Here is a 57,671-nt window from a genome sequence, read left to right on the forward strand (position 1 = left end):
CGGCTCCCCCGCCGGGGTGGGGCGCGCCGCAGCCCCCCGCCGGGTACGGCGCGTGGGGCCCCGCCGGCCCGCCGCCCCCCGGTGTGTCCTGGCGCCCGCCCGCGCTGCAGCCCGGCATCATCCCGCTGCGACCGCTGGGCATGGGCGAGATCTACGACGGCGCCTTCCGGGCCGTGCGGGCGAACCCCCGCGTGATGTTCGGGCTCGCGGCGCTCGTCGTGACGGTCGCCGTGACCCTCCAGTCCGTCATCCAGTGGTACGTCAAGGGAATCGCCGCCGGGCAGCTGACCGACCTCTCCACCGACGTCGACCCGTCCGGCCAGATGGGCTTCGCCGACCAGCTGGGCTCGTCGTTCGGCCTGCTCGTCGGGGCGCCGGTGACCGCGATCGCCACGACCGTGCTCACCGGCCTGCTCATCGTCTCGGTGAGCCGGTCCGTCCTCGGTCAGGTCGCGAGCGTGAGCGAGGTGCTGCGCTCCTGGCGCGTGTGGCTCGTCGTCGGCTTCACGTTCCTCACCGGGCTCGCCTGGGTCGTCGTGCTCGGCGTCCTGGTGACCGCGGTCGTGCTGCTCGCCGTGAACGACCAGATCGCGCTCGCGGTCGTCGTCGGGCTGCTCAGCCTGCTCGCGACGGTGGTGCTCGGCGTCTGGTTCTCCACCCGGACCATGCTCGTCGCGCCGGCCCTGATGCTGGAGGGCAAGAAGTTCTGGCCGACGATCCTCCGGTCGTGGCGGCTCACGCGCGGGAGCTTCTGGCGCCTGTTCGGCATCTACCTGCTGACCAGCGTCCTGGCCGGGATCATCACCCAGATCATCGTGTTCCCCGCCACCCTGATCGCCGGCCTGTTCCTGCGCGACCCCACCGCGACGTCCTTCGGTTCGATCGTGGTGATCGGGGTCGCCAACATCATCGCGTCCACGCTGTCGACCACCTTCCTGTCGGCCGTCGTCGCACTGCTCTACATCGACGTCCGGATGCGCCGCGAGGGCCTGGACGTCGAGCTGGCGCGCGCCGCGGAGACCACGGCGTGAACCTCGCGGCCCGGGTGGTGACCGGTGTCCCGGTCGACCCGGACGCCGCGACCGCGCGCCGTTGGGCCCGCGAGGAGCTGCTCGACCCCGTCTACCACCAGCAGCGCTCCCTCCTGAGCCGGCTGTGGGACTGGGCGGCGGAGCAGCTCGCGGGACTGCGCACCCCCGCGGCACTCGACCCGTGGGCGGTGCTGCTGGTCGTCGCCGTCCTGGTGGCGGTGGTCGTGGTCGCGTTCCTCGTCGGCGGCCCCGTGCGGCGCGCGCGGACGAGCTCGCCGGGGCGCAGCGTCCTCGATGCCGACGACACCCGGAGCGCCCAGCAGATCCGGGCCGCGGMGGACGCCGCCGCCGCCCGTGACGACTGGTCGCTCGCCGTGCTCGAGCGCTACCGGGCGATCGTCCGCGGCCTCGAGGAACGCACGGTGCTCGACGAACGCGCGGCGCGCACCGCGCACGAGGCCGCCCTGGCCGCCGCGGGGCGCCTGCCCGAGCTCGGCGCCGAGCTGGTCGCGGCGGGCCGGACCTTCGACGACGTGGCGTTCGGCGACGTGGCCGGGACCGCCGACGACGACGTCGTCCTGCGCGCGCTGGACGAGCGCGTGCGCGGTGCGCGGCCCGGCGTCGGACCGTCGGCCACCGACCTGGCCGTGGCGGCTCCGCGATGAGCGTCGCGACCGACGTCGTCGTCGGCGACGGCACGTCCGCGCGCAGCAGGTCGTCGCGACGGTGGCGGCGCGCCCGGTGGCCGCTCGGCCTGCTGGGTCTGGTCGTGCTCGCCGGCGTGCTGTCGGCGCTGCCCGAGCCCCAGACCTCGACGCTGACGCTGGCCCCCGACAACCCCGCCCCCGCCGGGGCCCGGGCTGCGGCGCAGATCCTCGGGCGCGAGGGCGTCGACGTGCGGTACGTGCGGCACATCTCCGCCGTGCACGCCCTCGCCGTCCCCGGCTCGACCCTGCTCGTGGTGGGTGACTACCTGCTCGACGACGCGCAGCTCGACGTGATCGACGCCAGCGGTGCGGACCTGGTCATGGTCGACGCCGAGTGGGCGCTCGGCCGGCTCACCGACTCCCTCGCGTCGAGCGGAGGCCCGTCGGGCCAGGCCGAGGTCCGCTCCGCGCAGTGCGACGACCCGGACGCCGTCGCCGCGGGCTCCATCACCGCCACCGGCGCCCTCCTGGCCACCGGCCCGACAGCCGTCGTGTGCTTCCCGGCCGCGGGCAGCGGGACCGACGAGGGCGGTGCCTACGCGGTGGCCGAGGACGGCGAGCGGCGGATCGTCGCCCTGGCCGACTTCGCGCCCCTGACCAACGAGCACCTGGCGGACGAGGGCAACGCGGCCCTGGTGCTGAGGGCGCTCGGACGCCACGACCGGCTGGTCTGGTACATCCCGTCGCTCGACGACACCGGCGCGACGGACGACGGCGGCGGCGGGCTCGCCGAGCTGCTGCCGCCCGTCGTGCCGATCCTCGCGCTGCAGCTCCTGCTCGTCGTCGCCATGACGGCGCTGTGGCGCGGACGCCGCCTCGGCCGTCTCGTCACCGAGCCGATGCCCGTGGTGGTGCGGGCCGGCGAGACGACGCGGGGCCGCGGCMGGCTCTACCGCCGCGGGCGGTCGTTCGGGCACGCCGCCGCCGCCCTGCGCGCCGGCACGGCGGCCCGCAGCGCCGCCCGGCTCGGGCTCCCGCGCTCGGCACCCGCGCCGCTCGTCGTCGACGCCGTGGCGCGCGCGACGTCCCGCCGGCCGGCCGACGTCGAGGCCCTCCTCTACGGACCACCACCCACCGACGACCGCGGCCTGGCAGGCCTGGCCCGCGACCTGGACCATCTCGAGAGCGAGGTTCACCGAACGTGAGCGACGACAGCCCMCAGTGGACGACGACGGTGACCCCGCCGACCCCCGAGCCCTCCCACGAGCTGCGGGCCGCCCTCGGTGCCGTGCGCGCCGAGGTGGCCAAGGCCGTGGTCGGCCAGGACGCGGCGATCACCGGTCTGGTGATCGCCCTGCTKTGCCGCGGGCACGTGCTCCTCGAGGGTGTGCCGGGCGTCGCCAAGACGCTGCTGGTCCGTGCCCTCTCCGAGGCCCTCGACCTGGACACCAAGCGCGTGCAGTTCACGCCTGACCTCATGCCCGGCGACGTCACCGGGTCCCTGGTCTACGACGCGCGCACCGCGGAGTTCTCGTTCCGCGCCGGCCCGGTCTTCACCAACCTGCTGCTCGCCGACGAGATCAACCGGACCCCGCCCAAGACCCAGGCCTCGCTGCTCGAGGCCATGGAGGAGCGGCAGGTGTCGATCGACGGCACGCCCCGACCGCTGCCCGACCCCTTCCTCGTCATCGCGACGCAGAACCCGGTGGAGTACGAGGGCACCTACACGCTCCCCGAGGCGCAGCTCGACCGGTTCCTGCTCAAGCTCCTGCTCCCGCTGCCGGAGCGCCACGAGGAGATCGAGGTGCTGGCCCGGCACGCGGCCGGCTTCGACCCGCGCGACCTGGCCGGTGCCGGGCTCCGCCCCGTGGCGAACGCCGACATGCTCGCCCGCGCTCGCGCGGAGGTGGCTCGCGTCCAGGTGGCGCCCGACGTGCTGGGCTACGCGGTCGACGTGTGCCGGGCGACGCGGCGCTCACCCTCCCTCTCCCTGGGCGTCTCGCCGCGCGGCGCGACCGCCCTGCTGGCCACGTCCCGCGCCTGGGCGTGGCTGTCGGGCCGCAGCTACGTCACCCCCGACGACGTGAAGGCGCTGGCCCACCCGACGCTGCGGCACCGCGTCCAGCTCCGCGCCGAGGCCGAGCTCGAGGGCGTCACCACGGAGAGCGTGCTCGACACGGTGCTCGCGTCCGTCCCCGTCCCGCGCTGAGATGGCGGTGACGTGGCGCGCGGCCGTCCTCGCCGCGCTCGGGCTGCCGGTGGTGCTGCTGGTGCCCGCCACCGGCACCGTGCTGCTGTGGACGCTGCTCGTCGTGGTCGCGTGCGGCGTCGACGTCGCGCTCGCCGCGTCGCCCCGGCAGGTCGGCGTGCGTCGGGACGTGCCGTCGTCCGCCCGGCTGACGGAGCCGGCGACGTCGACCCTCACGCTGTCGCACCTGGGCCGGCGCCGCCTGCGCGCCGTCGTCCGGGACGCGTGGCCCCCGTCAGCAGGAGCCCGCGACGATCGGCACACGGTGGACGTGGCGCCCGGCGAAGGGGCCCGGGTGCGCACGGTCCTGCTGCCCACCCGCCGCGGCGACGCGCACGCCGACCGGGTCACCGTGCGCACCGTCGGTCCGCTCGGGCTCGCCGGCCGCCAGGCCTCGCTGACCGTCCCCGGGCGGCTCCGAGTGCTGCCCGAGTTCGCGTCGCGCCGGCACCTGCCCAGCCGGCTCGCCCGGCTCAAGGAGCTCGACGGGCGCGCGGCGGTGCAGGTGCGCGGGCCGGGCACGGAGTTCGACTCGCTGCGCGAGTACGTCATCGGCGACGACGTGCGCTCGATCGACTGGCGGGCCACCGCCCGTCGCTCGGACGTCGTGGTCCGCACCTGGCGGCCCGAGCGCGACCGCCGCGTGCTCATCGTGCTCGACACCGGCCGGACCTCGGCGGTGCGGGTGCTCGACGCCCCGCGGATCGACGCGTCCATCGAGGCGGCGCTCCTGCTCGCTGCGCTGGCCACCAAGGCGGGCGACCGCGTCGAGCTGCTCGTCTTCGACCGTCGCGTCCGCGGCCGGGTGGCCAGCGCGACGGGTCCCCGAGTCATGGCCGCGTTCGCCGACACCCTCGCCCTCGCCGAGCCCGCGCTGCTGGAGACGGACTGGCCCGGCGTCGTGGCCCAGGTGCGCGAGCGGCTGAGCCAGCGCGCCCTCGTCGTGCTGCTCACGGCCCTCGATCCCGCCGCGATCGAGCAAGGGCTCCTGGGCGTCGTCGGTCAGCTCACCGAGCGGCACCAGGTGGTCCTCGCCTCCGTGGCGGACCCGGAGGTCGACGCCCTGCGCGCCGACCGCAGCAGCACGGCCGCCCTGTTCGACGCGGCCGCGGCGGAGCGGGTGGGCCTGGAGAGGGCCGCCGCCGCGCTGCGCCTGCGGCAGCGGGGCGCCGAGGTCCTGGAGGCGCTGCCCGACGACCTGGCGCCCCGGCTGGCCGACACCTACCTGGCCCTCAAGGCGGCGGGCCGGCTGTGACCGAGCTGCTCACGCGCGCACACCTCAACCGGGTCCTGCTGGCGCGGCAGCACCTGCTCGAGCGACGGGCCGGCGGCGCGCTCGAGGTCGTCGACCACCTGGTCGGTCTCCAGGCCCAGAACGCGTGGTCGCCCTACGTCGGGCTCTGGTCGCGGGTGGACGGCTTCCGCACCGACGAGCTCGCCGCGGCGTTCTGGGACCGGACGGTCGCGCGGATCGCCGTCATGCGCGGCACCATCCACCTGGTGACGGCCGACGACGCGCTGCTGCTCCCGGGCCTGGTCGCTCCCCTCTACGCCAAGGACCTGCGGGGCAACGCCGCGCACGGTGCCGCGCTGCGCACGCTCGACATCCCCGCCGTCACGGCGGCGGCCCGCGAGCTGGTCGAGGCCGAGCCCCGCGTGACCACCGAGCTCGGCAGGCTGCTCGCCGAGCGCTGGCCGGACATCGCCCCGAGCACGCTCGCCTACGCCGCGCGCGGGACGCTCCCGCTGGTCCAGGTGCCGCCGCGCGGAGTCTGGGGCCGGTCGGGCGCGACCACCTGGACCACGGCCTGGTCCTGGTTCGGTCCGGCGCGGACCGCGGCCGCCCCCGACCTCACCGATCCCGCCGTGCTCGCCGCCGAGCAGGAGCGGCTGGTGCGGCGCTACCTCGCCGCGTTCGGTCCGGCCTCGGTGGCGGACGTGCAGAACTGGTCCGGCCTCACCGGCCTGCGGGCCGTCGTCGATCGCATGGACCTCGTCCGGTACCGCGCCGAGCCGTCGCCGGGCGCAGTTCGCGAGCGCGAGCTGCTCGACCTGCCCGGGATGCCGTTGACCTCTCCGGACGTGCACGCGCCCGTACGGTTCCTGCCCGACTACGACAACGTCCTGCTCGGCCACGCCGACCGCACGCGGATCATGTCGCCGGAGCACCGGCCGTTCCTGGCCAGCCCGAACGGTGTCGTGCCCGCGACGTTCCTGCTGGACGGGCGGGTCGCGGGGACGTGGGACGTGCCCCGCGGCGCCCGCGGACCGGTCACGCTGACCGTTCGCCCGTTCGCCCGCCCCACCGCAGCGCAGGCGGACGAGCTGCGCACGGAGGCCGAGGGCCTCGTGGAGCTCATGGCGAGCGATGCCGACGAGCGGCACGTCGTCGTGCTGGACCCGGCCTAACCCGCCGTCTGCAGGACGTACCCGCCGCGGTCCGCCTCGAGGTCGCCCGTCTGGCCGGCCCGAACCGCGCGCCGCCCCAGGACGATCGTGTACGTCCAGAACGCCGCCAGCGCCACCACCCCGATGCTCACCTTGACCGCCCACGGCAGGACCGAACCGGTGACGAACCCCTCGATCAGACCAGACACCGCGAGCACGCCCACCAACCCGATCGCGACCGTGATCAGGGCGCGGCCCTCCTCCGCGAGCGCCCGGCCGCGCGGGCGCGGACCCGGGACCAGCCACGTCCAGAACAGCCGCAGGCCCGCGGCGCCGGCGACGAACACCGCGGTGAGCTCGAGCAGCCCGTGCGGCGCGATGAGCTGCAGGAACACGGCGAGGTGACCGTGCGCGGCCATGAGCCCACCGGCCGCGCCGACGTTGATCGCGTTGCTCGCCTGGAAGTAGACGGGCAGCACCCCCGAGATCCCGGTCCCCACGCTGAGCGCGGTGAGCCACGCGTTGTTCGTCCAGACCATCGTCGCGAACCCGGCCCCCGGCGTGTAGTACTCCGCGAACGACGAGTCCACGTACTCCTGCTGCTCGCTCGGCGTGCCCATCGACGCGAGGGCCTCGGGCTGCGTGGCGACCCAGATTCCGGTGGTCACGGCCAGCACGACGAACGCCGCGGCGACGCCGACCGTCCACCAGCGGATCCGGTACAGCGCCGCAGGCAGCGCGACCACGACGAACGTCGAGACGTCGCGCCAGCTCGGCTCGTGCGTCCCGGCGATCGCGGCCCGGGCGCGCCCGACGAGCATCGAGAGCCGCGTCACCATCTCCGGGTCGGGCGCCGCCGAGCGGACGCTCGACAGGTCGACCGCCACCGCCTGGTAGAGCCGGACCAGCTCGTCGGCCTCCGCACCCGTCCGTCGGCGCTGCCGCACGAGCTGGTCGAGCCTGGCCCAGTCGGCCGACCGGGCCTGCTCGAAGGCGTCGAGATCCATGCGGCACAGCCTGCCATCCCGCGGCCTCCGGCAACGGCTACCCTGCCGAGCATGGACGGCATCATCACGGGCGAGGGTGTCGTCCTCGACGCCCAGCCCACCTCCGCAGCCACCCGGGTGCTCGCCGCGCTGCTCGACCTGGTGGTCCTGCTCGTCGTGCTCATCGTGGTCCTCGTCGCCTTCAGCGCGCTGTCCACAGGGGCCTCCGAGGAGCTCGGCCGCATCCTCGCTGTCGTCCTGTTCGCCACGATCACGGTCGTGATCCCCACCACGGTCGACACGCTGACCCGCGGGCGCTCGCTGGGCAAGCTCGCGCTGGGCATCCAGATCGTGCGCGACGACGGCGGCCCGATCGTGTTCCGACAGTCATTCGTGCGGGCGCTCGTGGGGGTCGGTGAGCTGTGGCTGACGCTGGGCAGCGTCGCGCTGATCTGCTCGATCGTGAACCCCCGGGGCAAGCGGGTGGGCGACATCCTGGCCGGCACCTACGCCGTGCGGGTGCGCGGCGCGGCGAAGGTGCGCACCCCGGTCGTCATGCCGCCGCAGCTCGCGGGCTGGGCGCGCACCGCCGACGTCGGCCGGCTGCCCGACGGGCTCGCCCTCTCGGTCCGCCAGTTCCTCGGCCGGGCCGGCACGCTGCACCCGGCGTCACGGGTGGCCCTGGGCTCCCAGCTGACGTCGGAGGCCCAGCGCTACGTGAACCCCATGCCCCCGGCGGGCACCCACCCCGAGGCGTTCCTGGCCGCCGTGCTCGCCGAGCGGCGCGACCGCGAGCTGTCCGCGCGGCTGCGCGCCGGGGAGCGGGACGCCGCGGAGTCGTCCCTGCTGGCGAGACTCCCCCACGGCGTGCCGGATCCACTCGACTGACGTCGTCCAACCCCGTCGACTAGTAGCGGTAGTGCTCCGGCTTGTACGGGCCCGACACGTCCACACCCAGGTACTCCGCCTGTGTCTTCGTCAGCTCCGTCAGCCGCACGCCCAGCGCATCGAGGTGCAGCCGCGCCACCTTCTCGTCGAGGACCTTCGGCAGCCGGTACACCTCGCGCGCGTACTCGTCCGGCTTGGTGAACAGCTCGATCTGGCCGATCACCTGGTTCGAGAACGAGTTGCTCATGACGAACGACGGGTGACCCGTCGCGTTGCCGAGGTTGAKCAGGCGCCCCTCCGACAGCACGATGATCGACCGCTCGGGGCGCCCTGCGTCCTCGGTGTCCGCAGGGAACGTCCACTCGTGCACCTGCGGCTTGATCTCGGTGCGCGTGATGCCGGGCACCGCCGCCAGCCCGGCCATGTCGATCTCGTTGTCGAAATGCCCGATGTTGCCGACCACGGCCTTGTTCTTCATGCGGGCCATCTGCGCCGCCGAGATCACGTCCTTGTTGCCCGTGGTCGTGATGAAGAAGTCGGCCTGGTCGAGCACGTCGTCGAGGAGCGCCACCTGGTACCCGTCCATCGCCGCCTGCAGCGCGCAGATCGGGTCCACCTCCGAGACGATGACGCGCGCGCCCTGGCCGCGGAACGCCTCCGCGGCACCCTTGCCCACGTCTCCGTAGCCGGCGACGAACGCCACCTTGCCGCCCATGAGGACGTCGGTCGCCCGGTTGATGCCGTCGGGCAGCGAGTGCCGGATGCCGTACTTGTTGTCGAACTTCGACTTGGTGACCGAGTCGTTGACGTTGATGGCCGGGAACAGCAGCCCGCCGGCCTCGGCCAGCTGGTACAGACGGTGCACGCCCGTGGTCGTCTCCTCGGTGACGCCCTTGATCCCCCGCGCGATCGTCGTCCACCGCTGGGGGTCGGCGGCGAGCGAGCGTCGCAGCGTGCCCAGGATGACGAGCAGCTCCTCGGAGTACCCCTCCTCGCCCGGCGCGGGGTCGGACGGCACCGCGCCCGCGGCCTCGTACTCGACGCCCTTGTGCACCAGCAGGGTCGCGTCGCCGCCGTCGTCGAGGATCATGTTCGGGCCGGCGTCACCGGGCCAGACGAGGATCTGCTCGGTGCACTCCCAGTACTCGTCGAGCGACTCGCCCTTCCACGCGAACACCGGCACGCCGGCCGGCGCGTCGACCGTGCCCGACGGGCCCACGACGATCGCGGCCGCGGCCTCGTCCTGGGTCGAGAAGATGTTGCACGACGCCCAGCGGACCTGCGCGCCCAGCGCGACGAGGGTCTCGATGAGCACCGCCGTCTGGACCGTCATGTGCAGCGAGCCCGCGATGCGCGCGCCCGCCAGGGGCTGGCTCGGGCCGAACTCGGTGCGCAGGGCCATGAGCCCCGGCATCTCGTGCTCGGCGAGACGGATCTGGTGCCGACCGGCCTCCGCCAGGGACAGGTCGCGGACCTTGTAGCTGCCGGGGTTCTCGGAGAACGGCTGGGACATCGCTGACATCTCACTCCTGAGGGGTGCGCTGCGGTGGGCGGGCACGACGACGGAAGCCTCTCCTCGTCGTTCGCGCCGGCGCGACCCCTCTCGGTCTGCGGGCATCACCCACGCCGTCCGGGCCATGTTAGACCTGCGTGACGTCAGTCACTTCAGGTTCAGCGATGCTCGCCCCTTCGCGGCGCAGGTCGGGTTCGAGATAGATGATCGTGGCGATCGGCACGGCAGCGCGCACCCGGGCCTCGGCGGCGTCGATCGCGGTGGCGACGTCCGCCGCGCTCACCGCGGCGGAGACCTCGATCTTCGCGGCGACCAGCAGCTCCTCGGGGCCGAGGTGCAGCGTCCGCAGGTGGATCACCGACGCGACCCCCTCGCCCACGAGCGCGGACTCGATCGCCGCCACGTCCTTCGCCGTGGCCGACTCGCCCAGCAGCAACGACTTCGTCTCGAGCGCGAGCACGATCGCGATGAGCACGAGAAGGATGCCGATGCCCGCGGTGCCCAGGGCGTCGAACCTGCCGTTCCCCGTGATCAGGGTCATCCCCACGCCGAACAGGGCGAGCACGAGACCGATGAGCGCGCCGAAGTCCTCCAGCAGCACGACGGGCAGCTCGGGCGCCTTGGCGGTCCGCACGAACGACACCCAGGACTGCGCGCCGCGGGTCTGGTTCGACTCGTGGATCGCGGTGCGGAACGAGAACCCCTCGAGCCCCAGCGCGACCACGAGGACGACCAGCGGCACCCACCACCAGCGACCCTCGATCGGGTGCGGGTCCTGCCACTTGTGCCACGCCTCGTACAGGGCGAAGAGCCCGCCGAGGGAGAACAGGATGATCGAGACGATGAACGCGTAGACGTACCGCTCGCGGCCGTACCCGAAGGGGTGCGCCTCGTCCGCCTCCCGGCGCGCCCGCCGGCCACCGACCAGCAGTAACAGCTGGTTGCCGGAATCGGCGAGCGAGTGCACCGACTCGGCCAGCATCGAGCTGGAGAGGGTCAGCAGGTACGCGACGAACTTCGTCACCGCGATCCCGAGGTTGGCCGCGAGGGCCGCCAGGATCGCCTTGTTGCCTCCGTCGTGCGCCACGCGGGCTCCTCGGGTCAGATCGAGGCGCGTGCCTCAGCTGCGGTGGACCGGCACGCCCTCGTCGATCAGCAGGACCGGGATCCCGTCACGGACCGGGTAGGCGAGCGGGTTCTCCGGCGCGGTCGAGACGAGGGTCGGCTCACCGTCCGGACCGACCCCGTCCACGAGCGTCGCACCCGTCGCCGGGCACCGCAGAAGCTCTCGCGCCCACGGCTCGAGGGTGTGTCCAGATGTCGTGTCAGCCATCAGTCCTGTCCGTCCTGTCGCACCAGCGCGAGCACGTCGTCGCGTACCTTCTCCATGATGTCCTCGTCCGCGGCCTCGACGTTGAGCCGCAGCAGCGGCTCGGTGTTGGACGCCCGCAGATTGAACCACCACTGCGGGTGTCCGTCCCAGTGCGACACCGTCAGCCCGTCCAGCTGGTCGACCTGTACCGGCCCTGCGCCCTGCTGGGCCACGTAGGCCTCGATCACGCGGTCGCGCGCCGCCGCGACGTCGGCGACGCGGGAGTTGATCTCCCCGCTGGCCGAGTACGGCTGGTACTGCTCGGAGAGCGCCGACAGCGGGTGCGGCTGACCCCCGAGGGCCGCGAGCACGTGCAGCGCGGCGAGCATGCCGGTGTCCGCGAAGAAGAAGTCGCGGAAGTAGTAGTGCGCGCTGTGCTCGCCGCCGAACACGGCGTCGTGCTCGGCCATCTGCGCCTTGATGAAGGAGTGCCCGACGCGGGTGCGGACCGTCGTCGCACCCGCGGCACCCAGCAGGTCGGGGACCACCTGGGACGTGATGAGGTTATGGATCACCGTCGGCGTGCGGCCGGCGGCGCGCTCGCGCTCGACCTCACGCAGGCCGACCAGCGCCGTGATGGCCGACGGGCTCACCGCGTCGCCGTGCTCGTCGATGACGAAGCACCGGTCCGCGTCGCCGTCGAAGGCCAGGCCGAGGTCGGCGTCGTGCTCGACGACGGCCGCCTGCAGGTCCCGCAGGTTCTCGGGCTCGAGCGGGTTGGCCTCGTGGTTGGGGAACGTGCCGTCAAGCTCGAAGTACAGGGGCACGACGTCGAGCGGCAGCGCCGGCAGACCCGCGCCGGTGCCGAGCACGGCGGGCGCCGTGAAACCGCCCATGCCGTTGCCCGCGTCGACGACGACCTTGAGCGGCCGGATGCCCGAGAGGTCGACCAGCGAGCGCAGGAACGCCGCGTACTCCGCGAGCATGTCGCGGTCCTCGACCGTCCCGCGCTCGGCGTCGGCGACCTCGGGCACGGCCCCGGCGGCGAGGTAGTCGCCCGCGAGCTCGCGCACGGTCGTCAGGCCGCTGTCCTGGCCCACGGGCCGGGCGCCGGCGCGGCACAGCTTGATGCCGTTGTACTGCGCCGGGTTGTGGCTCGCGGTGAACATAGCGCCGGGGATGCCGAGGACGCCCGAGGCGAAGTAGAGGCCGTCGGTCGACGCCAGGCCGATCCGGATCACGTCGACGCCGCGCGCGGCCAGCCCGTCCGCGAAGGCGCCCACGAGCTCGGGGCCCGAGGGGCGCATGTCGTTCGCGATGACGACCTGGGGGCGCTCAGTGGCCTCCGGGAGCACCACGACGTCCGCGAACGCCGCGCCGATCGCGCGCGCCACGGTGGGGTTCAGCTCCTCGGGGACCACGCCCCGGACGTCGTAGGCCTTGATCAGGGCGGACAGGTCGACACGGTCGGCTGAAGGCGAAGTCACGCCGGTCATCGTACTGGCGGCGCCACAGGTCAGACGTCGCCGCCCACGACCTCGTCGCGGTCCAGCGGTGTGCCGTCGCCGTCGAGCGCGAACCAGTTGCGCTGCTCGCACGCCGGGCACGAGACGAACACGACCTGTCGCCCGTCGGTGAGCGCCATCCGGATCCGGGTCAGCTCCGTCGACCCGCAGCGCAGGCACGCGGCGGAGCCGGGCACGAGGGGACCCGTCGGCTGGCTGACCGAGCCCAGCGGCTCCCCCGCGCGCTCGGCGCGGGCGCGTGCGGCGTCCCCCTTGCGACGTGCCATGTCAGCCCTCGCCCCGCAGCACCCGCAGGTGTCCCCTGCGCGGCGCCTCGCTCAGGGCGGCGCCGACCGCCTCCGGCAGCGGGACCTGCTCGGGCTCGGGGCGACGACCCGCCTCGCGCACGGCGTCCGCCAGCGCGAGCAGGTCGTCCTGGCTCGGGGGCGCGGCCGCGAACTCGGGAGTCAGCCGGACGACCTCCCAGCCGCGGGGGGCCGTCAGCCGCTCCGCGTGCTCCACGCACAGGTCGTACGAGTGGGGCTCGGCGTGCTGCGCGAGCGGACCCAGCACGGCAGTCGAGTCGGCGTACACGTAGGTCAGGGTGGCCACTGCAGCACGGCCACACGCCGTGCGCGTGCACTGCCTCACGGATCTCACGCGCTGACCGTACCCCCGGCCGCCGACAGCCGTGCCTCCCCACGCCGTCACCCCGCCGCGATCTACAGTGCAGTGTGAGCCCGTCGCCCCCGCCGCCCGCCCGCCGCACACCCGGCGTCGGGCGCCGCACCCTCGCGGTGCCCACCACGACCGTGGCCCCGGTGCGTCGTCGCGACCGCCGCGGACGCGGACCCCGCGGACCGCTGCTGCCCAGCTCGATGCCCGCGTACCGCACGCGTGCCGAGCGCTTCGACGACCTCGTCCTCGACGCGGTCGAGCGGCTCGAGCGGACGTGGTCGCGCCAGCTGGAGGGCACCGAGTTCGCGGTCGAGGACGTCCCGCCGTCCAACCCCGCGCCGTGGGAGCACGGCGGTGTCCCGCTCGGCCGCTACTTCCCGTCGGACGCCGGGCTGCCGGCGCGCATCGTGGTCTACCGCCGACCGGTGGAGTCCCGCGCGTCCGACCCGCTCGACCTCGCCGACCTCGTGCGCGACGTCGTCGTCGAGCAGGTGGCGCACATGCTCGGGCGCTCGCCCGACGACATCGACCCCCTGTACGGCGACTCCCACTGAGGGCCATGCCCATTACCCTGTGCGGACGATGAGCAGCGCCCTCCCCCATCCCTCCCCGCCCACCGTCCGCGTCGTCTGCGTCGTCTACAACCCCGGCGACGAGCTCGCGACGTTCGCCCGGACGCTCCAGACGGCGTCCGTCGCACCGATCGAGCTGGTGATCGTGGACAACGGCACCGACCCGACGGTCGCACGTGAGGTGGCCGACGAGGTCGGCGCCCGACTCCTCGTCAGCGACGCCAACCTCGGCTACGGCGGTGGCGCCAACCTCGGTGCCCGGGGTGCGACAGCCCCGTGGCTCGTCGTCGCCAACTCCGACATCGAGTGGCAGCCGGGCGCCCTCGACGCGCTCGTCGCCGCCGGCGAGGCGCACCCGCGCGCCGGGTCGGTCGGGCCCGCCTTGTTGAACACCGACGGCACCGTCTACCCCTCCGCCCGCGAGCTCCCCTCCCTGACCCAGGGCGCGGGTCATGCGGTCTTCGTCCGGCTCTGGCCCGGAAACCCGTGGACCCGTCGTTACCAGGCGCAGCAGCAGAGCACCGGGGGCCAGCGCCCGGCCGGCTGGCTGTCGGGTGCGTGCCTGCTGCTGCGGCGCGAGGCCTTCGAGGCGATCGGCGGGTTCGACGACGGCTACTTCATGTTCTTCGAGGACGTCGACCTGGGCGCCCGGCTCGGACGCGCCGGCTGGACCAACCTCTACGTCCCGCAGGTGCAGGTCACGCACGTCGGGGGGACCTCCTGGCGCGCTAAGCCGGCGACGATGATCTCGGCGCACCACGCGAGCGCCGCCCGGTACGTCGGACGCCGGTACCCGCACTGGTACCAGTGGCCCGTCCGGCAGGCGGCCGCCCTGGGGCTTCGCCTGCGCGAGCGCTCGGAGCTCCGCGCGACCCGCTGAGCCCTGCGCGACCCGCTGGGCGCTGCGCTGTCCGCGAAGCCCGGCGCTATCCGCTGAGCGCCGTGCGACCCGCTCAGCCCCGCTGAGCGCCGTGCGACCCGCTCAGCCCCGCTGAGCCCCGCGCGACCCGCTGAGGCCTCAGCGCGTCCCGAGGCGCGGGTCCTCGCGGACCGCGACGTCGGGCGTGGTCCGCGGCACCTGCACCGGGTCGAGCACGGAGACGAGCACACCGTCCGGCCGCGAGACCTCGGCGACGAGCGCCCAGGCCAGGTCGACGTCGGCGCCGTCGTCGGTCACCAGGTCCACCCCCACCACGCCCGCGGGTGCGGGAGCCGTTGCGGGCGCACCGACGTCGCCGGTCCCGCTGGCCAGGTCGTCGACCGTCCACGCGCTCGTCGTTCCCGCGGCGACCCGCAGCGTCYGCTCGGCCAGGACCGCGCCGGCCTCGCCGAGCAGCCGCACCGTCGCCGTCGCGTCCCGACCGGCGCTGGGGTCGCTGTGCTGCGAGACCGCGCCCACGACGAGCGTGCCGACCGTGCCGTCGGGCACGGCGAGCACGCCGCTGCGGCCGACCGCGGTGGAGGCGGCCCAGCCGCGCTCGACGCTCGGCACGTCGTCGAGCTCGCCCAGAGAACCGGGACGGGTCACCACCGCCGAGGCGAGCACCGGCTGGTCGGCGTCGACGACCGCGGTGTACGCGCCCGCCGGGAGACCGCCCAGCGGGACGTCGGTGACCTCGCCGGCCGCCAGAGCGACCGCGTCGGCGCCGGGCAGCTCGACCACGCCGGTCGGACCGAGCAGCGTGACGTGCGCGGTCGTGCCGACGTCGCCGGGGGCGAGGAGCCGGAGCTGGGGGGCGGCCGGGTCGTCGACGGTCGAGGCGACGACGGCCACGCCGGGCACCACCTGCCGCCGTGCCGGCGCCGCGCCCGGCACGACGAGATCGGTGCCGGCGGGTGTGAACCCGTCGATCGCGGAGTCCTGGACGTGCACACCGACGCGGCCGCCGGTCGCGGTCACGTGCACGGCGAGACGCCGCTGCTCCGCCGCGATGCCGCCCAGCACCACCATGCGCTCGGCGCCGGGCGCGACCAGGTACCGCTCGCCCGTCAGGTCGACCGGTCCGGACGGACCCCAGAGGGCGACCGTGACCTCGGCGGGCGTCGAGCCGGCGTTGTCGAGGACCAGCTGGGCGGTGCTCGTCAGGTCGGTGGCGCCGCCCAGCAGCCAGGCCGACGCCACCGGCTGCTGGCACGACGCGGCGGCGAGGCCGCGCAGGTCGCCCGCGGTCACCAGGCCCGCGCTCGCCGCGGCGACGCGCGCCGGCGCCTCGCCGGGCTCGGCCCGGACCGCCTGCGCGCCCGTGACGCCCGTGACCACCGCGGAGTCCCCGCCGGCGTCGAGGGTGCCGGTGGTGGCCGAGCGGTCGAGAGGGCCGACCGTCCCGGCGCTGCCGGCGCCGTCGGGGACCGAGGTGACCGCGGTGACCGACGTGACGGGGTCGACGGGGGTCGGGTCGAACGCGGAGTCCCCGCGGCCGGTGTCGTCGGGGAGGATCAGCGGCCCGGGGCAGACCAGCGTCGAGGCTGCCGGAGGAACCGAGACGAGCGTCGGCGGCACCTCGGTGGCGTCGGCACCCGGCAACCGCGCACCGGCGACGACGACCGCCGCGGTCAGCCCGAGGACCGCGAGGCCCGAGACCGCGCGCGCCGCGCGCCCGAGCCACACCTGCCTGCGCGTGCTCATGTGCGCACCCCCCGGCGACGCCGCACCGGCACCGCGAGCAGCAGGGTCACCAGAGCCACGAGCCCCTGCACCGCGAGCCAGGGCGTCCGCGCCGGGGCGGTGTACCGGACCTCGAGGTCGCCGCCGTCCGCGCCGAGCGAGAATGCCTGCCGCCAGCCCGCGTCGACCGCGCGCAACGGGGTCCCGTCGAGCCAGGCGTGCCAGTGCGGGTCCGCGCGCTCGGCGAGCACCAGGAGCCGGTCTGCGTCGCCGGCCCCGACGGTCGTGTCGACCGTGCGGTCGGTGGACGGCACCGACACCGCGGGGGCGGCCGGGTCGGCGATGTCGGCGCCCGCCGGGATCGTCCGGGCCCACGACGGCACCACGATCGGAGCGGCGACGCCCGCTGACGGCGCCGTCGCCTGCACGCGCCAGAGGGTGCCGGACGCGTTCTCGGTGACGCGCTCGAGCCCGGCGGTCGAGTCGAGCCGGCTCACCAGCTCCTCGCGCTGGGCCGCGGCGACGGCCGGGTCGACGCCGCCCGGCTGCGTGGGCAGCGGCGGGACCAGCACGTCGGCCACCGCGAGCGACGCCAGCTCGCCGGACACGTCGCCGGTCGCCGCGGTGGCGAGCCGCGCCACAAGGGTGTCGACCTCGCCGGTCGCCGCGTCGTCGGCCGTCACGTCCGGCGACAGCAGGTCGCCGCCGACGGTCCTGGTCGCGGTCGCGGCTGCCTGGTCGACCAGCTGCGGGCCGTCGGCGCGCATGAGCTGCCAGGTGACCGTCGTCGACTCGCCCGCGGGCTCGACGCTCACCGCGAGGACCCGCGAGGCGAGCGGCGACGCCTGCGCCTGCTGACCCACCGCGGGGACGATCACGCGCTCGACCGTGCGCAGCGCGACCGCGTCGCCGCTGCGCGCCTGCCAGGTCCAGGAGCCGAGCCACGCCACGGGCACCGCGACGGCCACGAGCGTGACCACGGCGACGAGCGGCTGCCGCCAGCCGAACGTGTAGTGCGTCAGCCGGTCGCGCAGCCGGTCCGTCCCGATGACGGCCGCCGTGAGCAGGCCGGCACCGGCCAGCGAGAGCGCGGGACCGGCCCAGCCGTGGACGACCACGCCGTCCGCCACCGCCACGGGCATGGCGACGACCACGGACGCGGTGGCGAGGCCGAGGGCGGCGATCACCCACGCGCCGCGGACGGCCCGCGCGACGGGTGCCCCGCGCAGCAGCGCGAGCCCGGCCAGCGCCAGGACGACGACTCCGATCGCGAGGGGCCAGGCCCACGCGACGACGTCCGGCAGCCCGCCGGGCACGAGCGACGAGGGGTCGGCCGGGACCCCGAGCAGGCGGCTCAGCGGGTCCGCCGACGTCGATGCGGCCGGGAGCCCGGGATCGGCGACCAGCAGCCGCCACCCCTCCAGGCCACGGCTGCTCGCCTCGAGGAGGGTCGGGCCGAGCAGCGCGAGCGCGGGGACCGCGACCAGGAGCACCCGCCCGCGGCGGCGCGGGACGCACAGCGCGACGACGCACAGCGCGAGGACGCCCGGCACCAGCAGACCCGGAGCACCGGCGACCACGACGGCGAACGCGATCGCGGCCGCTGCGGCCGCGGCGATCGAGCCCGTGGGGTCGGGCGCTCCGACGCGCTCGAGGGGGTCGACGACGACGTCGTCGGCCGGCGCCGGGGCGTCGCCCGAGACGCGCGGCGTGGGCACCGTCGGCGTGCCGCGGACGGGCGTGGCGATGTCGCTCTGGTCCTCGTCCTCGGCACGCCGTGCTGTGGCCAGGCCGGAGAGCACCTGGTCGACGCGCTGCACGCCGACGGCCCTCGCGAGCCCCAGCGCGACCCACGGGATCGCCACGTGCGCCACGACCGCCCCGAGGCGCCCGTCGCCGAGTCCCAGGAGGAGCGCCGGCGCGCCGGCCCAGACGACGGCGGCCCACGCGCGCACGCCCACGGAACGCGTCGCGGCGCCGGCCGCCGCCCACGCGCCGATCCCTGCGAGCACGACCGAGCCGAGGAGCAGGACGGCTACCGCGGTCGAGGTGGAGCCGCCCGCCAGGAAGGTGGGCACCGTCAGTGCCGCGAGCAGCGCGTCCGCCGGGCCGGGAGCGCCCAGGCCGCCCGACACCCAGCCGGAGCTGGCCGCCGACCACAGGTCACCGAGCCGCACCGAGGCCGGCAGCAGCGCGGCGCCCACGAGGCGCGCACCGCCGAAGACCGGCGCGACGAGCGGTCCGAGCGCGACGGCAACCAGCACCACGAGAACGATGACGACCGCGGCGAGGGTCGCGCGGCGGCGGGTCGCCAGGCCCGCCAGCTCCCCCAGCTCCAGCTCGCTGGGCGCCTGCACGACTCGTCGCGCCTCGGCACGCKCGAGCCGGCGGTCCCGAGCCTGGGACCAGACGTCGCGCCACCCCGCCTGCAAGGGACGCAGCGCGCGGCGCGGCAGGCGACGGCTCCGGGTCGCGCCCAGACGGGCGCGCAGCACGCCGTCCGGGCGGGCCAGCGCGACGAGTGCCGCCCGGACCTCGTCCACGGCGAGCCCGGGCTGCTTGACGGCTAGCTGCATGAGCGAACGCACGACCGCGCCGACCAGCGCCAGGACGGCGACGACCGGCACCAGCACCGCCGGGGCAGAGACCAGCCGGCTGTGCACGAGCGCGCGCCGACGGGCTGCGAACGACCGACGCGGGTCGGCGCGGTCGTCCTCGCCGTCACCGTCGAGGTCCACCGGAGCGGTGTCCGTCGCGGTCGACCGCAGCCCGAGGTAGCCCGCCTGCGCGTGCCGCACGACCGCCGACGGAACGACGATCACGCGGTGACCCGCGAGCCGCGCCCGCCGCGACAGGTCGAACCCGTCGCCGAACGGGCCGAGGAGCGGGTCGGTCCCCCCGAGGTCGTCCCACACGTCGCGCCGGACCAGCGCACCGGCGATCCCGACGCCGAGGACGTCCTCGCGGCCATCGTGCTGGCCCTGGTCGAGCTCGCCGGGCTCGACGTCGGTCATGCGACGCCCCGACCGCGACGTCCGCACGCCCACCTCGAGCAGTCGCTCGGGGTCCGTCCAGGTGCGCTGCTTGACCCCGGCCACGGCCACCGACCGGGCGTGACCGACCGCCCGCACGAGCTCCGCGAGCGCGGACGGAGCGGGCGCACTGTCGTCGTGCAGCAGCCACAGCCAGGTGGTCGCCGCGCCGGACTCGGCCTGCAGCCCCCGCCGCACCGCGTGGCCGAACGTGCGAGCACCGGGTGCCCGGACGTAGCTGAGGGCCGGGGCTCCTGGACCACCGGCGGCCGCGAACGTGCTGGTCAGAAGCGCCTCGACGGCATCGCCCTGCTCGTCGCCGACGTCGACGAGGACGACGCGGACGGGTCGACGCGCCTGCGCGGCGAGCGCCGCGAGGGTCGAGGAGAGGTACGGAGTACGGCCACGCGTGACGACGACTGCGGACACCGGCGTCGTCACCGGTGTCGAGGAGGTCGCGGTGGGGACATCCACCGGCAGGAGCGTGTCAGTCATGCTCGGAACATCATGCCGTCGCGCGGGACGAGGCCCGCSCGCGACACTCCCACCCGGCGGAGCCGGTCAGACGACACGCCGCTTGAGCTTGCGCCGCTCCCGCTCGGACAGGCCGCCCCAGATGCCGAAGCGCTCGTCGTTCTGCAGCGCGTACTCGAGGCACTCGGAGCGCACGTCGCATCCCGTGCACACCTTCTTGGCCTCACGCGTCGAGCCGCCCTTCTCAGGGAAGAACGCCTCCGGGTCGGTCTGGGCGCACAGAGCGCGCTCCTGCCACCCCATCGGGCCCTCGTCCTCGAGGGCGCCGAAGATCGGCAGCACGTTGGACGCGTGCGTCTGTGCACTCGTCCGTGCGTCCGACGGGAAGATCTCGTCGTTGTCGAGCAGGTTCCACATGCGTGCCTCCGTGCGGTCCTCGTGCTGGTTCTGCTGCTCGTTCAGGGGCTCGGCGTGCGACCCTCCGGGGAGGTGCCGCGAGTGGTGCTCGCTCATGAATCCGTTCTAAGGAATTACACGCGTGTCGTTCGCGTTGGTCAAGCGGAGCCGTGGTAGTTGTCCGATTTTGTCGGGTGAACTTGGCGCAGACGGGTGATCCGGGCGTGTCGATCTACGCTGTGCCGGTGCCCGTGACGACCATCGCCGACCTGCTCGCCCTCCTCACGCGCGAGCCCGGGCGGCCGCGGATCACCTGGTACGGGGACGGCGGGGAGCGCGTCGAGCTCTCTGGGGCCGTGCTGGAGAACTGGGTGAACAAAACCGCGAACCTGCTGGTCGAGGAGTTCGACGCCGGCCCAGGTACGCGGGTGCTGCTGGACCTTCCACCGCATTGGCGGACGGTGGTGTGGGCACTGGCGACCTGGCGCGTCGGCGCTTGCGTGGTGATTGCTGATGGTGGGTCCGTGGACGTCGTGGTCACCGACCGGCCCGAGCTGCATCCGCACGCTGGTCACGACTTGGTTGCCGTCACGCTGCCCGCCCTCGCCCGGCGCTTCGACGGCGTCCTGCCTGTCGGCGCAGTCGACGCGGCGTCGGCCGTCATGACCTATGGGGACGCACTGGGATGGGTTCCGCCGAGCGATCTGACCGCCCCTGCGCTGGTAGGAGCGGGACCCGATCTGCCGCACGCAGTGCTGGTCGGAGTCGCTGCACCCAAGGAGCGGCGCGTGGTCCGGGTCGAGCAGAGCGAAACCCGCTCGCTGCGAGGCGTCCTCGAGCTCGTGGTCGGTGCGTTGCACGGCGACGGGTCGATCGTGCTCGTCGACGATCGAGCCGCCAGCTGGACGCCGGACCGGCTGCGCAGGCTCGCCGAGACCGAAAGGGCCAGCGCAGTCGACACGATCGCGGACTGACGCTCCGCACTGCCTTGGAGAGGCGACGCCCTGTCCTAGGTCGGGATACGGGTGGAATCAGTCCGACCGTGGCGACCGTCATCGAGCCCGTGCAACATCTCAAGCAGGCGCCTACCGCGCGGCGGCTCCACGAGCACGATCGTCGCCGCCCAGTACAGCAGGATCGCGCTCCACGTCAGCGCCCAGACCGGCTCCCGGCGCCAGTGCTCCCTGATCATGACCGCCGTGTTCCGTCCGACCCAGTACAACCGCCACGTCGGATGGTGCGTCGCCCGGATGCGGAGGGGCCCGACACCGTGCCAGCGGGTCGAGCCGAGCGAGTGCGCGAGCAGGACGGTGCGGTCCTGCACGACACGCCACCCGTTCTCCCGGACGCGCAGGCAGAACTCCTGGTCGACGTTGTCGACGAAGAAGTCCTCGCGGAACGGTCCGACGCGCTCGACTACCTCCCGACGGACGAGCATGCCGCTCGTGATGATTGCCGGCAGGTCGGCGAGCTCCGGGCGACCGGACGTCCGTGGGTCGAGGTATCGCTGTTCGTCGAAGTCCCACGGTGCGGGTCCGGCCACGCCGATCGTCGGGTCGTGATCCAGGCGCGCAGCCAGCCGCTCGACGAGGCCGGACGGGATCGCGGAGTCCTGGTCGAGAAGCAGGTAGGCCCCCGCCTMGGGCGCCGAGGCGATGCCGCGGTTCAGCGCGACCGCGAGTCCCAGGTTCGAGTCGTTGCGCAGGACCGTCACCCGGTCGTCAGCCCCGGCCTGCACGTCGAACCCCGCCTCTCCCACGGGCGTGTTGTCGACGACAACGACCCGGTCAGCCTCACGGAGCGCAGCCGCGACGGCCGCACCGACGCGCTCGTCGGGCCGGAAGGCCGTCATGACTGCGACCACTGGTGAGGTCGTCGAGCCCGCGTCGGACTGCTCGCGCGGCGGCGCCGAACACGTCGCCGTGGCATCTCCGAACGCCGCGAACGCGTGCGCGAGCAACGTCCGCGCACCACCGGCGGACCGGGCGCGCGCGGCCGCCGGGAGCTGCGCGACGGCATGCAGCCTCGATGTCACGTGCCAGCCCGCGGCACGCGCCGCCCGCGGCCACCCGCGCTCTAGCGCCTGGCGGCGGGCAAGGGCGTAGTAGCGCCGCTCCCCCTCGAACCGCGACCCGTCGATGGCCGCCGCCTGGGCAGCACTGTGCGAGTGCCGGCGGTACGCGAACGCGAGCGCGGGCTCCACCACGAGCACCGCGTCGGCGAAGACAAGGTCCATGATCAGAGCGACGTCCTGGATCACGCGGAACCCGTCTCGCATTGGCGTGCGCGCGACCGCGTCCCGCCGGAACGCGAGGGACGGCCAGTACAGCCACTCGCCGTGCATCAACCGCGTAGCGAGCTCCTCGCCCTGCAACGCTGTCGCCTCGGCGACGTCCGGACGCAGCATCCGCTTCACGTTGTCGGCGAGCGTGGTTACGGGGGCGCCGGCGTCGTCGATGACGACCACGCCTGGCTGGACAATCGTAGCCTCCGGGAATGCGACGACGACGCGCTTCACGATCTCGACATAGCCGGCCAGCATCACGTCGTCGCACCCCATGAACACGACCCAGCTCTGCGTGGAGAGCTCGAGGCACCGCCGGAAGTTGCCCGTGATGCCGAGGTTGACCTCGTTGCGTTCGTACCGCACCCGCGGATCACCGAGCTCGGCGAACCAGGTGGCGACCGAGGGATCCGGATAGGCGTCATCAACAACCAACAGGCGCCAGTCCGGGTCCGTCTGCGACAGCACGCTGCGCACCGCTTCGTACAGCCGCTGCGGGTCGCCCCAGTACGGGATGAGGATCTCCACGGTCGGTGCGAGGCCGGCATCTTCAGGAGCGTCCACGACGGAGCGGTGTCCTCTCTCGTTGTCAGGCGAGACTCCCTCTCGGCAGGTCCCACGGCGCCCCGGAAGGCGCGCCCATGGTACCGGCCAGCGCGAACCCGCTGTCTCACTGCGCGGGGCACCGGACCGGCCCGACGAAAGACCACATGGTGCACAATCAGTGCCCATGCGCGGAATAATCCTGGCCGGTGGCTCTGGCACCCGACTGCACCCGATCACCCTTGGCGTCAGCAAGCAGCTCGTGCCGGTCTATGACAAGCCGATGATCTACTACCCGCTCTCCACCTTGATCCTCGCGGGCATCAGCGACGTCCTGATCATCACCACCCCGCACGACGCCGAGCAGTTCCACCGGCTGCTCGGTGACGGCTCCCAGTTCGGGATCTCGATCGAGTACACCGTGCAGGAACAGCCGAACGGACTCGCTCAGGCGTTCGTGCTCGGGGGTGACTTCGTGGGCTCGGACTCCGCCGCCCTCATCCTCGGCGACAACATCTTCTACGGCGCCGGCCTCGGCTCCCGTCTGCAGCGCTTCGCCGACGTCGACGGGGCCGCCGTGTTCGCCTACCGCGTCGCGGACCCGACCGCCTATGGCGTCGTCGAGTTCGACGCAGCGGGCCGCGCCCTCTCGCTCGAGGAGAAGCCCGTCGAGCCGAAGTCCAGCTATGCGGTTCCCGGGCTGTACTTCTACGACAACGACGTCGTCGCGATCGCGCGAGACCTTCAGCCCTCACCTCGCGGTGAGTACGAGATCACCGACGTCAACCGCGCCTACCTCGAGCAGGGTCGCCTGCAGGTCGAGGTGCTCCCGCGCGGGACCGCGTGGCTCGACACGGGGACCTTCGACTCGCTCGTCGAGGCGTCCGACTACGTCCGGACGATCGAGCACCGGCAGGGTCTCAAGGTGGGCTCGCCCGAGGAGGTCGCCTGGCGTCGAGGCTTCCTCACGGACGACGAGCTCCGCGTCCGAGCCGAGCGGCTCACCAAGTCCGGCTACGGCACCTACCTTCTCGGCCTGCTCGCGGAAGAGAGACGATGACCGAAGACGACGTACGGCAGCGGCGCAGCACCCGGCCGCTGGAGTCCACCACCGGCACCGACTACACCGAACGCCTCCGCGAGCGCTCGTCGGCGCGCTGGAAGCAGGTGCTCAACGTGCAGGCCCCGTACCAGCGGCACGTCCGGCGCCTCGACCTGGGACGCACGATCGACGTCGGGTGCGGGATCGGGCGCAACCTCAGCGCTCTCGACGAGGGCTCCATCGGGGTGGACCACAATCCATCGTCGATCGACGAAGCGCGCGACCGCGGGTTCGAGGCGTACACCGACGAGGAGTTCTTCGCGAGCACCGAGCTGACCTCCCGGCCGTGGCGGAGCCTGCTGATCGCCCACGTCGCCGAGCACCTGACGCCCGAGGACGCCCGGTCGATCTTTGCCAGCTACGTGGCGCTGCTCCCGTCCGGCGGCCGGGTCGCGTTCATCACACCCCAGGAGCGCGGCCACCGGACCGGCGAGACGCACATCACCTTCATGGACTTCCCGGCGCTGCGTTCCCTCTCGGACGACCTCGGCCTCCGGTTCGTGCGCGCCTACTCGTTCCCGTTGCCGCGGTTCACCGGGACGGTGTTCAACTATAACGAGTTCGTGACGCTCGCCGTCAAGCCGTAACCGGCTGTGGCGGGTGCCGGTCCGCGCGCGCCGCGCCGGTATGCTCGCCCGCGTGGTCAAAGAGGCGTATCGGTTACTGGTCATCGTGCCAGCGTGGAACGAGGAAGAGACGCTTCCCGCCGTGCTCGACGAGCTCGAGGCGCGTCTTCCGCAGGCGGACGTGCTCGTCGTGAACGACGGCTCGTCGGATGCCACCGGCGCGGTGGCACGCCGTGGCCGGACGAACGTGCTCAACCTGCCGATCAACCTCGGCGTGGGTGGCGCGATGCGTGCCGGCTACCGGTTCGCGAGCCGGGAGGGCTACGACGTCGCCGTCCAGCTCGACGCCGACGGTCAGCACGACGCGGCTGATGTCACCCGCGTCGTCGAGGCGCTCGGAGACGACGCCGACATCGTCATCGGGGCCCGCTTCGCCGGCACGGACCACCACTACGCGGTACGAGGGCCCCGCCGATGGGCGATGTCCGTCCTCGCGGTCACGATCTCGCGCGTCGCCGGGACGAAGCTGACCGACACCACCTCCGGGTTCCGCGCGACGGGGCGTCGCGCGATCGAGCTGTTCGCGTCGGACTACCCGTCGGAGTATCTGGGCGACACGGTGGAGTCACTCGTCGTGGCGTGCCGATCGGGCCTCGTCGTCCGCCAGGTCCCCGTCCAGATGCGGCCGCGCGCAGGAGGGGTGCCGTCGCACTCGCCGGCCAAGGCCGCGTTGTTCCTGGGACGCGCCGTCGTCGCGCTCCTGGTGGCTCTGTCGCGTCCGGCGCGGCTGGACCGCCGGATGGCTCGGCCCTCATGACCGGCTACGCGTTCGCGATCTCCGCATGCATCCTGCTCGTCGTCATGCTGGTGGTGCTGCTGCGCACGCGCCGGCTGCGCGAGAAGTACGCGGTCCTGTGGATCGGCGTGGCCGTCGGCATCTGCATCCTCGGCGCCTTCCCGTCGCTCGCACTGACGATCGCGACGCTGGTCGGCGTGAGCACGCCGAGCAACCTCCTGTTCGCGCTGGCACTCCTGGTTCTGCTGCTCGTCTGCGTCCAGCTCAGCGTCGAGGTGACCGGTCTCGAGGAAGAGACCCGCACGCTCGTCGAGGAGGTCGCGCTGCTGCGCTTCGACCTCGAGCGGCACATGGCCGAGCACGCCGACGCCGATCCGACCGGCTCGCCCGTCACCGACCTCACGAGCGTCGCTCTGCCCGCCGACAGCGACCCCGACCTGGGGGCCGAGCAGCGCTGAGGGCAGCGGGGCCGTCGACCCAGCGGCGTCAACCGACCGTCGCGGCCCTCGGGCTTGCTGCGCCGACCCACCGGCGTGGTGGGAACATGCCCACCAGGTGGACTGCGACACCGACCGCGGGACCCACCAGCAGGGCCGTGACGCTGCGGGCGGCCACCGAGCCTGGCAGGAACGCCAGCAGACCGCACGCCACGGCCAGCGCCACGAGCCAGCCGGCCATGTACCACCCGTGCAGGAGGAACGCCTGGCACGTCGCGCCGGTCAGGGTGAGCAGGGCGAGCGCGCCGGCGCCGGCCGTCAGGCCGGCGAGCACCGAGCCGGATATCACGTAGGACGGACCGAGCAGGAAGCCCATCACGGTGGGCCCGATCCAGAATGCGGCGAGCGACGCGACGCCCGCGACCGCGCCCACCGCGCCCAGCAGGGGCAGCACGATCCGTGGACCTCGATCGCGCAGCGTCACCATGCGCGCGATGACGATGCCTTGGTACGCGCTGAGCGGCAGCAGCAGCGGCGCCCGGGTCAGCGAGATGGCGAGAAGCACGGGTGCCGCCAACGCGTACGCCTCGACCGAGGTGGTGAACGTCAGCAGCAGTGGGAACCCGACGACGAGGAACGCGGCGATACCCGATGAGACGGCAGCGGCGCTCGACCGCCTGAGGAACGGACGCAGGGGAAGGTCGGTCCGGGCTCGCGCCGCCCTCCGGGCCGGGGCCGACACCGCGAGGACCACGAGCCAGGCGAACTCGGCGAAAACGAGGGCGATCGCGTAGGACACGACGGTGGCGCCCGCCGCCGTGGCGACCGCGATCCCCGCCAGCCGCACGGCGGACTCGATCGCGATGAGGCCGGAGTAGGCGCGCCAGCGCCCCGCACCACCGAGCGCGCCGAGCACGACCACGTGGACGCTGAACGCGGCGAGCGCCGCGGCGAGGACGAGGGCGAGACGCGGGTCGCGCGGGAAGACCGAGCCGGCCCACAGCGGAGAGGTTGCCGCAACGATCGCGCCGACGGACAGGCCGACCCCGATGCCGAGTGGGAGCACTCGCACGCCCGTCGCGCCCGAACCCTCGCGTGTCGACCGGTCGGTGCGGGAGGCGGTCGTCCCGCGGAGCACCTCGGTCGAGAGGCCCGTCAATGCCCCGATACCCACGAAGAAGACGGACCAGAAGGTGACGAACTCCGTGTTGCGGCTCGTCGGCACCAGGACCCGGGCCGCGATCGTGAGGATCGCGTAGCCCGCCACCGCTCCGAAGAGCGACGCCAGGCCCACGCTGACTGCGCCGATACGGTCGAGCACGCGACCGTCGGTGCGGCCTGCGCCGCTCACCGCCACGGACGGATCGTCGTCAGCTCAGTACCGATGGTTGCCAGCGTCACGCGCCGTCCGCCGTCCCGGCAGCAGACGTCGACCGTCCGGCGACCTCGACCGGACCCCCGGACGCCGGGACGACCTGCGGCTCGACGAGACGCGACTCGGTGGCCGCGGGCACGACGAGCGCCGCCGGTGTCTCGGCGTGCTCCCCCGGCTCCGGCTGTGCCGACTCGAGCTCCTCGGTCGTCGTCACCGCGGCTGCGTCCTCGGTCAGCTCTCGTGTCAGCAGGGCCAGACCGGCGACGAACGCCGCGGAACCGACGAGCCACACGGCCATCGGCCCGACGGGCAGGTCCCACCACCACTCGAGCGAGTTGTTGAGGTTGAGCGAGGGCACGTCGTCGCCGGAGATGTAGCGCCGCATGTTCACGTGCAACGCGACGGCGTTGGCGATCCCGAGCCCGAGCACCACGACCCAACGCTGGATCCCGCCGAGCCTGAACGCGGGTCCGCGCAGCCGGATCGTCGCGGCGACGGCGAGCATCACCAGCAGAGGCAGGATGTAGCGGGGCTGCACCTCGGAGCCCACCGGGGCGTTCCAGGCGAACTGGATGTACGCCGGCACGAACCAGGCAGCGAGCCCGATCATCGCGACGGCGATGCCCTGCCGGGCGCGGATGCCGCCGAGGCCGGCGAACACGACGGCCGCGAAGATCGAGCCGGCGAACACCCACACGAGCGCAGGCACGCCCGTGTCGATCCATCCGAGGCTCCACAGGCCGAAGTCGCCCGCCCACAGGACGGGGACGTCGTTCAGGAGCTTGAGCACGTTCCACAGCGTCAGCTGCTGGTCCGCGCCGGCCTGGTCGACGGCTCCCGCCTGCCCGGTCGTCAGGAACTGCAGGCCCGCGATCACCGCGAGGACGGCCGGGTACCAGAGCCGCACCCAGGCACGGCGGGGCCTGACCGCGATGATGGCCGCCGCCACGATGGCGACGACGGCGTACATCGCCGCGTCGCCGCGGGCCCCCGCACCGACGAGCGTGGCCAGACCCGCCAGGACGCCGAGCACCCACATCCTGCGGCGTTCGTCGGTGCGGACGAAGCCCACCACCGTCGCCAGCAGCGTCGCCGCCGACAGGTAGGCCCAGCTGCTGGGGTTCAGCGACGGGATGAGGAACATGCCGAACGGCACCGCCGCCACCACGCTGCCGACCAGCACCCCGCGACGCAGGCCGACGGGCACGGCCCAGTACACGACGCCGACGAACACGACGAACAGCAACGCATTGAACACCCGCATGACGAGGACCGAGTGGTCGACGTCGGGGCCGACGAACACGTTCATCACGGAGTAGAAGACACGCGGGTACAGCCCGGTCATGTTGCCCCGGACGGTCTCCTCCATCTCGTCCGTGGGGTGACGCAGGGCGTCACCCTGGCAGGCTGCGCTGGCGTCGGCGTGGAACGCGAAGCACGTCGCCTTCAACAACGAGCTCGGGACCTCGCGCGCCAGATCGGTAGATCCTGCCTCGCACACGCCGTCGCGCAACCCGCCGCCGCACCAGGTGCTCACGAGGTGGAAGTCTTCGTCGGGCGTGCCGCCGATCGCGGTCGAGAGCCCCCAGGACAGGAGCGCGATCAGCGCGAGAGCGGCGCCCGCCAGGCGGAGCCAGACACGGGAAGGGAGGCGGGCAGAAAATTGCACGCGACATGTTACCCCGCCTGATCGACCGTCCAGCGCCGCCGAACCCGTGTCACGAGACGGTGCAGACGACGCTTCCCCCGGGCAGGAACCCGACGTTGAGGTAGTCCGACGCCGGGATGTCAGCGGTCGGGAAGGACTTAGCCGCTCGGCGCTAGCGCACCCCGGAATGTCACACCGCTCGCCGTATCTCGTTGACCCGGCGTGTCGCAACCGCGGCGGTCGTGGCACGTGGTCCGCTGGTTGCTCACCACGCCAGGAGGCCGGATGTTGCGCATCGTCGCCGTGGGGCTCGCGCTCGCTTTCGCTGCACCCACGCCCACCCCAGCAGCGCCGGCCGACGTCGCCGACGCCACCGCGATCCACGAGCTCGACCTCACCGGTGTCGCCGACTCCGAGATCGCGGCGCTCCCCGACGCGTCGTCCGTGCYGACCGGCGACGAGCCCCCCTCCGGTGCGCGGCTCGCGCCCGACACACAACCGGAAGCGCAGACCGCTCCCGAACCCGAACCCGACATCCTGACCACGCCGGAGCACACCGCCGACTTCAGCGTGCTCGGCTTCACCTGGGACCATGACTCCGTCGACGTCGTCGTGCGCTATCGCGTGCACGACGACGACGGCTGGGGTGAGTGGAACGCGGTCGGGGAGTCCGACGCGTCGCCCGACCCGAACAGCACCGAGGGGCGCCGGACGCATCGTCGCGGCTCCGACCCCATCGTCGCGATGGGATCCGACGGTCTGCAGGTGTGGGCCGAGTCGGCCACCGGGGACGTCGACGGGCTCACCGCGGTACTCGTTGACCCGGCCACGTCGTCGGAGCTCCCCAGCCCGCAGGCCGCGTCGCGCTCGGTGGCCCGTGCTGACGTGGCGACGTCCGTCATCGCCGCGGCACCCGCCGACCCAGGGATCATCCGGCGGTCCCAGTGGGGCGCCGACGAGTCGCTGCGCTCGTGCGAGCCCGACTACTCCCCCGCCGCGTTCGTCTCCGCGGCCGTGCACCACACCGCGTCGTCGAACGACTACTCACCCGCCGACGTCCCGGGGATCCTCAACGGGATCATGGCGTTCCACACCGCCCCGGAGGCAGACGGCGGGCGCGGCTGGTGCGACATCGGCTACAACTTCCTGGTCGACCGGTTCGGCCGCATCTTCGAGGGTCGCGCCGGAAGTGTGGACACGACCGTGATCGGCGTGCACACCGGCGGCTTCAACTCGCGGACGATCGGCGTCGCGGCGATCGGCAACTACGCGGCGGTCGGGCCGAGCGCCGAGCTGCTCGAGGGGATCAGCCGCGTGATCGCCTGGCGGTTCGCGACGTTCGGCATCCGCGCGGCCGACTCGGTGCAGATGGTCTCTGGGGGTGGTGCCTCGAAGTACCCCGAGGGCACCGTCGTCCTGTTCCCGACCATCTACGGCCACCGCGACGCCCAGCTGACGACCTGCCCGGGTCAGTTCCTCTACGACGCTCTCGGCTCGATCCGGGGACGGGTGTCCGCTCTCGTCGACGCGACCGTCGGCGTCTCACCACGCGGTGCCGTCGACAGCTTCGCCGGCACGACGGCGGGTGTGCGCGTCGCGGGCTGGACGTACGACCGGACGACCGACGCGTCGATCAACGTGCTCGTGGACGTCGACGGCGCGCGGACGACCGCCCGCGCCGGCGGCTCGCGGCCCGACGTCGCGGCCGCGTTCGGCGTCGGCCCCTCGCACGGCTTCGACCTCACGGTGCCCACGGCGAACGGGCGGCACCTGGTGTGCGTCAGCGCGCAGGACGTCGACGGTGGCGTCGACGTCCTGCTCGGGTGCGCGGTCGTCACGACCACGAACAAGGTGCCGTTCGGCGCCGTCGACACGCTGCAGGCGACGGCCACCGGGATCCACGTCGCCGGCTGGACGATCGACCCCGACACGCGCGACCCGATCGACGTGCACGTCTACATCGACGCGGCGGGCTACCCCGTCCGCGCCGACCGCTCGCGGCCGGACGTCGACGCCGCGTTCCACATGGGTGCGGCGCACGGGTTCGACGTCAACCTGCCCGTCGCACAGGGTCCGCACACGGTGTGCATCTACCCGATCAACTCTCCGAGCGGGGCGAACCCACCCCTCGTCTGCCGACAGGTGACCGTGGGGGCCGCCCCGATCGGCGCCCTGGACGTCGCCGTGTCGTCGTCGGGCGCGATCCGCGTCGAAGGCTGGACGCTCGACCCGGACACGACCGACCCGATCCAGGCGCACGTCTACGTCGACGACGTCGGGACGCCGGTCGTCGCCGCAGGCTCACGCCCGGACATCGCCGCAGCGTTCGGGCGCGGCGACAAGCACGGTTACTCGCTCCTCCTCGGCGCGACGTCCGGCAACCACCGGGTCTGCGCCTGGGGCATCGACTCGTCGGGCGGCGCGAACACGCTGCTCGGGTGCCGGACGGTGGGTGTCGTGAACCGGCAACCCGTCGGAGCGCTCGACATCGTGTCACGCAGCGGGAACGACGTGCGGGTCGCCGGTTGGGCAGCCGACCCGGACACCTCGGCGCCGTCGACCGTCCACGTCTGGCTGGACGACGCTCCGCTCGTCGCGCTGACGGCAGCGGGTTCCCGTCCGGACGTCGCCGCCGCGTTCGGCAACGGGGCCGCGCACGGCTTCGACGCCACCGTGCGGGTACCTGCCGGGTCGCACCGCGTGTGCCTCTACGGGATCGACTCGACCGGCGGGGTCAACCCCTTGCTCGGATGCCGATCCGTCTGACCACCGTCAGGAGCGCTCGAGCATCGAGCACGGGACCATGACCGGCCACTGCGCCGGTTCGACCGGGACGGAGATCTCACCGAGGGCACCCTGGACGCACGCTACTCGTGCTGCCTCGACGGCAACCGGCCACGGGGGCGCCGAGGTGAGCTCGAAGTCGCCGACCGCGGTGACGACGCCGACGACGTACCACGCGCCCAGCAAGCCGCCGCAGACCCACCAGGCGATCGCCGCCCGGCGGTCCCGCGCCACGACCGACGCACCCGATACGACCGCGGTGAGGAGCAGGAGAGCTGCCACCACGGTATATCGGGGCATCGCGCCTACGACGAGCTCCGCGCCCGGCACCATGCCCAGCGCTGCGGCGCGATCGGACAACCCGAAGGTGACAGCCACGTACAGAACCACACTCGTTGCTGTGCAGACGGCAGCCAGCGAGCGCTGCGGTCCGCGGAACACGATGCCGCGGGCCGTCAAGGCGAGAACAAGGCAAGTCACGGCCGCGAAGCCCACGGTGACTGGGTACACCGCTGAGGCCAGGTCGCTCCCGCTGAAAGCGCCGAACACGACTCGGCCGATATATGAACGCCCCATCTCGAGCGGCGTGAGGTCGCCGTGCGCCGCGCGCTGCGCGCGAGCTCCGAGCACGACGATGAACTGGATCGCCGAGGCGAGGAGGCCGACGCCGAGTGCGATCAGCTCGGCCGTCGTCCGGCGCCGCAGGGCCCGGACCACGAGGATCGGGAGGACTACCGCAGCCGCGAGTGGGTCGCAAAGCACCGCCAGGGCCATCACGGCGCAGCGCACGACCGCACCACGGCGTGTCGGCGGCGACCACATCGCGCAGAGTACTGCGGCCCAGTCGAGGAACCAGTGCAAGTTTGCAAGGTTGTCCAAGGTCTCGAGCTGCGCGACTGGCATGATCAGTGCGGCGATAGCGAGCACGTAGCGCCACCCCGCGGATGGGATGTGCTCCCGGGTCGCGTACCACGCGACGACCACCAGGGCGACACGGATCGCCGCACTGGCGAGCGCGATAGCTGCGGCCCACGACGTCGGCGGCAGCGCAACGACAACCTCTGCCACGAGCCTGGGAACGACGTGGGCGTAGCCCGCATAGGGGGAGAGGACGTTGTGCCAAGGCGAATCCAGAATGGCCGCCTGCAGGAAGATCGGACCGTCCTCCGCCCATACGCGACGCATGGGTGAGGGCGTCGAGCGCCACAGCACCAGCGCGGCAAGACCGGCCGTCGCGAGCACAAGGAGAGCTACGCGATGCCGCGCCCCGACGCGATCCGATGATGCATCCGCGTCCTCGGCCGTCACAGCGGCGTCGTGGTCGATCGCGGTCACATCGTTCCCATCGGTTCGTCGGAATGCCTCCTGTAGGTCGGCGAAGGCGGCCTTACCTTACCCGCAGCCTTCGCACCACCGGTCCGCACGCGGAAGCACCGAGAGATCGCACCGGCCCGGCACCGGCGTCTGCGACTCCACCTGGCGTGTCGGACCCACGCGCGTCCCCGTGGGATAACGTGCCCCTGCCCACGATGCCGACCCGGAGGACGACACAGCATGTTGAAGCGGCTGGTCTCGATCTCGACCGCCCTGGCGGTCGTCGCCGCCGCTCTCGTCGGGTCCGCCGCTTCCGCGACCGCCGCGGACAACTCCCTGTTCGATCCGGGCCTCATCATCAGCGACGCCGTGTTCTACAACTCGACGACGATGTCGCCGTCCGACATCCAGGCGTTCCTGAGCACCCAGGGGGCGGGCTGCGTGCCGGCGTCGGACGGGACTCCGTGCCTCAAGGACTTCACAGTGACGTCGCCGACGCGGACCTCTACCTACTGCCAGCCCTACCAGGGTGCTGCGAACGAGCCGGCCGCGCAGGTCATCTACAAGGTTGCGCAGGCGTGCGGGATCAACCCCCGGGTGCTCCTGGTGACGATGCAGAAGGAGCAGACGCTCGTGAACCGGCGCACGGCCGGGTCGGCGGCGGTCTATGCCAAGGCGATGGGCTTCGCCTGTCCCGACACCGCACCGTGCGACCCCGCGTCGGGCGGGTTCGCCGTGCAGGTGTACCTCGCGGCGAACCAGTTCCAGAAGTACCGGGCTCTGCCCAAGTCGTACAGGTTCCAGCCGAACGCCACGAACCTCATCCCCTACCACCCGACCGACCCGTTCGCGACGAACCCCGGCGGGTGCGGGGGCTCCCAGGTCACCATCCGCAGCCAGGCGACCGCAGGTCTGTACAACTACACGCCGTATCAGCCGAACGCCGCCGCGCTCGCCGCGGGTGCGGGGCTCGGCGACGTGTGCTCGACGTACGGGAACCGCAACTTCTGGCGGTTCTTCGTCGACTGGTTCGGCTCACCGGTGCAGCAGGCACCGGTCGGCGCTGCTGACTTCGTCCGCGGAGGTAACAACGTCATCGCTCTCGCCGGCTGGGCGTTCGACCCCGACACGACGGCATCCATCCAGGTCCACGTGTACGTGGACGGTGTGGGGACCCCCCTCGTCGCCGCCGGATCACGCCCCGACGTGGGCGCCGCCTACCGCCACGGCGACGCGCACGGTTTCGACGTGTCGCTGCCCGCGTCGGCGGGCACGCACAACGTCTGCCTGTACGCGATCGACGGCACCGGCGGCCCGACCAACACCACGCTCGGCTGCTGGACGGTGACGGTGGCCAACCCGCAGCCGATCGGCAACCTCGAGACGCTCACGACGTCGGTCGGGCAGATCTCGCTCGCCGGCTGGACTCTGGACCCCGACACCAACGCCCCGATCGAGGCGCACGTGTACGTCGACGGAGTCGGCACGCCGCTGGTCGCCTCCGGATCACGTCCGGACGTCGACGCGGCGTTCGGGCGCGGCAGCGCTCACGGCTATGCCGCGGTGCTCCCGGCCGCTGCCGGCCCGCACTCGGTGTGCGTGTACGCGATCAACACCCCGTCGGGCCCGAACACCACGCTCGGGTGCAGCACGGTGACCGTTCCCGCACCCGTGTCGAGCGCGCCGATCGGCACCCGCGACGCCGTCCAGGCCACGAGCTCCGGCGTCCGTGTCGCCGGTTGGGCGCTCGACCCCGACACCACGGCGTCGATCCAGGTCCACATCTACGTCGACGGGGTCGGCACGCCGATCGTCGCCAACAAGTCGCGTCCGGACGTCGCAGCGGCGTACGGCAAGGGCGACGCCCACGGCTTCGACGTGCAGCTCGCGGCGAGCAACGGCTCGCACTCCGTCTGCCTCTACGCGATCGACGCCAACGGCGGGCCGAACACGGCGCTCGGCTGCTCGACCGTCACCGTCACCAACGCGACCCCCATCGGCAACCTGGAGTCTGTCTCGACGTCGGCCGGGCAGGTGGTCTTCGCGGGCTGGGCGCTCGACCCGGATACCTCCGACCCGATCCAGGTGCACGCCTACGTGGACGGCGTCGGCACACCGCTCGTGGCCGCGCAGTCGCGGGCCGACGTCGCCGCCGCCTTCGGGAAGGGCGACGCCCACGGCTTCTCCTCGGCGGTCTCGGCGAGGGCCGGCAGCCACCAGTTCTGCGTCTACGCGATCAACGTGCCCTCCGGGGCCAACCTCACCCTGGGCTGCAGCACCGTCGTCGTCCCCTGAGTCGTCAGGACGTCGCGGACTCGGGTGGGAGGACCGGAGCCTCAGCCGACCTCGCAGAGGTGGGCGGCGGCCGGCGGCACGTTGAGCACCAGCTCGGCGGCCACAGGCAGGTCCGCCGTCACGAACAGCGGGACACCTGCCGGCAGCGCGAAGTGCCGGACCTCGGACTGGACGCCGTCCATCGACACCACGACGTCCACCGACGTGGCCACCGCGGTGTCGAAGCGGAACGCGATCGGCCGACCCGTCGAGGGCGCGGTGACGCGCGCGCTGGTGACTCCGCGCCAGGCCGTCCAGCACGTCTCGCCCGTGCCGGTGCCGGCCGGGATCACGTCGGTCGAGCGCACGTCGGTCGCCGGGGTCACCGAGATCCCCTCGGGCACCTGAGGTCCCACCGCGACGTCGAGGTTCCGTAGCGCCGTCGCGGTGCCCACGGCTGTCGACGACGTGCCGAGTCCGTCGTCGACGAGGCGCCGGAGCGCCTCGACCGTGAGGTCCGGGTTGAGATACGGGTCCGGCTGGTCGAGAAGGTGCTCACCCCCCTCGACCGCGAGCTCCGCAGCCGACTCGACGAGCGCACGCGAGCTGGCCTCGCGGGCTGCCTCCGCGCGCGCTCGGTCGACGAGCAGCGCCACGTTGTGAGCCCCCACCGCCACCATGAGCACCGCGATCGTGCCCGCGATCCACGGCTTCGACGGGGCGAGCGAGAGCACCACCATCGCCATCGGCAGCGCGAGGGCGACGACGACGTAGACGTAGCGCGAGGCGGTCAGGTCGCTGCGACCGACCGCGGTCAGCACGGCGAACACCACCGCGCCGACGAGACCGCCCAGCGGCGCGGCGGCCAGCCGGCCGCGATCGGTGCCACGGACCGCCCACAGGCCGACGACGAGTGCACACACCCCGAGCACGAGCAGAGCCAGCTCGACCAGGCGGACCGGCCCGCCAGTCACGGCCGTCGCCTGGGAGATGATGCCGGACCCGAGCTCGTGCGCCTTCTCCGTCCATGACCGGGCCGGCATGGGGGGCGAGCCGTTGACGGTGCCGATGAGCCGGTACCAGATAGCGAAGACCACGCCCGGGATACCACCGACGGCGAGCGCGCGCACCCAGCTGCGGCTGCGCAGCAGGACCGCCACCGCCGCCGACGCGACCATGGGGACACCCACGCCCGAGCACATCAGCGCGCCGACCAGGAGAACGACCGGTCCCGTGTCTCGCCAGGAGAGGCGTTGGGGGTGATCGCCGACCAGGATGGCCAGCCAGCCGAGCAGGAGAGCACCCACGAACCCGATCTGGAATGCCCAGAGAAGGTTCTCCGCACCCGCGCCCAGGAGGGAGAAGACGGCCGCACCGATCGTCGCGAAGAGCGGTGCCGCACCGGCACGGACGCAGATGCGCCAGAGCACGTGCGCCAGCGCGAGGTGGCACAGCAGGAGAGCGATCAGGTACGGCCAGTACGACGAGAGGCCGACGACGTCTCGGAGTCCGGTCATCACGATGATCGGGAGCGTGGACCAGTGCTCGTTGTGAGGGCGCCAGATGCTCAGTGTCGCGCCGGGTCCCAACCCGCGGTTGGTGAAGAACTCCCACTCGTCCCCGAAGAACCACTGATGACGGCCGAGCACGAGGAGGAGCACGCCCGCGCCCGCGAGGAGTGCGAGGTGGATCCACCACCACCGTCGCGGGATGCTCACCCGAGTGCGCCGAGCGTGGCCTCGTCGGCGGCGTCTGGCTGCGCCGACGGTCTCGGGTCTCGTCCGGTCGAGACGAGGACTGCGACGAACGCCAGCAGCGAGAGGACCAGCACAGCCGAGGCGGAGACGAGCACCGGCGTCCCGGGAGTCACCGGGGCACCCGCGGCCGGGAGCTGCGGCAGGAGCACGGCTACGGTCAACGCCACCTGGGCGATCACGACCAGGAGCGCGAACCTCACCGACAGAGCACAGCCCGCGCACGCGAGCGCCATCGCGCCGAGCAGGACGAACGCGAACGTGCCCTGGTGGAGGTACGTCGTGCCTGGACCGAACATGACTATGCACCAGAAGAGAAGACCACCGCCGAGCACCACGGCCAGCGCCGTCCCGGCGCGCCGGTCAGCGATGTCACCGCGCCGGGGGAACGCCCACCCCACGGCTAGGAGCAGCAGCAGTCCGAGCGCGGGGAGCAGCGAGTAGAACGTCTCGGAACGCCAGAAGCTCAGCCACGAGCCGTCCCACGCGTCGGCGTTCTGGATCGCGGCGGCGCGATCCCAGCCGTGGCCGAGCAATCGCGAGAGGTTCCCGACCTTGTTCTCGATCGCGCCTGAGAGGCCGACCGCCTGGTACTGGTCCAGCACCGCCCGCACCGGCGATCGCGGGTCGACGGGTTGCACGTCTGCCAGCATCCACTTCAGCAGCCGGTCGCCGGGCGGGTCGACGAGTCGCTGGTAGGCGAACCACGGAAGGACCACGCACGCGAACGCGGCCAGGGCCGACCCGAGCGACAGCGCCGGTCTCGGCGCCCGGAAGGCCTGCCAGGCGCCGATGACCGCCACTGGCACGAGAGCGAACACCGCACCGCCGTGCGAGAGGTACGCCAGGGCGGCCAGCACAGCCGCGAGTGCGTAGTGCAGGGCCGGCCGACGTCCTGGCCGGCGGAGCACCACCGCCAGGGCCAGCAGGACGAACCCGGCGGCGAGAAGCTTGGGCCACACGTAGAACGTGTTCAGCACGACGACGCTCGTCGCCGCGGCGGCACCGATCGCCACAGAGCTGGTGACGCGGCGCACCGCGAGAACCTCCAGGACTGCCCATGCGCCGAGGATCCAGGACGCCTGCAGGAGGGTGCCGAGAACCTGGTAGTCGAGCATCGCCCCGACGTCGTCCCTGTGCACGAGCGTCTGCGCGAGCGTGATCGCGGTCTGCAGGGGCGGGCGGTCGCTCGACAACCAGCCCGAGACGGGCGGCGGCAGGGTCTGGTGACCCGACGACTCGACGTGGCGGGCGAAGAGGAAGGGGAGCACGTTGTCGGGCGGCAGGCGCCACGAGAAGCGGGTCGCGGCGGTGTCGGCCGGCAGGCCGGCACCGCCGCGCAGGAACCCTAGCCCGACCACTGCGAGCGCGTACGACAGCATCAGGGCGACAGGTGCGGCGACCGCGTGCAGCGCCCGGGCGAGGACGGGGCTCCGCCGCCAGGCAGCCACGCCGATCGCCACCAGCACGCCCAGCGCCAGCAGCCGGGAGGACCACGCTCCGACCGTCGGTGAGCACCACCAGACCACTCCGACGGTCAGGTAGGCGACGCCCACGACCGCCATCGCTCCGGCAAGCACGAGGGCGCGCGACCGAGAGCGCTGGGCGAAGACGGTCGCGCCGGCCACGACGGCGACAGCGAGCAGCACGCTGTGCCACGCCCACGAGGTCAGCACCAGGCGCACGCCGCCCCCATCACGGGCCGGGAAATGCCACGAGGGGCAGGCACCAGCGTGCCTGCCCCTGTCGGCGCGTCCGCCTCGGTCAGATCGTCCCGTCCTTCATCGCCTGGGCGATCCACGGGATGACCTCGTCGAGCATGTCCTCGAGCTTGGTCGTCGCCTCGAAGCCGAGCACGCGCTTGGCCTTGTCGGTCGCGGGGACACGACGCTGGACGTCGTACTCGAAGGCCGGGTCGTGCGTGAGCGTCAGGGGGACGTCGTCGCCCTTGATCTTGTGCCAGATGATCTCGGCGAGCTCGGTCACCGTGTGGCCGTCCGGCGTCGACAGGTTGAAGTCGTCGTTCAGCGCGTCGGGGTGAGCCATCGCGTCGACGATGCCGCGGGCGAGGTCGCCGCCGTACGTGTAGTGCCGGATCTGGTTGCCCTCGCCCAGGATGTGCACGGGGTCCTGACCCTTGAGGATCTTCTGGACCAGGTCGGGCACCACGTGGCTCATGGCGAGCTTCACGTTGCCGGAGTCGATCTCGACGTCACCGAGCGCACGGGACTCACCGATGCCGACGCAGTTGAACGGGCGCAGGATCGTGTACGGCAGCTTGTACTGGTCCCATGCCGCGCGCGCGAAGTACTCGACGGCCAGCTTCTGGAAGCCGTAGGACGAGAGCGGCGGCGGGACGATCCGCTCGTCGCCCTCCTTGGAGGGCCACGACGTCGTCGACTCGAACACCATCGAGGACGACATGTAGGTCACCTTCTTGAGGCGACCCTCCTTGTGCGCGGCGATCGCGGCGTCGGTCGACGAGGCGATGATGCGCTCGTTCTCGGCCAGCAGATCGTACGCGTAGGTGTGGAAGTACGAGATCCCGCCGATGAGGGCGGCTCCGGCGATGAAGTGGTCGCAGTCGGAGAGCAGCTGGGTCATCAGCTTCGTCTCGCGCACGTCCCCGACGGTCAGGTGGTAGTTCGGGTTGTCGTCGTACGACTTGGTGACCTTGCCGTACTTCGAGTAGTTGTCGATGCCGACGACCTCGTAGCCGCGGCTGAGGAGCTCCTCCACGACATACCCACCGATGAAGCCAGCGGAACCGCTGACCAGAACCTTCTCCATGCTCTATCCGTCCTTCACGTCGTCGTTCGTTGACTCGACCAGACGGGCCGCCTGGGCCCGGACCTGCTCGGGGGTGGCACTGTGCCCGAAGGCGAAGCGGTACCAGCGCAGGTAGTGCGGGATCCACTGCGCCAGCTTGAAGTTGGACTCGCCGAAGGTGCGGTCGAGCCAGATGGTCGGCAGCTCGGCCACGGGACGACCGAGCCGGCGTGCCTTGGCCGTCAGCTCGAGCCCGATCTCGAAGCCGTCACGCGAGTGGATGCCGACGGAGCGGACGAACTCGGCGTCGTAGGCCTTGAACGAGTTCGTCGCGTCACGCGTGCCGATGCGGGCGAACGTGTGCAGCGACCGCCCGGCCGAGCGCGAGAGGAACGACTTGAGGAACGGACCGCCGACCTGGGCGCCGCCCGGCATGTAGCGGGAGGCCGCCGCGACCACCACTCCGCGCTCGACGAGCCGGACCAGGTCGTCGATCTGCCGGGGGTCATCGCACCCGTCGGCCATCGTCACCACGACGGTCGGCGCCTGGGCGTCGTCGATCCCGAACCTGATGGCGTTGGCGGGGCCTCGGCCATACGTGCTGATCGCGACGCGCAGGCGAGGCTCGTCGGCGCGGTACCGCTCCACCACCGGGACGGTGGTGTCCTCGGGGAAGTCCACGACGACGACGACCTCGCACGGCAGCTGGACGGCCTCGAAGATCCGGTCGAGCGCGGGGACGATGTGCTCGCCCTCGTTGTACGCCGGGATGATGACCGAGACGCGGGGAGAGGCGCCGTGGGTCACACGAGCACCCCGTTGCCCAGCAGGTTCCAGACGTCGGCGACCGGGAGGTCGGTCTGCAGGTCACGGTACTCGGCGTGCGGCGTCGCGACGATCAGCAGGTCAGCCTCGGCGAGCACCTGCTCGAGGGGCACCAGCTCCGGGTCGACGGTCACGTGCGGGTCGGTGGCGAGCACCTTGCCCGCCTTGAAGTCGAGCACGCGGCGCAGCTTGTAGGACAGGCTCGACCGGATGTCGTCGGACCCGCCCTTGAACGCCATGCCGAGGATGCCGACGGTCATCGTCGACAGGTCGAAGCGCTCCTCGAGGCGGCTCACGAGGTAGAGCGGGAGACCCTCGTTGACCAGCATCGCCGAGTGGCCGAGCCCGAACTGGTTGTCGCTGAAGGCGGCCAGCTGCATGGTGTCCTTGAACAGGCAGGGACCCGCTGCGAACCCGGCGCCCGGCATGTCGGCCGCGCGCGGGTAGTCCTGCGCGAGCCCCTTGCGGATCCGGTCGAAGTCCAGGCCGCGGTCGTTGGCCATCATGTAGAACTGGTTGGCGGCCGCGAACTTGATGTAGCGCCACGTGTTGGTGAACAGCTTGGCCAGCTCGGCCTCCTCCGGCTCCAGCTGGACGAGCTGGTCGGTGAGCTTGCCGAACAGCGCACCGGCGCGAGCCCGGCCGGACTCCGTGCGGGCCGAGATGATCTGCGGCAGGTCGAACAGCTCCTCCATCGCCTTGTGCTCGGCGATGCGCTCGGGGCAGAACGCGACCTCCACGTCCACGCCGAGGGCCGCGACCATCTTCTCCACGAGCGCGGTGACGCCCGGGTAGACGGTGCTGCGCAGGACCAGGAGCTGCCCGTCGCGGAACGAGTCCGCACACGCCGAGAGCGCCTTCGGGATCGCCGTCGGGTCCGGGTTGAGGTGCTCGTCGACCGGGGTCCCGATGACGACGACCACGTTCTCGGCCGACGCGACGACCGACGAGTCGGTGGTGGCCGTCAGGAGCCCGTCGGCCAGGGCCTTCTCCAGGAGCTCCTGAGCTCCGGGCTCGATGAACGGCATGACGCCGTTCATGACCCGGTCGACGGCGGACTGGCTCAGGTCGTAGATCGCGACGCTCGCGCCGCGGCTCGCTAGCGCGATCGCGAGGGGCAGCCCGACGTGCCCGCCACCGCCGACGACGACGACGTCACGCTCGAACGCGGGGGCGGCCTGGAGCTGGTTGGGTGACATGCAGGAGGACCTCCACAGACGGGGGAGCCGGGGCGGGCGGGCGACAGCCTACCCTCACCCTCCGCGTCGCCCTCGCGTGCCGCGACTCACACCAGGGCTGGCGCGGCGGCTCTCCAGCGCTCGGCCCAGGGCCCGATCGGAGCGACGTCGAGCGCACGGAACGCGTCGTGCCCGAGCACCGAGTAGGAGGGGCGTGGCGCGGGGCGGACGAAGGAGTCGCTCGTCGTCGTCCGCACCAGCTCGGGATCGAGCCCCGCGGCCGCCACCACCTCGCGGGCGAACCCCCACCAGGACACGTTCCCCGACGACGTGCCGTGGTACGTCCCCGGTGCGGCATCCGCGTCGACGAGCCGGACCACCAGGTCGGCCAGGTCCGCGGTCCAGGTGGGCTGGCCGATCTGGTCGTCGACCACGTCGATGCCGCCGCGCTCGCGGACGATGCGCAGGACGGTCTTGGGGAAGCACGGACCGTGCTCGCCGTAGAGCCATGCCGTCCGGACGACGAGGTGGTTCGCGGCGAGCGACCGTACGGCCCACTCCCCTGCCGCCTTGGTGCGCCCGTACGCCGATCGCGGTCCGACCGGCGCGTCCTCGCGGTACGGCGACGACGCACGACCGTCGAACACGTAGTCGGTGGACACCTGCACGATCCGCGCGCCGTGCCGGTCCGCCGCGCGGGCGAGGTGGGCCGCGCCCGTGCCGTTCACGTCGAACGCCGGTCCCTCGGAGGTCTCGGCGTCGTCGACGGCCGTCCACGCGGCGCAGTTCACGACGACGTCGTGACCGGCAACGAGAGTGTCGACGGCGACGGCATCGGTGACGTTCAGCGTGGCGCGGTCGGCGGCGGTCACCTCGTCGCCCGGACGCGCTCCGAGCAGCGCGACCAGGTCCTTGCCGAGCATGCCGTTCGAACCGGTCACCAACCAGCGCACGATCTCTCCTTGAGCTCCGCCAGGACAGGTGTCCCTGGGCACGACGAGGCCTCAGCCTAGGCGTCCGGATAGTGTGGGGCCGCCCAATCCCCTGAACAGAAGGAGTGCCTCGTGCGCGTCCGTGAGCTAGAGGTCCCCGGGGCGTGGGAGTTCACCCCGCGACAGTTCGGCGATCCTCGTGGCGTCTTCCTCGAGTGGTTCAAGGCCGACCCGTTCGTCGAGGCCCTCGGTCACCCGCTGTCGCTGAGCCAGGCCAACTGCTCCGTGTCGGAGGCGGGCGTGCTGCGCGGTGTGCACTTCGCGGACGTGCCTCCCGGCCAGGCCAAGTACGTCACGTGCRCCAAGGGCGCCATCCTCGACGTCGCGGTCGACATCCGCGTGGGCTCGCCCACGTTCGGCCGCTGGGACGCGGTCGTCCTGGACGACGTCGACCGGCGCGCCCTGTACCTGTCCGAGGGGCTCGGGCACGCGTTCATGGCGCTGGAGGATGACTCGACGGTGCTGTACCTGTGCTCGACGGGCTACGACCCCGTCCGCGAGCACGGCATCCACCCGCTCGACCCCGAGATCGGCATCGAGTGGCCGACCACCGACCGCCAGGGCCGGGCCATCACGCCGAAGCTGTCCGACAAGGACCTCGCAGCGCCGAGCCTGTCGGAGGCCCGCGCGTCGGGACTGCTGCCGACGATGGCGCAGGTCGAGGAGTACGTCGCCGGCCTGGGCGCCTGAGCAGCGTCAGCAGCGCACCTACCGGTCCCGTCGCCGCGCGAGCGCGGCCTCGTACGCCTCGACGTGCGCAGCGGCGGACCTGTCCCAGGTGAAGCTCGCGCTGCGCGCGAGCGCGGCACGTCCCAGCATGTCGCGCCGCGCCGGGTCGGCCAGCAGCGCGGCCAGCTCCGTCGCGATCGAGTCACTGGTCGTGTCGCTGTAGGCGACCGCGTCGCCGCCCACCTCGGGCAGCGACAGCTCGCGAGTGGTCAGCACGCACGACCCGCACGCGAGGGCTTCGAGCACCGGCAGCCCGAAGCCCTCACCGAGGGACGGGTACGCGACGACCTGCGCACCACCGAGCAGCGGAGCCAGGTCGTCGAGCGGCAGATAGCCCGGGACGACGAGATGCAGCCCGTCGGGCACCTGCGCGCGGACGGCGTCGATCTCGGCGTCCCAGCCCTTCGCACCCGCCAGGACGAGCGCCGGCGGTGTGTCCGAGGCTGAGGCGACCTGCACCCAGGCGCGCACGAGGGCGGGCACGTTCTTCCGTGGTTCGAGGGTGCCGAGGAACGCGACGTAAGGGGTCGCTCCCAGCCCGAGCGACCCCGCGACGCGGTGTCGCTCCTCCACCGGCACTGGTCGGAAGACGGCGGGATCGACACCGTGGTAGGCCACATGGAACCGTCCGGGGTCCCCCCCGACATTTCGGAGCACCTCGTCGCGCGTCGCCGCCGAGGGTACGACGAGCGCGTCGGCCGTCTTCACGGCGGAGCGCGTCGCCGCCGTGAACAAGCGGGCCTTCGAGCGGTCGTGCAGCTGCGGGTGGCTGAAGAAGGTGGCGTCGTGCAGCGTGACGACCGAGGCGACGCCCAGCAGTCGCGGCCGCGTGTAGTGGGGGCTGTGGAGCACCTGGGCCCCCACCCGCCGGGCGAGCCGCGGGAGGCCCGTCTGCTCCCACACGAACCGGACCGCGCGACGCTCGACCGCGGAGGGCACCGGCACGACCTCGGCGCTCGACGCCGCGAAGTGCTCGACGTCCCTGCGCTGGACAGCCACCACGAGATCGACCCCCGCGGCGACGAGCGCGGGCACGATGCCATCGACGTAGCGGCCCACACCGCCTCGGTTGGCGGGGACGGCAGTGGCATCGATCAGCACGCGCAGGCTCACGGTGCACCATCCTCGCATCGGCGCCGGGCCCCGCCCGCCAGCGCCCTAGGCTGTCGGGATGCCCGTTGTCGAACCCCTGCGTGCGGGACTGGTCGTCGAGCAGCTCTGGCAGCCCGCCCCTGGAGGGTCGGGGACGTACATCGTGGAGCTCCTGCGGGCGCTGGTCGGACGCGACGACGTCCGGGCCGTCGGCCTGGCCGCGCACCACCGCACCGGACCGCCCGACGACTGGGCGATCGACGTCCGCGTCGTGCACTCCCGGCTCCCCCGGACCGCGCTGTACCAGTCGTGGCAGAGCCTGCACCGGCCGCGCGTGGAGGGCCGGGTGCCGACTCTCGACGTCGTGCACGCCACGACGTGGGCCCTCCCCGCCACCCGGCGGCCGCTGGTCGTAACGGTGCACGATCTCGCGTTCCTCGAGCGGCCCCAGCTGTTTACGGAGCGTGGCAACGCCTTCTTCCGCAGGGCGCTGGAGGACGTCCGCCGACGGGCGGCCGCCGTCATCGTCCCCTCCCGGGCGACGGCGGACGAGTGCCGCGACGCCGGGATCGACGACGACCGGCTGAGCGTCGTGCCACACGGCGTCACCGTCGTGCGACCGGACGCGAGCCAGATCGCGGCGGCGCGTCGTCGGTACGCCGACGACCGCCCGTACGTGATGTGGGCCGGCACGACGGAGCCCCGCAAGAACGTCGTGACCCTGCTCGAGGCCTATGCCGAGCTGGCCCGAGACCCTGAGGCGCCCGACCTGCTGCTCGTCGGCCCGCCCGGATGGGGCGAGCCACCCGCCATCCCCGAGGCGGTCCGGTCCCGCGTCCGGGTCACGGGACGGGTGGACCGGCTCGACCTGCACGCCCTGTACGCGGGCGCCCTGGCGTTCGCCTTCCCGTCGCTGTCCGAGGGCTTCGGGCTCCCGGTGCTCGAGGCGATGTCCCACGGGACGCCTGTGGTGACGTCGTCCGGCACGGCGTGCGCCGAGGTGGTGGKCGACGCAGGCCTCACGGTCGAGGCGACCGACGCCGGCGCGCTCGCGGACGCGCTGCGCGAGGCGATCGGTCCGCGGCACGACGAGCTGGGTGCACGCGGCCTGGAACGGGCCGCCGAGTTCAGCTGGGCCCGCAGCGCCGAGGCGACGCTGCGGGCCTACCGGTCCGTCGTCAGGACGGGTCGCGCCTGAGCACCACGCGGCTGAGCCTGCTCTTGACCTTGGACGCCACGAGCCGCGCGCCGCCGTCGCTGAAGTACTCGCGAACCAGGCCCACGTCGCCCTTGACACCACCCCACGACGGCTCCGCCACGCGGACGAACGAGCCGAGCATCGCGGGCGCATCGGGTCCGACCAGGTCGGGCGCGCGCCGCGGTCGACGGCAGAACTGTACGAGCGGGTCGAGCGCGAGCGACCACACGTACTCCGGAGCGACCCTCGCCACGTTCGCCCGGACCTCGCGAGCCCGGTCCTCGTCGGTCAGCAGGTCGACGAGCGCGTCCGCGAGCGCGTCGACGTCTCCGGGCGCGACGACGGTGCCCATGTCGCGGTCGTGCACCAGCTGGGCGAGCGAGTCTCCCGCGGTGCAGACGATCGGCAGTGACGCCCACATGTAGTCGAGCATGCGGGTGCGGAACGAGAAGGCCGTCTCGATGTGGTCGAGGTGCGTGCTCACGCCGATGTCCGACTCCAGCAGGAAGTTCTGCCGCAGGTCGTACGGCACCCACTCCTCGTTGAAGATGACCTCCTTGCCCAGCAGGCCGAGGTCCTCGGCGAGCCGGTGCGCGGCGACCCCCATGCGCATCTCGGGGACCGCGGGGTTGGGGTGCTTGACCCCCATGAAGAGCAGGCGGATCTCCGGGACCCGCTCCTTGGCCTTGCCGATCGCCCGGATGAGGGTGAGCGGGTCGAACCAGTTGTAGATCCCCCCACCCCACAGGACGACCTTGTCGTCCTTGCCGATGCCGGGGATGACGCCCTTGACCATGGGCTTGGTGGCGACGGGCGCGGTGTCGCTCACTCCGAACGGCACCACCGAGATCAGCGACCCGAGCGTCTCGTCCTCGTCGTAGACGAGGGGGTTGAGGCGGCCGAGCGCTGCCATCTGGCCGAGCCAGAAGTCACGCTGCTTCTCCGAGGCGCACATGAAGAAGTCACCACGTGCGAGCTGCTCGTTCAGGACCCCGGTCGACGAGCTGACCACCTCACGGCGACCGGCCTCGCCGAGGTCCCGTGCCTGCTCCAGCTGCTCGAGGTGGAACGGGTCGTAGATGTCCACGACGATCACCTTGGAGCTGTTCCGCAGCACCGGGTGCTCGTGCATCAGGAAGCCCTGGAAGATGATGACGTCGGCCCACGCCTCCATCTCGACCATGTCGAGAGGATTCACGTGCCGGATCTCGAACTCCGAGCTCTCGAGGCTGCTCGCGGCCGTGGTGACGAGCTTGACGTCGTGCTCGGTGGACAGCTCTCGGGCGATGTTCCACGCCCGGATCGCGGGGCCGGCCATGCGGGTCGCGAGCGTGTCCCCCGTCGCGACGAGAATCCTGCGGCGCCGGTTGAACGCCTCCCGGATCGCGAACCTTTCGACGACCTCGTCGTACGCTCCCACGAACCCGGCGTCGTTGATGTTCGGCTGCAGCGGGTCGCCGAAGAGGCGCAGGATGTCGACGTCGTCCCGGCGGCGCTGTCCCTGCAGCCGCGCGCGCTCGGTGGCCAGCTCGGGCAACCGGCGCACGAACTCGTCGACGGCGTAGGTCGACGCGAGGGCCGTGCGCGACACCGTGGTCGACGGACCCTCGGCGGCGTCGTGGCCGAAGGCCAGGTCGAGCTCGGTGGGGTCGTCTCCGCCGAGCACCACGCCGCGGCGGATCGCCAGCGCGATCGCCCCCGGCAGGAAGCGCTGGAGGTTCTCGTCGTCGTAGTTCTTGTAGATCGTGTACAGCGCGTTCCGCTCGAGCAGGAACTTCTCGCGCCACGAACCGATCGAGGACATCGACGCGTGGTGCCGGTGGAACGAGATCGAGGTCGGCACGTACCGGACGCGGTAGCCGAGCAGCCAGAGGCGCCACCCCAGGTCGACGTCCTCGAAGAACATGAAGTAGCTCTCGTCGAACCCGCCGACCTTCTCGAACACCTCGGCGCGCATGATGAGCGACGAGCCCGTCCCGAACAGGACGTCGGTCTCCTGCTCGGGCCCCCAGGCTGCAGGCGCCCCCACACCCTTCTTGAACGCCTGTCCGTACCAGGACATCCCAGCACCGGCGAAGTCGATCGCGTTGCCCTCCCAATCGAGGACCTTGGTCGCCACGGCCCCGACGTCCGAAGACCTCTGGAGCACCGGGATCGCCTCGCGGAGGAACCCGGCGTCGGGGCGGGCGTCGTTGTTGATGAAGACGACGAACTCGCCCGTGCTCTTCTTGACCGCGAGGTTGCACCCGCCGGCGAAGCCGAGGTTGGTCGCCGACGTGACGACGACCGCGTCGGGAACCGCCCGACGGATCCTCTCGACGTCGTCACCGCCGCTCGCGTTGTCGACCACGACGAGCTCGATGTCCCGCGCCGGCCACTCGACGTCGGCGAACGACTTCAAGCACGTGATCGTGTCATCGGCGCCCTTATAGTTGACGACGATGACCGAGACGACGCCCGGTCTGCGACTCACTGTCACGTGCTCTCCCCCTGCTGATTTCGGGATTCCTTGGAACGTCCACGCAGCCCGCGTCGGGCCGGCTCGCGCAGCCTGGCGATCTCGGCCTCGGCGGACGCGAGCTGCTGGCGCAAGGAGATGGTGTGCGCCTCGCGGTCGGCGATGACGGTGCGTGCCGTCGTCAGCTCGTCCCGGAGCCGGCCGGCCTCCTGCTCCAGCGCAGCGACCGCGCCGGTGGTCCGGAGGCGTGCGCCGAGGACTGCGGCACCGATCGCACCGAGCGTGACCTGCGTGTCCGTGCTGGCGTCGGGGCTGCGCAGGCTCGCCACCAGCGCGTCCAGCTCGGCGGGAGTCCGCCTGGCGGACGCGACCACGACCTGCCGGTACGACGGCTCGGCGTTGTCCAGCAGCGACTGCCGCTCGTTGTAGAAGCGGTGCAGCTGCGGGAGCTCGGGCATCCCGACGGCGAGCAGCTCGTGGTGGAACAGCATGCCGAGGAGCCATCGCGGCAGGTAACCGCTCGGCAGCCGGGCGGCGTGCCAGTCGTCCGCCCCGAGGGCCTCGAGGGTGTCCTCGATACGCGGAAGACCGTTGTCGGAGTGCTCCTGCAGGGTGCCGAACACCTCGCCGAACCGGACGGTGACGAAGCTCTGCAGCGCGGCCTCGGCCAATTGCACGCCGTCGGTGGCGTGCGGCGCGCTCAGGACCACGTAGTCGCGGGCCACGCGGCGCAGCTCGGAGAGGAACGGCGCGCGGAACGGCGGAAGGATGTGCTCGAGGACGTCGAGCGTCAGCACGACGTCGAACGCGTCGTCGTCGAACGGCAGCCGGGCTCCGTCCGCGACGATGAAGTTCCCGCTGTGGGAGCCGTAGCGGTCGACGATCGCGACCTGCGCGCCCGGGAAGAAGACCTCCATGAAGCCGGGCGCACCGCCCACGTCGAGCACGGTCTTGCCCTCGACGCCGCCCAGCGCCTCGACGACGCGTGCCGCCGTCGCGTACCGCTGGTACTGGTCGAAGGGCAGCTCGAGCGCCTCGGGCGAGTGGTAGGTCTTGCTGCCGCCCTCGGCCGCCTGCGGGGGGTTCTCGCTCACGCGACACCTTCCTTGACGTTCCAGGAACCACCGAGGCTCACGACGCCGAAACGCTCTGCCGGCTCGCCGGGCAGGACGTCGAAGCGCAGGGCGCGAGTCTGGTGGTCGAATGTGTGGACCAGCATGGAGTCTGCCACCCCGGTCGACACGTCATAGGTGCCGGGCAGCAGCATGAGCCGGTCGATGTCGAGGTCGACCGTCCCGGTGCCGCGCCGCACGTCGAACTGGAGCCCGGAGTCCTTGGTGTTCGGTCCGGTGACGTGCTGACCCGTCATCGTGTGCACCCCGATCCCGAACACGACACCCGGGACGTCGGCAGTCGCCGTGTAGTGGAGTCGCAGCGTGACCTTGTCGCCGGTGTGGGGCTGCGCGCTCCCGCCTCCGTGGAGGAGCTCGACGCCCTCGACGCGGACCTCGCCCGAGCCGTGCCGAGCGTTCCCGTCCGGACCGGACGGCTGCTCCTCACGGTCCGCGTGCGAGCTGTCGACGTACTCGTCGACGACGTCGTTCGGCTTGCCCAGGCCGAGGAGCCGGCCGTGGTCGAGCCAGGCGACCTCGTCGCAGAGATCACGCATGGTGCCCAGCGCGTGGCTCACGACGACGATGGTGCGGCCCTGGTCCTTGAAGTCCTTGAACTTCTCCATGCACTTGCGCTGGAACTCCTCGTCACCCACGGCGAGGACCTCGTCGATCATCAGGATGTCCGGGTCGACGTTGATGGCGACCGAGAACCCGAGTCGCACGTACATGCCGGACGAGTAGTTCTTCACCGGGGTGTCGATGAAGTTCTCGAGCCCGGCGAAGCCGACGATGTCGTCGAACCGGCGAGTGATCTCGTCCTTGCGCAGGCCGAGGATCGACCCGTTGAGGTAGACGTTGTCGCGGCCGGACAGCTCCGGGTGGAAACCCGCGCCCAGCTCCAGCAGCGCCGAGACTTTACCGGTCACCGCCACTCGTCCGCGGTCGGGCACGAGGATCTTCGCGAGCACCTTGAGCATCGTCGACTTACCGGACCCGTTGTGTCCGACGAGCCCGAACGTGGTGCCCTCCTTGACGGCGAACGACACGTCCTGCAGTGCCCAGAACTCGTCGAACTTCGCCCGCCGCTGGCGCATCATCGCGATCTTCAGCGACTGGTTGCGCTCGTGGTAGATCCGGAACCGCTTCGCGATGTCCGTCGCCTGGATGACCTCTGTCACAGTTCCTCCGCCAGTCTGGACTCGAGCTTCGCGAACACCCGGTTGCCGAACCACAGGAGCACCACGGTCACGAGCAGGCAGTACACGAGCGGCTGCCACGACGGCAGGTGCCCGGAGTAGAGCATGTCCCGCACGGACTCCACGAAACCCACCATCGGGTTGAGCGAGTAGATCGTCTCGAGCGGCAGCTTCGACGCCCAGCTCGACCCGTCCTGGATCCCCTCGATGAGGCTGATCGGGTAGATGATCGGCGTGGCGTAGAACCAGATCTGCATGAAGAGCGCCACGAAGTGGGCCACGTCCCGGAAGTACACGTTCACGACCGACAGAGCCAGCGCCAGGCCGAGGGAGAAGAAGCCCACCAGGATCATCACCAGGAACACCGGGACGATCCAGGGAAGCACGTTCACCCGGGCGACCAGGAAGATCACCGCGAGGACACCCATCTCGATGAGGTAGGTCACGAACGCGGAGATCACCGTGGCCAGCACGAGGAGCCGGCGCGGGAAGTACGTCTTCTTGATCAGGTTGCCGTTGGCGACGAGCGCACCCTGGCCTCCCTGGACCGCGCCGGCCATGAAGTTCCAGGTGAGCAAGCCGCAGAGGAGGAACAACGGGTAGCTGTGCAGGCCGTTCACCCCGACCGGCGGGACCACGCGCATGATCGTGGAGAACACGAGCGTGAAGATGATCGTCGTGGCGAGCGGGTTCAGGAGCGACCAACCCCACCCGAGGGCGGTGCCCTTGTACTTGCTGCGGAGCTCTCGCTGTACGAGATTGACGAGGAGCTCGCGAGAGTGCACGACCTCTCGCGTGTCCGTAAGGATGCCCAAGGCCGATGTCCGTTCAGAGAGTGGATGCGCACGCAGTATGTGTGTGGGCGCAGCGATCGAGAATACACATCGCCACTCAGCAACCCTCACCCGCGAGAGGTGGGCCTCGTCACCCGCGGTGGCTCACCGGAACCCGACGGAGCACGGTCGACGAGCCGTGAGACGATCGCCGCCGTGAGGATCACGGTGGACGGCACACCCCTGCTCGGGACCCCGACGGGGATCGGGCGCTACGTCCGCGAGCTCCTCCGCGCCCTGCCCGCGGCCCTCGACGAGCGTCTGCCCGGTTCGACCGCGCAGCTCACCACCTGGTCGGCGCGGCACCACCGGGTCGAACCCGTGCCGCGGGTGCGCCAGGTCGGGCCGCGGGTCCCCGCGCGCCTGCTCCGCACGAGCTGGACTCACCGCGACGTGCCGCCCATCGAGTGGTTGGTCGGGCGTACGGACGTCTTCCATGGCACCAACTTCGTGTCACCGCCCACCCGTCGTGCCCGTGAGGTGGTGACCATCCACGACCTGACGTACGACCTGCACGCCGACACCGTGAGCGAGGCGTCCCTCGCCTACCGCGAGCTGGTCCCCCGGGCGCTCGCACGCGGCGCGCACGTCGTCACGCCCACCCGTGCCGTGGCGGACGCGGTGGCTGATCGCTACGGCCTGCGGGCGGAACGACTGACCGTGACGCCGCTCGGCGTCGACCCCTCATGGTTCGCGGCGCAACCACTCGGGGTCGCCGACCGCTCGAGGCTCGGTGTCCCCGACCGCTACGTCGTCTTCGTCGGGTCGCTGGACCCGCGCAAGAACCTGCCCCGACTGCTCGCGGCCCACGCCGCACTGCGCGACGACGACCCCGATGCCCCTGGGTTGGTGCTCGCGGGGCCGGCGGGTCGCGAGGAGAGCCTCGCGGCCGTCCCCGGTGTCACCCTGACCGGGTGGCTGCCCGACACCACGCTCCAGTCGCTCGTGGCCGGAGCGGTGGCGCTCGTCCTGCCCTCGATCGACGAGGGCTTCGGGTTGCCCGCACTCGAGGCGCTCGCGGCCGGACGGCCCGTGGTCGCGGCGGACATCCCCGTGCTGCGCGAGGTCGCCGGCCCGCAGGCCGAGTACGCCGACCCGTACGACGTCCCCGCCCTTGCCGCCGCGATGCGTCGTGCGGAGCGGCTCCCTCACGACACGGCCGCCCGCCGGGAGCGGGCGGGGCGGTTCACGTGGCTCGACTGCGCGCGTGCGACCTGCGACGCCTACGCGGCGGTGACCGGGTCGTGAACGAGCACACCCCGTCGGACCCGCCCGACGTCACGGTCGTCACCGTCACCTACCAGGGCGCGGACCTGGTCTCCAGCTGCCTCCGTTCCCTGGCCGACCAGCAGCTCGGCGACGTGCGGATGGAGGTGGTGGTGGTCGACAACGCCTCGACCGACGGGACCGCCGAGCTCATCGCCAAGGATCATCCCGACGTCCGGCTCCTCCGCAACGAACGCAACCTGGGATTCGCCGGGGGCAACGACGTCGCGCTGGCCACCGTCCGCTCGCGGTACGTGATCCTGCTGAACAACGACGCGACAGCCGACCGCCACTTCGTCCGCGAGCTGGTCGAGAGCATGGACGCGGCCGATCCGGACGTGGCGGCGATGGCGGCGACCGTGCTGCTGGAGCCCTGGTTCCGCGCGGCGGGGCCCGACGACCGGGACGTCGTGGAGGGTCCCGACGGCCGATGGGTCGCCGACCCGGCGGGCGCGGTGCGTCTGGTGAACTCCACGGGGAACGAGGTCGGGCCCGACGGGTTCGGCGTCGACCGGGGGTGGTTGGCCGACGCGCGACGTCATTCCCCGTCGCGCGACGTCTTCGGCATCAGCGGAGCCGCAGCGATCCTGCGGTCGTCGGCGCTCGAGCGCACCGGCACGTTCGACGAGCGGTTCTTCATGTACTACGAGGACACGGACCTGTCGTGGCGGCTGCGCCTGGCGGGCTACCGCATCGAGCACTGCGCGGGAGCTGTGGTCTCGCACCTGCACGCCGCCTCGTCCCGGGAGGGCAGCGACTTCTTCCGGTTCCACGACCAGCGCAACCGGCTGGCCATGCTGACCAAGGTCGCGTCGGCCGGGATGGCGGTGCGGTGCGTCCTGCGCTTCGTGGTCACGACCGCGTCGGTCGGACTGCGCCGGCGCCAGCCGTGGCCGGTCGTGCGGACCCGGGTCCGAGCCTTCGTCTCCTACCTGGGCATGGTGCCCCACCTGCTGCGCGAGAGGCGGCGCATCGGTCGCGGCGCGACGGTCTCTCGGCGCGACGTGCAGGAGCTCCTGACGAGGCGGGACGGCCCGACGGGTTCCTACCGAGCCTGAGGTCGGTCCTCCGTCAGTGCGTCGCGACCGAGGCGTCGAAGCTCGCCACCGGCGTGGGCGCGGGCACCGCGACGTGGCGGAAGACGATCGTCCGGTACGTGACGAACCGGAACGTGCTGGCCAGACCCAGGCCCAGGACGTTCGCGGAGATGTTGTCCGCCAGCGGAGAGGTCAGACCGAGCACGTAGTGGGAGAACCACAGCGTGCCCACCGAGATCAGCATGCCGGTCAGCGAGAACAGGACGAACAGCGCCGCCTCGCGGCCGGCCGCCCGTCCGCGGCGGTGGCGGAAGACGAAGTAGCGGTTGCCGAGCCAGGTCACTGCGGTCGCGACCGCGACGGAGATGACCTTCGCGACGAGCGGGGAGTCGTGCAGCTCGGTGCCGTACGCGAGGAGGTTGAACAGGCCGACGTCGACGACGAAACCCACGACGCCGACCGCCCCGAACTTCACGGCGTCCCTCAGGACGTGGGCAGCCGTCGCGCGCCACTCGGCTCGCGTGCGACCTCGCAATGGATCTCCCTGGCGCTCAGGCGCGCCTGGACGCGCGACGGGACGAGATTAGCGCCTGACCGGGCTTCCGCGCGTCTCCGCGCGCTGTGAGCCCGCGCACCAAGGCGCCGAACGGACGGCGACCGACCGCAGGACACGCGGCGGGGGCGCTACGCTCGTGGGTCGGAACCTGACCAAGGAGAACGCCTCGCATGCACCTGCTCGTCACCGGCGGCGCCGGCTTCATCGGCTCCAACTTCGTCCACCAGACGGTCCGCGAGCGCCCCGACGTGCGCGTGACGGTGCTCGACGCGCTGACGTACGCGGGCGACGAGCGCAGCCTGGACCCGGTGGACGGCAAGGTCGTCTTCGCGAAGGGTGACATCGCGGACCCGGACATCGTCGACAGCCTGGTCAAGGACGTCGACCTGGTGGTGCACTTCGCCGCCGAGTCGCACAACGACAACTCGCTGCACGACCCGTGGCCGTTCCTCCGCACCAACGTGATCGGTACGTACCAGCTCCTCGAGGCGGTCCGCCGGCACGACGTGCGCTACCACCACATCTCGACGGACGAGGTCTACGGCGACCTCGAGCTGGACGACCCGGCCAAGTTCACGCCGGACACCCCGTACAACCCTTCGAGCCCGTACTCGTCGACGAAGGCCGCCTCGGACCTGCTGGTCCGCGCGTGGGCCCGGAGCTTCGGCGTCCGCGCCACCATCTCCAACTGCTCGAACAACTACGGTCCGTACCAGCACGTGGAGAAGTTCATCCCGCGTCAGATCACCAACGTCATCGACGGCGTGCGCCCCAAGCTCTACGGCTCGGGCGAGAACGTGCGCGACTGGATCCACGTCGAGGATCACAACAGCGCGGTCTGGGCCATCATCGAGCGCGGTCGCCTCGGCGAGACGTACCTCATCGGGGCGGACGGCGAGGAGAACAACAAGACGGTCGTCGAGGACATCCTCGAGATCATGGGCCAGTCCCCCGACGCGTACGACCTCGTCAGCGACCGCCCGGGTCACGACCTGCGCTACGCGATCGACTCCACCAAGCTCCGCGAGGAGCTGGGGTGGTCCCCGAAGTACGAGAACTTCCGGGCCGGGCTCGAGGCCACCGTGGGCTGGTACCAGGCCAACGAGGCGTGGTGGCGGCCGCAGAAGGACGCCACCGAGGCGAAGTACGCGCAGCTCGGGCGGTAGTCGTCGGCTCAGCCGGTAGCGTCGCAGCGATCGGTCGCTGATCTGCACAGATCCTCCACCGCGTCGCTGCGCGCGCTCCGCCCCACAGGAGGATTGCTCTCCTACCATCGTCGACGTGACCAACCGCCACGCTGCTGTCCCACGCCCCCGTGCCGCCCGGCACGCCCGGTCCCTGCACACCCACCGGGTGCTTCGTGGGATCGCGCTCACGCTGGCAGCGGTCGTGGTGTTCGGGGCCAGCGGGGTCGCCGCGGTCGCCGCCAAGCTCAACGGCAACATGGACAAGGTCGACGTCTCCGCCCTCGTGCAGCCGATCCCGTCGCAGTCGAAGGCGCCGGACCCGGACGACCCGAACGCCGGGCAGGCCGTCAACATCCTGATCCTCGGCTCCGACCAGCGCGACGGCGAGAACGGCGAGATCGGCGGCAAGGTCGAGGGCATGCGGTCGGACACGACGATGGTGCTGCACATCTCGGCCGACCGGTCCCGTGTGGAGCTCGTCTCGATCCCCCGCGACTCGCTGGTCGACATCCCGTCCTGCACCATGACGAACGGGAAGACCACCCGCGCCACGCGCGGCATGTTCAACTCGGCGTTCGCCACCGGGTGGGACAACGGCGGCGACATGGAGTCGGCCGCGGCATGCACGATCAACACGGTGCAGCAGAACACCGGCATCCCGATCAACCACTTCATCGTCGTGGACTTCGCGGGCTTCCAGCAGATGGTCAACGCCATCGGCGGCGTGCCGATGTGCATCCCGAACGACATGACGTCGAAGGACGCCGGGCTCTACCTGACGGCGGGCTACCAGACCCTCGACGGTCCCACCGCGCTGGCCTACGCCCGGGCGCGCAAGGGCCAGGGCGTCGGCGACGGCTCGGACACCAACCGCATCGGCAACCAGCAGAAGCTCATCGCGGCGATGGTCCGCGAGGTCCTCTCCCGCGACGTGATCACCAACCCGCAGAAGCTCATCTCGTTCCTGAGCGCGGCGACGAGCTCGCTGACGACCGACAGCACGATGTCGATCAGCAACATGACCGGCCTCGCCTACAACCTTCGCAACATCAACAGTGGCAACATCACGTTCATGACGATCCCGTTCGCGCCCGCGAAGTCGGACCCCAACCGGGTCGAGTGGACCGCCGCCGCCGACACGGTGTGGTCGAACATGGCGAACGACGTGCCCGCGCTCGGCGAGGCCACCCCCGCCCCTACCGCGGCTGCGACGACGCCGGCCGAGCCGACGACGCCCAACGCCACCGAGGCACCGGTTCCGGCCGACACCCCGACGCCGGCCGAGACCAAGAAGGCCGGCCACGAGGCGTTCACGGTCGACGACACGACCGACGTCTGCTGACGGATGAGCTCCGACGAGCGCACCACGCGCACGCCGCCGCCCAGCTTCGCGCCCGGTGCCCCGCGACGACCTTCGGGTCCCGACCCCGACGCCGCGCCGATCGTGGTCGGGCGGCCCGCCCGGCCCTCGGCCCCGAGCCGCACGCCGCGTCCGGCGGCCGCTGAGCCGACCCGTCCTCCGCTGCCTCAGGCGCGGCCGACCACCGCAGCACCCGCGCAGCGCGGGACTGACAGGCCTGCGTCGATCTCACCGACGGCGCCGTCCACCCGGCCCCAGCGGCCCGCAGCCATTGAGGTGTCCGGTCGCGACCAGACTCCCCCGGCGGCCCGGCCCGCGTCCGCACCCGCCTCGCTCCCACGGAGCGCGTCGTCGCGACCCGCCGCCGCCCGGGCGTCGTCCGTTCCTTCGTCGCGTCCCACCGGGGCACGCGGGGCCGCAGTGCCGCCGCAGCAACCCCGGGACCGGCCGACCGCCTCCGACGGGGCATCGACCGATCGCCGCCACCGCGGGCCGATGATCGCGGTCGTCGCCGTGCTCGTGCTCGCCGCGCTGCTCGCGTGGCCCATCGGCCTGGCGGTGTGGGCGAACGGCAAGATCCAGCACACAGCTGCGCTGAGCGGCGCCGCGAACACGCCCGGCACCACGTACCTGCTCACCGGTTCCGACTCGCGTGCCGACGGCTCGGTGGGCGAGGACGGCACGGAGGGTGCGCGCACGGACACGATCCTGCTGCTGCACGTGCCCGA

Annotated in this window: 49 protein-coding genes (1 of these 49 running past the window's edge); 23 read left to right on the plus strand and 26 right to left on the minus strand. The window is 72.2% G+C overall.

The genetic code is table 11. The features are described from left to right. From AC1DQC_RS08310 to AC1DQC_RS08335, 6 genes are all read left to right on the plus strand, one after another. On the plus strand, window positions 1–1,031 hold a 1,031-nt coding region (locus AC1DQC_RS08310; RefSeq protein WP_477050755.1), incomplete at its 5' end, for a glycerophosphoryl diester phosphodiesterase membrane domain-containing protein. Further along, entirely contained in the window at window positions 1,028–1,696 is a 669-nt protein-coding gene (locus AC1DQC_RS08315; protein ID WP_477050756.1) for a DUF4129 domain-containing protein, read from the plus strand. The genes AC1DQC_RS08310 and AC1DQC_RS08315, both read left to right, overlap by 4 nt. Beyond that, on the plus strand, window positions 1,693–2,883 hold the full coding sequence (locus AC1DQC_RS08320; RefSeq protein WP_477050757.1) for a DUF4350 domain-containing protein: 1,191 nt from the start codon (window positions 1,693–1,695) through the stop codon (window positions 2,881–2,883). Before AC1DQC_RS08315 ends, AC1DQC_RS08320 begins: the two co-directional genes overlap by 4 nt. Beyond that, window positions 2,880–3,887 carry an AAA family ATPase gene (locus AC1DQC_RS08325; protein ID WP_477050758.1) on the plus strand — a complete coding sequence of 336 codons (1,008 nt, stop codon included), beginning with the start codon at window positions 2,880–2,882 and terminating at the stop codon, window positions 3,885–3,887. Before AC1DQC_RS08320 ends, AC1DQC_RS08325 begins: the two co-directional genes overlap by 4 nt. Before the next feature lies 1 nt (window position 3,888). Further along, complete coding sequence (locus AC1DQC_RS08330) at window positions 3,889–5,181, plus strand: DUF58 domain-containing protein (RefSeq protein ID WP_477050759.1); 1,293 nt, start codon at window positions 3,889–3,891, stop codon at window positions 5,179–5,181. Then, window positions 5,178–6,335, plus strand: a complete 1,158-nt coding sequence (locus tag AC1DQC_RS08335) for a winged helix DNA-binding domain-containing protein (protein WP_477050760.1) — start codon at window positions 5,178–5,180, stop codon at window positions 6,333–6,335. The genes AC1DQC_RS08330 and AC1DQC_RS08335 overlap by 4 nt, the downstream gene beginning before the upstream one ends. Here the strand turns inward: AC1DQC_RS08335 and AC1DQC_RS08340 are convergent. Beyond that, window positions 6,332–7,321 (minus strand): stage II sporulation protein M, encoded by a 990-nt coding sequence (locus AC1DQC_RS08340; RefSeq protein ID WP_477050761.1) that lies wholly within the window; start codon window positions 7,319–7,321, stop codon window positions 6,332–6,334. The two genes, AC1DQC_RS08335 and AC1DQC_RS08340, sit on opposite strands and share 4 nt — an antisense overlap. A 51-nt stretch (window positions 7,322–7,372) precedes the next feature. Here AC1DQC_RS08340 and AC1DQC_RS08345 point away from each other — a divergent pair, with 51 nt between their 5' ends. Then, window positions 7,373–8,188, plus strand: coding sequence for an RDD family protein (locus tag AC1DQC_RS08345; protein WP_477050762.1), 816 nt, complete (start codon window positions 7,373–7,375; stop codon window positions 8,186–8,188). Between the two features lie 19 nt (window positions 8,189–8,207). Here the strand turns inward: AC1DQC_RS08345 and ahcY are convergent, their stop codons facing one another. The 6 genes from ahcY to AC1DQC_RS08375 form a co-directional block, all read right to left on the minus strand. Beyond that, window positions 8,208–9,701, minus strand: coding sequence for an adenosylhomocysteinase (gene ahcY, locus AC1DQC_RS08350; protein ID WP_477050763.1), 1,494 nt, complete (start codon window positions 9,699–9,701; stop codon window positions 8,208–8,210). A gap of 127 nt (window positions 9,702–9,828) precedes the next feature. Beyond that, entirely contained in the window at window positions 9,829–10,788 is a 960-nt protein-coding gene (locus tag AC1DQC_RS08355) for a cation diffusion facilitator family transporter (protein WP_477050764.1), read from the minus strand. A gap of 33 nt (window positions 10,789–10,821) precedes the next feature. Further along, the gene (locus AC1DQC_RS08360) at window positions 10,822–11,034 is read right to left on the minus strand and encodes a Trm112 family protein (RefSeq protein WP_477050765.1); all 213 of its coding nucleotides are present in this window, start codon (window positions 11,032–11,034) and stop codon (window positions 10,822–10,824) included. Next, window positions 11,034–12,509, minus strand: coding sequence for a phosphomannomutase/phosphoglucomutase (locus AC1DQC_RS08365; RefSeq protein ID WP_477050766.1), 1,476 nt, complete (start codon window positions 12,507–12,509; stop codon window positions 11,034–11,036). Before AC1DQC_RS08365 ends, AC1DQC_RS08360 begins: the two co-directional genes overlap by 1 nt. A 20-nt stretch (window positions 12,510–12,529) precedes the next feature. After that, entirely contained in the window at window positions 12,530–12,805 is a 276-nt protein-coding gene (locus AC1DQC_RS08370; protein WP_477050767.1) for a hypothetical protein, read from the minus strand. Window position 12,806: 1 nt separating this feature from the next. Then, window positions 12,807–13,178, minus strand: coding sequence for a DUF3499 domain-containing protein (locus tag AC1DQC_RS08375; RefSeq protein ID WP_477050768.1), 372 nt, complete (start codon window positions 13,176–13,178; stop codon window positions 12,807–12,809). Window positions 13,179–13,252: 74 nt separating this feature from the next. Between AC1DQC_RS08375 and AC1DQC_RS08380 the strand changes: the two genes are divergently transcribed. Both AC1DQC_RS08380 and AC1DQC_RS08385 read left to right on the plus strand, forming a co-directional pair. Beyond that, on the plus strand, window positions 13,253–13,750 hold the full coding sequence (locus AC1DQC_RS08380) for a metallopeptidase family protein (protein ID WP_477050769.1): 498 nt from the start codon (window positions 13,253–13,255) through the stop codon (window positions 13,748–13,750). A gap of 28 nt (window positions 13,751–13,778) precedes the next feature. Continuing rightward, a complete protein-coding gene (locus AC1DQC_RS08385) occupies window positions 13,779–14,648 on the plus strand; it encodes a glycosyltransferase family 2 protein (protein WP_477050770.1) in 870 nt (289 codons plus the stop codon). A 138-nt stretch (window positions 14,649–14,786) separates the two neighbouring features. On the opposite strand, the gene AC1DQC_RS08390 is transcribed toward AC1DQC_RS08385, so the two are convergent. From AC1DQC_RS08390 to AC1DQC_RS08400, 3 genes are all read right to left on the minus strand, one after another. Then, window positions 14,787–16,394 (minus strand): DUF5719 family protein, encoded by a 1,608-nt coding sequence (locus AC1DQC_RS08390; protein ID WP_477050771.1) that lies wholly within the window; start codon window positions 16,392–16,394, stop codon window positions 14,787–14,789. Beyond that, window positions 16,391–19,900 carry a glycosyltransferase family 2 protein gene (locus AC1DQC_RS08395; RefSeq protein WP_477050772.1) on the minus strand — a complete coding sequence of 1,170 codons (3,510 nt, stop codon included), beginning with the start codon at window positions 19,898–19,900 and terminating at the stop codon, window positions 16,391–16,393. The genes AC1DQC_RS08390 and AC1DQC_RS08395 overlap by 4 nt, the downstream gene beginning before the upstream one ends. Window positions 19,901–19,966: 66 nt before the next feature. After that, the gene (locus AC1DQC_RS08400; RefSeq protein ID WP_456845073.1) at window positions 19,967–20,296 is read right to left on the minus strand and encodes a WhiB family transcriptional regulator; all 330 of its coding nucleotides are present in this window, start codon (window positions 20,294–20,296) and stop codon (window positions 19,967–19,969) included. Window positions 20,297–20,520: 224 nt separating this feature from the next. On the opposite strand from AC1DQC_RS08400, the gene AC1DQC_RS08405 reads away from it, so the two are divergent. Further along, on the plus strand, window positions 20,521–21,249 hold the full coding sequence (locus AC1DQC_RS08405) for a TIGR03089 family protein (RefSeq protein WP_477050773.1): 729 nt from the start codon (window positions 20,521–20,523) through the stop codon (window positions 21,247–21,249). A gap of 35 nt (window positions 21,250–21,284) precedes the next feature. On the opposite strand, the gene AC1DQC_RS08410 is transcribed toward AC1DQC_RS08405, so the two are convergent. Then, a complete protein-coding gene (locus AC1DQC_RS08410) occupies window positions 21,285–23,123 on the minus strand; it encodes a glycosyltransferase family 2 protein (RefSeq protein ID WP_477050774.1) in 1,839 nt (612 codons plus the stop codon). A 166-nt stretch (window positions 23,124–23,289) separates the two neighbouring features. Here AC1DQC_RS08410 and rfbA point away from each other — a divergent pair, with 166 nt between their 5' ends. From rfbA to AC1DQC_RS08430, 4 genes are read left to right on the plus strand one after another with little or no spacing between them, the layout of a single operon-like run. Beyond that, window positions 23,290–24,162 carry a glucose-1-phosphate thymidylyltransferase RfbA gene (gene rfbA / locus AC1DQC_RS08415; RefSeq protein ID WP_477050775.1) on the plus strand — a complete coding sequence of 291 codons (873 nt, stop codon included), beginning with the start codon at window positions 23,290–23,292 and terminating at the stop codon, window positions 24,160–24,162. Continuing rightward, complete coding sequence (locus tag AC1DQC_RS08420) at window positions 24,159–24,791, plus strand: class I SAM-dependent methyltransferase (protein WP_477050776.1); 633 nt, start codon at window positions 24,159–24,161, stop codon at window positions 24,789–24,791. The genes rfbA and AC1DQC_RS08420 overlap by 4 nt, the downstream gene beginning before the upstream one ends. Before the next feature lie 40 nt (window positions 24,792–24,831). Further along, complete coding sequence (locus tag AC1DQC_RS08425; protein WP_477050850.1) at window positions 24,832–25,587, plus strand: glycosyltransferase family 2 protein; 756 nt, start codon at window positions 24,832–24,834, stop codon at window positions 25,585–25,587. Further along, window positions 25,584–26,024 carry a DUF2304 domain-containing protein gene (locus tag AC1DQC_RS08430; protein ID WP_477050777.1) on the plus strand — a complete coding sequence of 147 codons (441 nt, stop codon included), beginning with the start codon at window positions 25,584–25,586 and terminating at the stop codon, window positions 26,022–26,024. Before AC1DQC_RS08425 ends, AC1DQC_RS08430 begins: the two co-directional genes overlap by 4 nt. A gap of 28 nt (window positions 26,025–26,052) precedes the next feature. Here the strand turns inward: AC1DQC_RS08430 and AC1DQC_RS08435 are convergent, their stop codons facing one another. Continuing rightward, window positions 26,053–27,360: a hypothetical protein gene (locus tag AC1DQC_RS08435; protein ID WP_477050778.1), complete on the minus strand. Its 1,308-nt coding sequence runs from the start codon at window positions 27,358–27,360 to the stop codon at window positions 26,053–26,055. Between the two features lie 40 nt (window positions 27,361–27,400). After that, window positions 27,401–29,047, minus strand: a complete 1,647-nt coding sequence (locus AC1DQC_RS08440; RefSeq protein WP_477050779.1) for a DUF2142 domain-containing protein — start codon at window positions 29,045–29,047, stop codon at window positions 27,401–27,403. 264 nt (window positions 29,048–29,311) lie between these two features. On the opposite strand from AC1DQC_RS08440, the gene AC1DQC_RS08445 reads away from it, so the two are divergent. Continuing rightward, a complete protein-coding gene (locus tag AC1DQC_RS08445; protein WP_477050780.1) occupies window positions 29,312–31,792 on the plus strand; it encodes an N-acetylmuramoyl-L-alanine amidase in 2,481 nt (826 codons plus the stop codon). A 6-nt stretch (window positions 31,793–31,798) separates the two neighbouring features. On the opposite strand, the gene AC1DQC_RS08450 is transcribed toward AC1DQC_RS08445, so the two are convergent. Further along, window positions 31,799–33,145, minus strand: coding sequence for a hypothetical protein (locus AC1DQC_RS08450; protein WP_477050781.1), 1,347 nt, complete (start codon window positions 33,143–33,145; stop codon window positions 31,799–31,801). Between the two features lie 219 nt (window positions 33,146–33,364). Between AC1DQC_RS08450 and AC1DQC_RS08455 the strand changes: the two genes are divergently transcribed. After that, entirely contained in the window at window positions 33,365–35,419 is a 2,055-nt protein-coding gene (locus AC1DQC_RS08455) for a hypothetical protein (protein ID WP_477050782.1), read from the plus strand. Window positions 35,420–35,460: 41 nt separating this feature from the next. On the opposite strand, the gene AC1DQC_RS08460 is transcribed toward AC1DQC_RS08455, so the two are convergent. The 6 genes from AC1DQC_RS08460 to rfbD all read right to left on the minus strand — a co-directional run bounded on the left by AC1DQC_RS08460 (window position 35,461) and on the right by rfbD (window position 42,877). After that, a complete protein-coding gene (locus AC1DQC_RS08460) occupies window positions 35,461–37,116 on the minus strand; it encodes a hypothetical protein (RefSeq protein ID WP_477050783.1) in 1,656 nt (551 codons plus the stop codon). Then, on the minus strand, window positions 37,113–38,837 hold the full coding sequence (locus AC1DQC_RS08465) for a hypothetical protein (RefSeq protein WP_477050784.1): 1,725 nt from the start codon (window positions 38,835–38,837) through the stop codon (window positions 37,113–37,115). Before AC1DQC_RS08465 ends, AC1DQC_RS08460 begins: the two co-directional genes overlap by 4 nt. Before the next feature lie 79 nt (window positions 38,838–38,916). Next, window positions 38,917–39,942 (minus strand): NAD-dependent epimerase/dehydratase family protein, encoded by a 1,026-nt coding sequence (locus AC1DQC_RS08470; RefSeq protein WP_477050785.1) that lies wholly within the window; start codon window positions 39,940–39,942, stop codon window positions 38,917–38,919. Between the two features lie 3 nt (window positions 39,943–39,945). Then, window positions 39,946–40,728, minus strand: coding sequence for a glycosyltransferase family 2 protein (locus AC1DQC_RS08475; protein ID WP_477050786.1), 783 nt, complete (start codon window positions 40,726–40,728; stop codon window positions 39,946–39,948). Continuing rightward, window positions 40,725–41,945: a nucleotide sugar dehydrogenase gene (locus AC1DQC_RS08480; protein ID WP_477050787.1), complete on the minus strand. Its 1,221-nt coding sequence runs from the start codon at window positions 41,943–41,945 to the stop codon at window positions 40,725–40,727. The genes AC1DQC_RS08475 and AC1DQC_RS08480 overlap by 4 nt, the downstream gene beginning before the upstream one ends. Window positions 41,946–42,031: 86 nt before the next feature. Continuing rightward, window positions 42,032–42,877 (minus strand): dTDP-4-dehydrorhamnose reductase, encoded by an 846-nt coding sequence (gene rfbD, locus AC1DQC_RS08485; protein WP_477050788.1) that lies wholly within the window; start codon window positions 42,875–42,877, stop codon window positions 42,032–42,034. 111 nt (window positions 42,878–42,988) lie between these two features. Between rfbD and AC1DQC_RS08490 the strand changes: the two genes are divergently transcribed. After that, window positions 42,989–43,606, plus strand: coding sequence for a dTDP-4-dehydrorhamnose 3,5-epimerase family protein (locus tag AC1DQC_RS08490; protein ID WP_477050789.1), 618 nt, complete (start codon window positions 42,989–42,991; stop codon window positions 43,604–43,606). Between the two features lie 18 nt (window positions 43,607–43,624). Here AC1DQC_RS08490 and AC1DQC_RS08495 read toward each other — a convergent pair whose 3' ends face one another. Beyond that, window positions 43,625–44,758: a glycosyltransferase family 4 protein gene (locus AC1DQC_RS08495; protein ID WP_477050790.1), complete on the minus strand. Its 1,134-nt coding sequence runs from the start codon at window positions 44,756–44,758 to the stop codon at window positions 43,625–43,627. A gap of 58 nt (window positions 44,759–44,816) precedes the next feature. Between AC1DQC_RS08495 and AC1DQC_RS08500 the strand changes: the two genes are divergently transcribed. Further along, on the plus strand, window positions 44,817–45,935 hold the full coding sequence (locus AC1DQC_RS08500) for a glycosyltransferase family 4 protein (RefSeq protein ID WP_477050791.1): 1,119 nt from the start codon (window positions 44,817–44,819) through the stop codon (window positions 45,933–45,935). On the opposite strand, the gene AC1DQC_RS08505 is transcribed toward AC1DQC_RS08500, so the two are convergent. Genes AC1DQC_RS08505 through AC1DQC_RS08520 form a run of 4 tightly spaced genes read right to left on the minus strand, consistent with a single transcriptional unit; the run spans window position 45,916 to window position 51,489 of the window. Continuing rightward, complete coding sequence (locus AC1DQC_RS08505; protein ID WP_477050792.1) at window positions 45,916–48,414, minus strand: glycosyltransferase; 2,499 nt, start codon at window positions 48,412–48,414, stop codon at window positions 45,916–45,918. The genes AC1DQC_RS08500 and AC1DQC_RS08505 overlap by 20 nt on opposite strands. Continuing rightward, window positions 48,411–49,487 carry a class I SAM-dependent methyltransferase gene (locus AC1DQC_RS08510; RefSeq protein WP_477050793.1) on the minus strand — a complete coding sequence of 359 codons (1,077 nt, stop codon included), beginning with the start codon at window positions 49,485–49,487 and terminating at the stop codon, window positions 48,411–48,413. The genes AC1DQC_RS08505 and AC1DQC_RS08510 overlap by 4 nt, the downstream gene beginning before the upstream one ends. After that, window positions 49,484–50,686 carry an ABC transporter ATP-binding protein gene (locus tag AC1DQC_RS08515; protein WP_477050794.1) on the minus strand — a complete coding sequence of 401 codons (1,203 nt, stop codon included), beginning with the start codon at window positions 50,684–50,686 and terminating at the stop codon, window positions 49,484–49,486. Before AC1DQC_RS08515 ends, AC1DQC_RS08510 begins: the two co-directional genes overlap by 4 nt. Continuing rightward, entirely contained in the window at window positions 50,683–51,489 is an 807-nt protein-coding gene (locus tag AC1DQC_RS08520) for an ABC transporter permease (RefSeq protein WP_477050795.1), read from the minus strand. Before AC1DQC_RS08520 ends, AC1DQC_RS08515 begins: the two co-directional genes overlap by 4 nt. A gap of 204 nt (window positions 51,490–51,693) precedes the next feature. On the opposite strand from AC1DQC_RS08520, the gene AC1DQC_RS08525 reads away from it, so the two are divergent. Continuing rightward, window positions 51,694–52,785 (plus strand): glycosyltransferase family 4 protein, encoded by a 1,092-nt coding sequence (locus tag AC1DQC_RS08525; protein ID WP_477050796.1) that lies wholly within the window; start codon window positions 51,694–51,696, stop codon window positions 52,783–52,785. After that, on the plus strand, window positions 52,782–53,861 hold the full coding sequence (locus AC1DQC_RS08530; RefSeq protein ID WP_477050797.1) for a glycosyltransferase family 2 protein: 1,080 nt from the start codon (window positions 52,782–52,784) through the stop codon (window positions 53,859–53,861). The genes AC1DQC_RS08525 and AC1DQC_RS08530 overlap by 4 nt, the downstream gene beginning before the upstream one ends. A gap of 13 nt (window positions 53,862–53,874) precedes the next feature. Here AC1DQC_RS08530 and AC1DQC_RS08535 read toward each other — a convergent pair whose 3' ends face one another. Next, entirely contained in the window at window positions 53,875–54,315 is a 441-nt protein-coding gene (locus AC1DQC_RS08535) for a GtrA family protein (RefSeq protein WP_477050798.1), read from the minus strand. A 251-nt stretch (window positions 54,316–54,566) separates the two neighbouring features. Between AC1DQC_RS08535 and rfbB the strand changes: the two genes are divergently transcribed. From rfbB to AC1DQC_RS08550, 3 genes are all read left to right on the plus strand, one after another. Further along, on the plus strand, window positions 54,567–55,562 hold the full coding sequence (gene rfbB, locus AC1DQC_RS08540) for a dTDP-glucose 4,6-dehydratase (protein ID WP_477050799.1): 996 nt from the start codon (window positions 54,567–54,569) through the stop codon (window positions 55,560–55,562). Between the two features lie 115 nt (window positions 55,563–55,677). Next, the gene (locus tag AC1DQC_RS08545; protein ID WP_477050800.1) at window positions 55,678–56,925 is read left to right on the plus strand and encodes an LCP family protein; all 1,248 of its coding nucleotides are present in this window, start codon (window positions 55,678–55,680) and stop codon (window positions 56,923–56,925) included. A 513-nt stretch (window positions 56,926–57,438) separates the two neighbouring features. After that, window positions 57,439–57,671 carry the 5' portion of an LCP family protein gene (locus AC1DQC_RS08550; RefSeq protein ID WP_477050801.1) on the plus strand. Its footprint extends 697 nt past the window's final position, so 233 of the gene's 930 nt are visible here — the first part of the coding sequence; the start codon lies at window positions 57,439–57,441; its stop codon lies beyond the right edge, outside the window.

The organism is Cellulomonas sp. P4_H12 (genome assembly GCF_056400905.1).

Excerpts from the sequence above, each read along its gene's own strand:
- AC1DQC_RS08345 (WP_477050762.1), top strand. The coding sequence starts at position 7,373 with ATGGACGGCATCATCACGGGCGAGGGTGTCGTCCTCGACGCCCAGCCC.
- AC1DQC_RS08430 (WP_477050777.1), top strand. The coding sequence starts at position 25,584 with ATGACCGGCTACGCGTTCGCGATCTCCGCATGCATCCTGCTCGTCGTC.
- AC1DQC_RS08330 (WP_477050759.1), top strand. The coding sequence starts at position 3,889 with ATGGCGGTGACGTGGCGCGCGGCCGTCCTCGCCGCGCTCGGGCTGCCG.
- AC1DQC_RS08470 (WP_477050785.1), bottom strand. The coding sequence starts at position 39,942 with ATGGAGAAGGTTCTGGTCAGCGGTTCCGCTGGCTTCATCGGTGGGTAT.
- AC1DQC_RS08480 (WP_477050787.1), bottom strand. The coding sequence starts at position 41,945 with ATGTCACCCAACCAGCTCCAGGCCGCCCCCGCGTTCGAGCGTGACGTC.
- rfbB (WP_477050799.1), top strand. The coding sequence starts at position 54,567 with ATGCACCTGCTCGTCACCGGCGGCGCCGGCTTCATCGGCTCCAACTTC.
- AC1DQC_RS08425 (WP_477050850.1), top strand. The coding sequence starts at position 24,832 with ATGCTCGCCCGCGTGGTCAAAGAGGCGTATCGGTTACTGGTCATCGTG.
- AC1DQC_RS08365 (WP_477050766.1), bottom strand. The coding sequence starts at position 12,509 with ATGACCGGCGTGACTTCGCCTTCAGCCGACCGTGTCGACCTGTCCGCC.
- AC1DQC_RS08400 (WP_456845073.1), bottom strand. The coding sequence starts at position 20,296 with ATGTGGAACCTGCTCGACAACGACGAGATCTTCCCGTCGGACGCACGG.
- AC1DQC_RS08340 (WP_477050761.1), bottom strand. The coding sequence starts at position 7,321 with ATGGATCTCGACGCCTTCGAGCAGGCCCGGTCGGCCGACTGGGCCAGG.
- rfbA (WP_477050775.1), top strand. The coding sequence starts at position 23,290 with ATGCGCGGAATAATCCTGGCCGGTGGCTCTGGCACCCGACTGCACCCG.
- AC1DQC_RS08385 (WP_477050770.1), top strand. The coding sequence starts at position 13,779 with ATGAGCAGCGCCCTCCCCCATCCCTCCCCGCCCACCGTCCGCGTCGTC.
- AC1DQC_RS08455 (WP_477050782.1), top strand. The coding sequence starts at position 33,365 with ATGTTGAAGCGGCTGGTCTCGATCTCGACCGCCCTGGCGGTCGTCGCC.
- AC1DQC_RS08370 (WP_477050767.1), bottom strand. The coding sequence starts at position 12,805 with ATGGCACGTCGCAAGGGGGACGCCGCACGCGCCCGCGCCGAGCGCGCG.
- AC1DQC_RS08420 (WP_477050776.1), top strand. The coding sequence starts at position 24,159 with ATGACCGAAGACGACGTACGGCAGCGGCGCAGCACCCGGCCGCTGGAG.
- AC1DQC_RS08360 (WP_477050765.1), bottom strand. The coding sequence starts at position 11,034 with ATGGCTGACACGACATCTGGACACACCCTCGAGCCGTGGGCGCGAGAG.